Annotated in this window: 40 protein-coding genes (1 of these 40 only partly in view); 13 read left to right on the top strand and 27 right to left on the bottom strand. The window is 67.1% G+C overall.

The window, feature by feature from the left end; genetic code table 11:
- The first annotated feature begins 43 nt into the window (after window positions 1-43).
- The 4 genes from LC039_RS22265 to LC039_RS22250 all read left to right on the top strand — a co-directional run bounded on the left by LC039_RS22265 (window position 44) and on the right by LC039_RS22250 (window position 4541).
- On the top strand, window positions 44-979 hold the full coding sequence (locus LC039_RS22265) for a LysR family transcriptional regulator (RefSeq protein WP_226628364.1): 936 nt from the start codon (window positions 44-46) through the stop codon (window positions 977-979).
- Window positions 980-1103: 124 nt separating this feature from the next.
- Complete coding sequence (gene puuE / locus LC039_RS22260; RefSeq protein ID WP_226628363.1) at window positions 1104-2540, top strand: allantoinase PuuE; 1437 nt, start codon at window positions 1104-1106, stop codon at window positions 2538-2540.
- Window positions 2537-3025, top strand: a complete 489-nt coding sequence (locus LC039_RS22255; RefSeq protein ID WP_092431454.1) for an ureidoglycolate lyase — start codon at window positions 2537-2539, stop codon at window positions 3023-3025. The genes puuE and LC039_RS22255 overlap by 4 nt, the downstream gene beginning before the upstream one ends.
- A 52-nt stretch (window positions 3026-3077) precedes the next feature.
- Window positions 3078-4541, top strand: coding sequence for a uracil-xanthine permease family protein (locus LC039_RS22250; RefSeq protein ID WP_226628362.1), 1464 nt, complete (start codon window positions 3078-3080; stop codon window positions 4539-4541).
- Between the two features lie 398 nt (window positions 4542-4939).
- Here the strand turns inward: LC039_RS22250 and bhcD are convergent, their stop codons facing one another.
- The 4 genes from bhcD to bhcA form a co-directional block, all read right to left on the bottom strand.
- Window positions 4940-5905, bottom strand: coding sequence for an iminosuccinate reductase BhcD (bhcD, locus tag LC039_RS22245; RefSeq protein WP_226628361.1), 966 nt, complete (start codon window positions 5903-5905; stop codon window positions 4940-4942).
- Window positions 5906-6013: 108 nt separating this feature from the next.
- On the bottom strand, window positions 6014-7177 hold the full coding sequence (bhcC, locus tag LC039_RS22240; protein ID WP_226628360.1) for a 3-hydroxy-D-aspartate aldolase BhcC: 1164 nt from the start codon (window positions 7175-7177) through the stop codon (window positions 6014-6016).
- 3 nt (window positions 7178-7180) lie between these two features.
- Window positions 7181-8152: a beta-hydroxyaspartate dehydratase BhcB gene (gene bhcB / locus LC039_RS22235; RefSeq protein WP_226628359.1), complete on the bottom strand. Its 972-nt coding sequence runs from the start codon at window positions 8150-8152 to the stop codon at window positions 7181-7183.
- The gene (gene bhcA, locus LC039_RS22230; RefSeq protein WP_226628357.1) at window positions 8152-9342 is read right to left on the bottom strand and encodes an L-aspartate--glyoxylate aminotransferase BhcA; all 1191 of its coding nucleotides are present in this window, start codon (window positions 9340-9342) and stop codon (window positions 8152-8154) included. Before bhcA ends, bhcB begins: the two co-directional genes overlap by 1 nt.
- A 168-nt stretch (window positions 9343-9510) precedes the next feature.
- Here bhcA and bhcR point away from each other — a divergent pair, with 168 nt between their 5' ends.
- A complete protein-coding gene (gene bhcR, locus LC039_RS22225; RefSeq protein ID WP_226628356.1) occupies window positions 9511-10353 on the top strand; it encodes an HTH-type transcriptional regulator BhcR in 843 nt (280 codons plus the stop codon).
- On the opposite strand, the gene LC039_RS22220 is transcribed toward bhcR, so the two are convergent.
- The 6 genes from LC039_RS22220 to xdhA form a co-directional block, all read right to left on the bottom strand.
- Window positions 10334-11209, bottom strand: a complete 876-nt coding sequence (locus tag LC039_RS22220; RefSeq protein ID WP_226628354.1) for a bifunctional allantoicase/(S)-ureidoglycine aminohydrolase — start codon at window positions 11207-11209, stop codon at window positions 10334-10336. The genes bhcR and LC039_RS22220 overlap by 20 nt on opposite strands.
- A gap of 174 nt (window positions 11210-11383) precedes the next feature.
- On the bottom strand, window positions 11384-12721 hold the full coding sequence (gene guaD / locus LC039_RS22215; RefSeq protein ID WP_226628352.1) for a guanine deaminase: 1338 nt from the start codon (window positions 12719-12721) through the stop codon (window positions 11384-11386).
- A 90-nt stretch (window positions 12722-12811) separates the two neighbouring features.
- Window positions 12812-14395 carry a xanthine/uracil/vitamin C permease gene (locus LC039_RS22210; RefSeq protein ID WP_226628351.1) on the bottom strand — a complete coding sequence of 528 codons (1584 nt, stop codon included), beginning with the start codon at window positions 14393-14395 and terminating at the stop codon, window positions 12812-12814.
- A 67-nt stretch (window positions 14396-14462) separates the two neighbouring features.
- A complete protein-coding gene (xdhC, locus tag LC039_RS22205) occupies window positions 14463-15290 on the bottom strand; it encodes a xanthine dehydrogenase accessory protein XdhC (protein ID WP_226628350.1) in 828 nt (275 codons plus the stop codon).
- Window positions 15287-17611 (bottom strand): xanthine dehydrogenase molybdopterin binding subunit, encoded by a 2325-nt coding sequence (gene xdhB, locus LC039_RS22200; protein ID WP_226628349.1) that lies wholly within the window; start codon window positions 17609-17611, stop codon window positions 15287-15289. The genes xdhC and xdhB overlap by 4 nt, the downstream gene beginning before the upstream one ends.
- Before the next feature lie 12 nt (window positions 17612-17623).
- Entirely contained in the window at window positions 17624-19075 is a 1452-nt protein-coding gene (xdhA, locus tag LC039_RS22195) for a xanthine dehydrogenase small subunit (RefSeq protein ID WP_226628348.1), read from the bottom strand.
- A 172-nt stretch (window positions 19076-19247) separates the two neighbouring features.
- On the opposite strand from xdhA, the gene LC039_RS22190 reads away from it, so the two are divergent.
- The gene (locus tag LC039_RS22190) at window positions 19248-20168 is read left to right on the top strand and encodes a LysR family transcriptional regulator (RefSeq protein WP_226628347.1); all 921 of its coding nucleotides are present in this window, start codon (window positions 19248-19250) and stop codon (window positions 20166-20168) included.
- Between the two features lie 114 nt (window positions 20169-20282).
- On the opposite strand, the gene LC039_RS22185 is transcribed toward LC039_RS22190, so the two are convergent.
- From LC039_RS22185 to LC039_RS22155, 7 genes are all read right to left on the bottom strand, one after another.
- Window positions 20283-21497 (bottom strand): M24 family metallopeptidase, encoded by a 1215-nt coding sequence (locus LC039_RS22185; protein ID WP_226628346.1) that lies wholly within the window; start codon window positions 21495-21497, stop codon window positions 20283-20285.
- Complete coding sequence (locus LC039_RS22180; RefSeq protein ID WP_226628345.1) at window positions 21494-22717, bottom strand: M20 family metallopeptidase; 1224 nt, start codon at window positions 22715-22717, stop codon at window positions 21494-21496. The genes LC039_RS22185 and LC039_RS22180 overlap by 4 nt, the downstream gene beginning before the upstream one ends.
- A complete protein-coding gene (locus LC039_RS22175; RefSeq protein ID WP_226628343.1) occupies window positions 22714-24402 on the bottom strand; it encodes a dipeptide ABC transporter ATP-binding protein in 1689 nt (562 codons plus the stop codon). Before LC039_RS22175 ends, LC039_RS22180 begins: the two co-directional genes overlap by 4 nt.
- Window positions 24402-25220 carry an ABC transporter permease gene (locus LC039_RS22170; RefSeq protein WP_226628341.1) on the bottom strand — a complete coding sequence of 273 codons (819 nt, stop codon included), beginning with the start codon at window positions 25218-25220 and terminating at the stop codon, window positions 24402-24404. Before LC039_RS22170 ends, LC039_RS22175 begins: the two co-directional genes overlap by 1 nt.
- Complete coding sequence (locus tag LC039_RS22165) at window positions 25213-26163, bottom strand: ABC transporter permease (RefSeq protein ID WP_226628339.1); 951 nt, start codon at window positions 26161-26163, stop codon at window positions 25213-25215. The genes LC039_RS22170 and LC039_RS22165 overlap by 8 nt, the downstream gene beginning before the upstream one ends.
- 10 nt (window positions 26164-26173) lie before the next feature.
- Window positions 26174-27715 carry an ABC transporter substrate-binding protein gene (locus LC039_RS22160; RefSeq protein WP_226628338.1) on the bottom strand — a complete coding sequence of 514 codons (1542 nt, stop codon included), beginning with the start codon at window positions 27713-27715 and terminating at the stop codon, window positions 26174-26176.
- A 64-nt stretch (window positions 27716-27779) separates the two neighbouring features.
- Window positions 27780-28958: a M24 family metallopeptidase gene (locus LC039_RS22155; protein ID WP_226628337.1), complete on the bottom strand. Its 1179-nt coding sequence runs from the start codon at window positions 28956-28958 to the stop codon at window positions 27780-27782.
- 179 nt (window positions 28959-29137) lie between these two features.
- On the opposite strand from LC039_RS22155, the gene LC039_RS22150 reads away from it, so the two are divergent.
- From LC039_RS22150 to LC039_RS22135, 4 genes are all read left to right on the top strand, one after another.
- Window positions 29138-29779, top strand: a complete 642-nt coding sequence (locus LC039_RS22150; protein WP_226628336.1) for a GntR family transcriptional regulator — start codon at window positions 29138-29140, stop codon at window positions 29777-29779.
- Entirely contained in the window at window positions 29776-31095 is a 1320-nt protein-coding gene (locus tag LC039_RS22145) for a Zn-dependent hydrolase (RefSeq protein WP_226628335.1), read from the top strand. Before LC039_RS22150 ends, LC039_RS22145 begins: the two co-directional genes overlap by 4 nt.
- Before the next feature lie 133 nt (window positions 31096-31228).
- Window positions 31229-31933: a type 1 glutamine amidotransferase gene (locus LC039_RS22140; RefSeq protein WP_226628334.1), complete on the top strand. Its 705-nt coding sequence runs from the start codon at window positions 31229-31231 to the stop codon at window positions 31931-31933.
- A 3-nt stretch (window positions 31934-31936) separates the two neighbouring features.
- On the top strand, window positions 31937-33073 hold the full coding sequence (locus tag LC039_RS22135; RefSeq protein ID WP_226628333.1) for a M24 family metallopeptidase: 1137 nt from the start codon (window positions 31937-31939) through the stop codon (window positions 33071-33073).
- A gap of 369 nt (window positions 33074-33442) precedes the next feature.
- Here the strand turns inward: LC039_RS22135 and LC039_RS22130 are convergent, their stop codons facing one another.
- Together LC039_RS22130 and LC039_RS22125 are read right to left on the bottom strand one after the other, a co-directional pair.
- Window positions 33443-34450 carry an iron-siderophore ABC transporter substrate-binding protein gene (locus LC039_RS22130; RefSeq protein WP_226628332.1) on the bottom strand — a complete coding sequence of 336 codons (1008 nt, stop codon included), beginning with the start codon at window positions 34448-34450 and terminating at the stop codon, window positions 33443-33445.
- 68 nt (window positions 34451-34518) lie between these two features.
- Window positions 34519-36639, bottom strand: a complete 2121-nt coding sequence (locus LC039_RS22125) for a TonB-dependent siderophore receptor (RefSeq protein ID WP_226628331.1) — start codon at window positions 36637-36639, stop codon at window positions 34519-34521.
- 250 nt (window positions 36640-36889) lie between these two features.
- Here LC039_RS22125 and LC039_RS22120 point away from each other — a divergent pair, with 250 nt between their 5' ends.
- A complete protein-coding gene (locus LC039_RS22120) occupies window positions 36890-37747 on the top strand; it encodes an alpha/beta hydrolase (RefSeq protein WP_226628330.1) in 858 nt (285 codons plus the stop codon).
- A gap of 311 nt (window positions 37748-38058) precedes the next feature.
- On the opposite strand, the gene LC039_RS22115 is transcribed toward LC039_RS22120, so the two are convergent.
- The 6 genes from LC039_RS22115 to LC039_RS22090 are packed head-to-tail and all read right to left on the bottom strand — an operon-like array spanning window position 38059 to window position 43795.
- Complete coding sequence (locus LC039_RS22115) at window positions 38059-38826, bottom strand: SDR family NAD(P)-dependent oxidoreductase (RefSeq protein WP_226628328.1); 768 nt, start codon at window positions 38824-38826, stop codon at window positions 38059-38061.
- A complete protein-coding gene (locus LC039_RS22110; protein ID WP_226628326.1) occupies window positions 38826-39881 on the bottom strand; it encodes a zinc-binding alcohol dehydrogenase family protein in 1056 nt (351 codons plus the stop codon). Before LC039_RS22110 ends, LC039_RS22115 begins: the two co-directional genes overlap by 1 nt.
- Window positions 39878-40984 (bottom strand): mandelate racemase/muconate lactonizing enzyme family protein, encoded by a 1107-nt coding sequence (locus tag LC039_RS22105; protein WP_226628324.1) that lies wholly within the window; start codon window positions 40982-40984, stop codon window positions 39878-39880. The genes LC039_RS22110 and LC039_RS22105 overlap by 4 nt, the downstream gene beginning before the upstream one ends.
- Window positions 40985-40998: 14 nt before the next feature.
- Window positions 40999-42276, bottom strand: coding sequence for a TRAP transporter large permease (locus LC039_RS22100; protein ID WP_226628323.1), 1278 nt, complete (start codon window positions 42274-42276; stop codon window positions 40999-41001).
- 1 nt (window position 42277) lies between these two features.
- On the bottom strand, window positions 42278-42790 hold the full coding sequence (locus LC039_RS22095) for a TRAP transporter small permease (RefSeq protein ID WP_226628322.1): 513 nt from the start codon (window positions 42788-42790) through the stop codon (window positions 42278-42280).
- 57 nt (window positions 42791-42847) lie between these two features.
- The gene (locus tag LC039_RS22090) at window positions 42848-43795 is read right to left on the bottom strand and encodes a sialic acid TRAP transporter substrate-binding protein SiaP (protein WP_226628320.1); all 948 of its coding nucleotides are present in this window, start codon (window positions 43793-43795) and stop codon (window positions 42848-42850) included.
- 189 nt (window positions 43796-43984) lie between these two features.
- Between LC039_RS22090 and LC039_RS22085 the strand changes: the two genes are divergently transcribed.
- Window positions 43985-44965, top strand: coding sequence for a GntR family transcriptional regulator (locus tag LC039_RS22085; protein WP_226628319.1), 981 nt, complete (start codon window positions 43985-43987; stop codon window positions 44963-44965).
- Window positions 44966-45593: 628 nt separating this feature from the next.
- Here the strand turns inward: LC039_RS22085 and LC039_RS22080 are convergent.
- A complete protein-coding gene (locus LC039_RS22080) occupies window positions 45594-46676 on the bottom strand; it encodes a hybrid-cluster NAD(P)-dependent oxidoreductase (RefSeq protein ID WP_226628317.1) in 1083 nt (360 codons plus the stop codon).
- 6 nt (window positions 46677-46682) lie between these two features.
- A complete protein-coding gene (locus tag LC039_RS22075) occupies window positions 46683-47924 on the bottom strand; it encodes an aromatic ring-hydroxylating oxygenase subunit alpha (protein WP_226628316.1) in 1242 nt (413 codons plus the stop codon).
- 156 nt (window positions 47925-48080) lie between these two features.
- Between LC039_RS22075 and LC039_RS22070 the strand changes: the two genes are divergently transcribed.
- Window positions 48081-48889, top strand: the 5' portion of a protein-coding gene (locus tag LC039_RS22070; protein ID WP_226628314.1) for a LysR substrate-binding domain-containing protein. 70 nt of this gene lie beyond the right edge of the window; the window shows 809 of its 879 coding nt (coding positions 1-809); it begins with the start codon at window positions 48081-48083; its stop codon lies off the right edge, out of view.

Raw genomic sequence — 48889 nt, 5'->3', positions numbered from 1 at the left:
CTATCTCCGGGCCAAACCAAGCAGTTTCAAGATTTTCCAAAGAATGTCCTACCTCGACAATATCCGCACCTTCGTCCGTGTCTACGAGTTGGGCAGCATGTCCGCCGCAGGCCGCGATCTGCGCATCTCGCCGGCGGTAACCTCGGCGCGGATCTCGCAGCTCGAGGAGCATCTCAACGTGCGGCTGTTCCAGCGCACCACGCGCAACCTCACCCCGACCGAGCAGGGGCGGGCCTTCTACGGCGGCGCGCGCGAGGTGCTCGAGGTTCTGGAGGCGGCCGAGGCACAGGTGGCACAGCTCACCGACAACCCGAAGGGCTCGCTCTACGTAGCGGCACCTCTCGGCGTCGGAAGGCGGTTGATCGCGCCGCATGTGCCGGGGTTTCTCAAGCAATACCCGGAGGTGCAGATCCGCCTGCGCCTGTCGGACCGCAAGGTGGACCTGACGACCGAGGGGCTGGACCTGGCTTTCTTCCTCGGAACGCCCGAGGACAGCACGCTGCGCCTGCGCAAGATCGCCGACGTGACGCGGGTGCTCTGCGCCTCGCCCGATTACATCGCGCGGCGTGGCAACCCGGTGTCCGGCGAGGCGCTGGTCGCGCATCGCCACGAGTGCCTCAATCTGCGCTTTCCCGGCGCCACCGAGTTCCAGTGGCGGCTGCGCACGCCCGATGGCCCGAAGCGCTTTGCCGTGGCGGGGCGCTACGAATCCGATGACGGCGACGTGCTGACCGACTGGGCGCTGGCGGGGGAGGGGATCGCGCTGAAGCCGGTCTTCGAGGTGGCCGAATACCTGCGCAGCGGCCGGCTGGTGCCGGTGGCCGAGGCCACGCCGCCCGAGCCGATCCAGATGGCCTGCCTCTTCACCCACCGCAGGGGACAGGACCCCAAGACGCGCCTGTTCATGGACTACGTCACCGACCGCGTCGGCGCCGCGATCCGGCAGGCCGAGCAGCGGGCGGCGGAAAGCGGGCGCTAGGGACGTGCCGCGCTCCGCGCAAGCTGGTTGAGGCAGCTTCAAACATAAATTGAAAATCATCCGGCATTATCCGGATTACACGTTGGGGATGACCCGGAGGCAACACCGAAGGAGCCCGTCCCCCATGACGCTGCACAGCCCGATCACCGCCCGCCGCTACCCCCGTGACATGACCGGATACGGCGAGACCCCGCCCGCCGCCAACTGGCCGAACGGCGCGAAGATCGCGGTGCAGATCGTCCTCAACTACGAAGAGGGCGGCGAGAACAACATCCTGCACGGCGATGCCGCCTCCGAAGCCTTTCTGTCGGAAATCGTCGGGGCGGCGCAGTGGCCGGGCCAGCGCCACTGGAACATGGAGTCGATCTACGAATACGGCGCCCGCGCCGGCTTCTGGCGGCTGCACCGGCTGCTGAAGGACATCCCCGTCACGGTCTACGGCGTCGCCACCGCGCTAGCCCGCGCCCCCGAGCAGGTCGCGGCCATGCAACGCGCCGGGTGGGAGATCGCCTCGCACGGGCTGAAGTGGGTCGAGCACAAGGACATGCCCGAGGCAGAGGAGCGTGCGCAGATCCGCGAGGCGATCCGCCTGCACACCCTTGTCACCGGCGCGCCGCCGCGCGGCTGGTACACCGGGCGCTGCTCGATGAACACCGTGCAACTGGCGGCCGAGGAGGGCGATTTCGCCTATATCGCCGAAAGCTACGCCGACGATCTGCCTTATTGGAGCCGGATCGCGGGCAAGGACCAGCTGATCGTGCCCTACACGCTAGACGCCAATGACATGCGCTTCGCTTCGCCGCAGGGATTCAACTCCGGCGACCAGTTCGAGAGCTACCTGCGCGACAGTTTCGACACGCTCTACGAAGAGGGCGTGGCGGGCGCTCCGAAGATGCTGTCGATCGGGCTGCATTGCCGCCTGGTCGGTCGCCCGGGGCGGGTTGCGGCGCTGAAGCGGGTACTGGCGCATATGGCCGCCCACGAGGGGGTCTGGTTCGCCACCCGTGCGCAGATCGCCGATCACTGGGCGGCGGAGCACCCCGCGCCGACAGGTCCGCGCCCGTCCGAGTTGGACCGCGGCAGCTTCATAGAAGCCTTCGGCGGCGTCTTCGAGCACAGCCCGTGGATCGCCGAGGGCGCGCATGCGCTGGAACTGGGCGAAACCCATGACACCGCCCGCGGCGTTCATTCGGCGCTGGCTCGGGTGTTCCGCGCGGCCCCCGATGAAAAGCGACTGTCGGTGCTGACGGCCCACCCAGACCTCGCGGGCAAGCTGGCGCAGGCGAGGCGGCTGACGGCGGAGTCGACCGCCGAGCAGGCGGGCGCGGGGCTGGACGCGCTGACCGACACCGAGCGCGCCGCCTTCACCGAGCTGAACGCGGCCTATACCGAGAAATTCGGCTTCCCCTTCATCATCGCCGTGCGCGACAACGACAAGGCCTCGATCATGGCGGCCTTCCGACGCCGGATCGAGAACGACCGTCCCACCGAGTTTGCCGAGGCCTGCCGTCAGGTCGAACGCATCGCCGAGCTGCGCCTGCTGGACAAGCTGGGCGCATGAGCCGGATCGACGCCGCGCCGCTGACCGCCGGAGCCTTCGCCCCCTATGGCGAGGTGCTGGAGGCCGAAGGCGCGCCCGACCGGATCATCAACCAGGGGCTGTGCGGACGTTTCCACGACCTCGCCACGCTCGACGTTCTCGACGGCCGCGCCGGGATCAGCCTGTTCAAGGCCGAGCCGCGCAGCCTGCCGCTGCGCCTCGAGATGGTCGAGCGACATCCGCAGGGCAGCCAGGCCTTCGTGCCGATGAGCCATGACCCGTTTCTGGTGGTGGTCGCCCCTGACGAAGGTGGCCGCCCCGGCACGCCCCGCGCCTTCCTGACCCGCGCAGGGCAGGGCATCAACTTTCATCGTGGCACGTGGCACGGGGTGCTGACCCCGCTCTACGCGCCCGGGCTCTTTGCCGTGATCGACCGGATCGGCGCGGGGCCCAACCTCGAGGAGCATTGGTTCGAAGAGCCCTACCTCGTTCACGCCACCGCGTGAGGACGCCGGCAGCAAGACCGGCCCTGCGCCTCAACAGGGAGCTGACCCAGACATGACCGACACCCGTATCGGAACGCCCGAGCAATTGCGCGATCCCAATTTCACCCCCGCCCTGCAGACGGCGATCCCGCTCGGCATCCAGCACGTGCTGGCGATGTTCGTCTCGAACGTGACGCCGGCGATCATCGTCGCCGGCGCGGCGGGCTTCGGTTTCGGCTCGAACAGCCCGGATTTCCCGGAGCTGCTCTACCTCATCCAGATGTCGCTGCTGTTCGCCGGCGTCGCGACGCTCCTGCAGACGATAACCGTCGGCCCCGTCGGTGCGGCGCTGCCGATCGTGCAGGGCACCTCCTTTGCCTTCATTCCGATCATGATCCCGCTGGTCGCGGGCAAGGGCGTGGACGGTCTCGCCGCCATGTTCGGCGGCGTCGTGGTGGGCGGCCTCTTCCACGCGCTGCTCGGCACGGTGATCGGGCGCATCCGCTTTGCCCTGCCGCCGTTGGTCACCGGCCTCGTGGTGACGATGATCGGCCTCGCGCTGGTCAAGGTGGGTATCGAATACGCGGCCGGCGGCGTGCCGGCCAAGGCCAGCGGTGCCGAGAGCTACGGCTCCTGGCTGAGCTGGTCGGCGGCGCTGGTGGTGCTGGTGGTGACGCTGGGGCTGAAGTTCTTCGCCCGCGGCATGCTGAGCATCTCGGCGGTGCTGGTCGGCATTCTCGTCGGCTATGCCTACGCGATCTTCGCCGGGCTGCTCTCGGTCGACGCGATCACCGCCTCCTGGCAGAACGCCGCCGCCTTCTCGCTGCCGCAGCCGTTCCGCTACGGGATCGAGTTCTCGGTGGCCTCGATCATCGGCTTCTGCCTGATGGCCTTCGTCTCGGCGGTCGAGACGGTCGGCGACGTTTCGGGCATCACCAAGGGCGGCGCGGGCCGCGAGGCCACCGATCGCGAGATCGCCGGCGCCACCTATGCCGACGGCGTCGGCACGGCCATCGCGGGCCTCTTCGGCGGCTTTCCGAACACCTCGTTCAGCCAGAACGTCGGGCTGATCGCCATGACCGGCGTGATGAGCCGCCACGTGGTGACCATCGGCGCGATCTTCCTGATCGTCTGCGGGCTGGTGCCCAAGGTCGGCGGGGTGATCCGCACCGTGCCGATCGAGGTGCTGGGCGGCGGCGTCATCGTGATGTTCGGCATGGTCGTGGCCTCGGGCGTGTCGATGCTGTCCGACGTGGACTGGACGCGCCGCAACATGGTGATCTTCGCCGTCGCGCTGTCCATCGGCCTGGGGCTGCAGCTCGAGGTGCTGAACGTGGCGCCGGGCGCACCCAATGCGCTGCAGCACCTGCCCGACACGCTGCGCATCCTCGGGGCTTCTGGGATCCTGCCCGCGGCGCTGATCGCTATCGTGCTCAACCTCGTGCTGCCGGAGGAACTGGCCGAGGAATCCACCGAAGAGGTCTCGGGCGGCCTCGCCGGCCATCGCGGAGAGGAGCCGCGCGGCGAGAGGGTCTGACCCGATCAACCCTTGGTGGAAGCTGCGGCGCGTCCCTTCGGGGGCGCGCCGTTTGCTTTGATGGCCTTTTGGATGATTGGTTCTGCACTCCTTGCCGGTGAGCGGCGCGCAACTGGCCCGGAAACAAGGCCGATGGCCGCTGGGTGAGCGGGCGTTCATCGGAGCGCTATCGGTTCGAGCCCTATGGACGACGCCGTCCCGGCGGGCTGGCGCTTTGTCATCCTTGCGTAGGGATTGGGGGTATCCGGACCCGGTTCAGGATGAAGCGATGACCTCATGGCGCGGAGCGCCCTCCCGCGGGCAGGCGCACCCTGCGCGCGTTGCACCTATTGGCTGGTCAAAGAGAAAGGGCGGAGGCTTTTGCCTCCGCCCTTGGCGTCTCCAGAAGAACGCTGGCGTCAGAAATCGACCTCGATTGCGATGCCCTTCTCGACCGCCAGATCGACCACCGCCGCGGCGACCGCGAGATCCTGCAGGCCCACGCCGGTGCCGTCGAAGAGGGTGATCTCTTCCGCCGAAGCGCGCCCCGGATGCGCGCCATTGATCACCGCGCCAAGCTGGGTGATGGCGCTCTCGTCGATCAGCCCCTGCGCCACCGCGTGCTGCGCCTCGCCAATCGAGACCGATTGCGCCACCTCGTCGGTGAACACCGTGGCCTTGGCGAGCAGCGCCGCAGAGACCTCCTGCTTGCCCGTCGTATCGGTGCCCATGCAGGCGATATGGGTGCCGGGCGAGACATGCTCGGGTTTGAGGATCGCTTCGAACGACGAGGTGATCGAGATGATCACGTCGGCCGCGCGCAGGCCCGGCAGATCAACCGCCTCGAAGGGCACGCCCGCCTCGGCGGCCACCTTTTCGAGGTTGGGCAGCATCTCGGGGTGCAGGTTCCAGCCGATGACCTTGTCGAACTCGCGCTGCTCGAGCGCGGCGCGCAACTGGAAGGTGGCCTGGTGGCCCGCGCCGACCATGCCGATCACCCGCGCGTCCTCGCGCGCGAGGTGGCGGATCGAGACCGAGGAGGCGGCGGCGGTGCGCAGCGCGGTCAGCAGGTTGCCGCCAACCATCGCCCTGGCCTTGCCAGTGTCGGGATCGAAGAGGAAGACCGTCGACTGGTGGTTGATGATGCCGCGCTTTTCGAGGTTGTTCGGCCAGTAACCCCCGGCCTTCAGCCCCAGCGTCAGGCCGGCGCGGTCGAAGCCGCCCTTGAAGCCGTAGAGCGCGTCTTCATGGCCGATGGCCTCACGCACCACGGGGAAATTGTAGGCGTCGTCGGCGGCCATGGCGGCAAACACCTTCTCGACCGCGGCAAAGGCGGCCTCGCGGGTCATCAGGTCGGCGATCTCGCGTTCGGGAACGATGAGCATCAGGGCTCTCCTTTCAAAGAAAATACGCCCGCGCGCCGGGACAAGAGAGCGCGCGGGCGAGGCGTGCCCGGACCTCGGTCCGGGCAGGGGCAACGGAAAATGGGGGTTTCAGTACGCCTTGCCGCGCGCGGAGACCGGCCAGAGCGCCTCGACCTTGCCGCCGCGCACGCCGACGTACCAATCGTGGACGTTGGCAGTGGGATCGCAATGGCCCGGCACCAGCTTGAGCTTCTCGCCGACCTTCAGCACGCCGCTTGGGTCGGCGATCACACCGTGCTCGTCCGAGCATTTGACGTATTCCACGTCGGTGCGCCCGTGTATCACCGGCAGGCCGCTGTCGACCGACTGCGCCTTGAGGCCTGCGTCGCAGATCGCCTTGTCGGATTTGGCGTGGCTCATCACCTGCGTGAGAATGAAGAAGGCGTTTTCCCACTCGCCGTTGTCGATGCGGTTGCCGTCCTTGTCGCGGATGCGGCCGTAATCGGCATCCATGAAGGCGTAGGAGCCGCACTGAAGCTCGTTGTAGACGCCCGAGTTGCTCTCGAAATAGTAGCTGCCGGTGCCGCCGCCCGAGACCAGTTCGGGCTTCAGACCCGCCGCCTCCAGCGCCGCCACGGCGTCTTCGACCTGTGCGATGGCGACGGCCAGTTTCTCGCGCCGCGCCTCGTAGCTGTCGAGGTGTTGCATCGCGCCCTGGTAGGCCTGGATGCCGGTGAACTTGAGGCCTTCGGCGGCGGCGATGGCCTGCGCGATCTCCACCACCGCCGCGGCGGTGGTCACGCCGCAGCGGCCGGCGCCGCAGTCGATCTCGACGAAGCATTCGAGCGTGGCGCCGTGGTGCCGCGCCGCCTCCGACAGCTCGGCCACGTTGGCGAGATCGTCGACGCAGACAATGACGCGTGCGCCGAGCTTGGGCAGGCGGGCGAGGCGGTCGATCTTGCGCGGATCGCGCACCTGGTTCGACACCAGCACGTCGGTGATGCCGCCGCGCACGAAGACCTCGGCCTCGGACACCTTCTGGCAACACACGCCGATGGCCCCGCCGAGCCGCATCTGCAGCTTCGCCACGTCCACCGATTTGTGCATCTTGCCGTGCACGCGGTGGCGCATGTTGTGGGCGCGGGCGTAGTCGCCCATCTTGCGGATGTTGCGCTCGAGCGCATCGAGATCGAGCACGAGGCAGGGCGTCTGGATGTCCGACGCGTTCATGCCGGGCAGCGCCGGCACGTCATAGCCCACCTCGAGTTGGTCGAAAGTCACGGGTGCGTTCATGGCTCAGGCTCCTTGCGTCCAGGGCAGGCGGTCGAGATCGACATTGCCGCCGGTGATGATGAGACCGACGCGCTTGCAGGCGAAACGGTCCCGGTTCTTGAGGATGGTGGCAAGCGGCACGGCGCTGCTCGGCTCCATCACGATCTTCATGCGCTTCCAGATCAGCTTCATCGCGTCGATGATTTCGTCTTCAGACGCGGTGAGAATGTCGCTCACATGGTTAGAGACGAAATGCCACGTCAGGTCCTTGAGCGGCACCTTCAGCCCGTCGGCGACGGTCTCGGGCGCGTCATCGGCGATGATGTGCCCGGCCTTGAAGCTGCGGTAGGCGTCGTCGGCCTGCTCTGGCTCGGCGGCGATGACCTTCACCTCGGGGGCCAGCGTGGAAAGCGTCAGGCAGGTTCCCGAGATCATCCCGCCGCCGCCGATCGGGGCGACGACCATGTCCAGACCGTCCGTCTGCTCCATGAACTCGCGCGAACAGGTGCCTTGCCCTGCAATGACGCGAGGGTCGTTGTAGGGGTGGACGAAATCGCCGCCCGTGGCCGCCTGGACCTCGGCAAACACCGCCTCGCGGGACGAGGTGGAGGGCTCGCATTCGGTGATGATGCCGCCGTAGCCGCGCACCGCGTCCTTCTTGGCCTGCGGCGCGGTGCGCGGCATGACCACGTTGCAGGGGATGCCGCGGCGCCCGGCGGCGTAGCTCAGCGACAGCGCATGGTTGCCGGAACTGTGGGTGCAGACGCCCCGCGCCGCCTCGGCATCGGTGAGGCCGAAGACCGCGTTGGAGGCCCCGCGCACCTTGAAGGCCCCGGCCTTCTGGAAGTTTTCGCACTTGAAGAAGAGCTGCGCGCCGGTGAGCTCGTTCAGGAAGGACGAGGTCAGCACCGGGGTGCGATGGATGTGCGGTGCGATGCGGGCGTGGGCCGCCAGCATGTCGTCATAGGTGGGGATGTTCAGCGCGATATCCTTCATCACGCGGCCTCCTTCCGGGTCAGCGCGGGGGTGGCGCGGTAGAAGTCCTGCGCCGCGGCGACGCCCGAGCCGAGCGTGATGTCGAGCCCCAGATCCTTCATGCACATCTCGGCGCAGGCAAGGCCGGAGAGGGTCATGACGTCGGTGAGGCTGCCCAGATGCCCGATGCGGAACACTTTTCCGGCAACCTCGCCGAGCCCGGTGCCGAAGGCGACGCCGTAGGTCTGCGCCGCACGACTGACGATGTCGGTGGCGTTGAACCCTTCCGGCGTGCGGATCGCGCTGACCGTGTCCGAGTAGACCTCGGGCGAGACTGCGCAGAGCTCCAGCCCCCAGGCGCGCACCGCGGCGCGCACCCCCTCGGCAATTCGGTTATGACGGGCGAAGACATTCTCCAGCCCCTCGTCCAGCAGCATCCGGCAGGACTCGTTCAGCCCGTTCAGCAGGCCGACGGCCGGGGTGTAGGGATAGGCGTTGTTGGCATAGCCCTTGGCCATGTCGGTCACGTCGAAGAAGGTGCGCGGCAGTTTCGCGGTTTGCGTCGCCGCCATGGCCTTGTCGCTGAAGCCCACGATGGCGAGACCCGGCGGCAGCATGAAACCCTTCTGCGAGCCGGTGACGGCGCAGTCGACGCCCCAGTCGTCGAACCGGAAGTCCATCGAGGCGATCGAGCTGACGCCGTCGACGAACAGCAGCGCCGGGTGGCCCGCCTCATCGAGCGCGCGGCGCACCGCGGCGATGTCCGAGCGCACGCCTGTGGCGGTCTCGTTGTGGGTGGCGAGCACCGCCTTGATCCGATGGGACTTGTCCGCGGCGAGGATCTCGGCGTAGCGCTGCGCGGGCAGGCCCTCTCCCCAGGGGGTCTCGACGATCTCGACGGTCAGCCCGTGGCGCTGGCACATGTCGATCCAGCGGTGGCTGAACATGCCGTTGCGCGCCGCCAGCACGGTGTCGCCGGGCGAGAGCGTGTTGCTCAGCGCCGTCTCCCAGCCGCCGGTGCCGGTCGCGGGAAAGATGAAGACCTCGGCGCTGGCGCTCTGCAGCACGCGGCGCACGCCCTCGCGCGCCGGGTGCAGGATCTGCCCGAACAGCGGCGAGCGATGGTCGATCGTCGGCATGTCGCAGGCCTTGCGCAGGCTCTCGGGGATATTGGTCGGGCCCGGGATGAAAACGGGGTTCTGAAAGCTCATGGCCACCTCCTCTGGTCGCTGAGAGGCACCGTAGCCGGGGTTCCCGGTACAGGAAATTTTTTTGAAATCGTTTTTCAAAAATGAGAAGTTTTGGAAAATCACGCGTTGTCAAATGCTTGATTTTTTCATATCGTGAATTTCGCTTTCAAGTTGAACGAAAGAGATTTGATGGATTCTCCGAAAGATGCCGAAACCAGCCCGCGCCGCGCCCGTGGCAGGCCGCGCGGCTGGGAGGACAACAGCGCGCAGAACACCATCAAGTCGCTCGACCGAGCGATGGAGGTGCTCGATTACCTGAGCACCCATTCCGGGCTGACGCTCTCGGAACTGGCGGGCGATCTGAAGCAGTCCCCGGCGACGGTCTACCGCATCCTCGTCACCCTCGAAGGGCGGCGGCTGGTCGAGTTCGACCCCGCCGAGCAGCTCTGGCACGTCGGTCCGCAATCCTTTGTCATCGGCGCGCGCTTCCTGCGCCGCACCAGCCTCGTCGAGCGGGCGCGGCCGATCCTGCGCGGGCTGATGGAAGAGACCGGAGAGACCGCGAACCTCGGCATCGTGCGCGAGGCCTCGGTGCTGTTCGTCAGCCAGGTCGAGACGCATGAGAGCATCCGCGCCTTCTTCCCGCCGGGCACGCTGTCGCCGCTGCATGCCTCGGGCATCGGCAAGGCGCTGCTGGCCGAGATGGCCGGAGAGCGGCTGGAGAAACTGCTGGTGCGGAAGATGGAGCGGTTCACCGAACACACTCTGGCCGAGCCCGGGGCGCTGCGCGCCGACCTCGCGGCGATCCGGGCGCGGGGCTATTCCATCGACGCGGAGGAGAAGAACCTCGGGATGCGTTGCATCGCGGCCGCGGTCTTCGATACCTCGGGCGAGGCGGTGGCGGGGATCTCCGTGTCCGGCCCGACGATCCGCATGCGCGAGGACACGACAGACGAGACGGGCCGCGCGGTCATGCGCGCGGCCCGGGAGCTTTCGGCGGCGATCGGCGGGATCAGACGGCCGGAGCGCTGACCTTTTTCGGCGCGCCCATGGGCTGCGCCGCGCCGGAGGGGCGCAGCGCCATGTGCCGGTTCACGTCCTTGTAGAGCAGGTAGCGGAAGCGGCCCGGACCGCCCGCGTAGCAGGCCTGCGGGCAGAAGGCGCGCAGCCACATGTAATCGCCCGCTTCGACCTCGACCCAATCCTGGTTGAGCCGGTAGACCGCCTTGCCCTCGAGCACGTAAAGCCCGTGTTCCATCACGTGGGTTTCGGCAAAGGGGATCACAGCGCCGGGCTCGAAGGTGACGACGGTGACATGCATGTCGTGGCGCAGGTCGCTCGGGTCGACAAAGCGGGTGGTGGCCCATTTGCCATCGGTGCCGGGCATCGGGGTGGGGGCGATGTCCTGCTCGTTGGCGATGATCACCTCGGGGTGGGGCAGGCCGGGCACCGCCTCGTAGGCCTTGCGGATCCAGTGGAAGCGCAGGGTCTCGGCGCCCTTGTTGCGCAGGGTCCAGAGCGTGGCGGGCGGCAGGAAGGCGTAGCCGCCCTCGCGCAGCACATGGCTCTCGCCCTCGACGGTGAGCGTGGCCTCGCCCTCGACGACGAAGAGCACGCCCTCGGCGCCCGCGTCGGTTTCGGGGTGGTCCGAGCCGCCGCCGGGCTGCACTTCCATGATGTACTGCGAGAAGGTCTCGGCAAAGCCGCTGAGCGGCCGCGACAGCACCCAGAGGCGGGTGTCCTCCCAGAACGGCAGGAAGCTGGTGACGATGTCGCGCATCGTGCCCTTGGGGATCACCGCATAGGCATCGGTGAACACAGCGCGGTCGGTCAGCAGCTGGCTCTGGGGCGGGTGGCCGCCGGTGGGGGCGTAGTAGTTGGTGGTCATTCGTGGCTCCGGTCGGAGGGGTCTTTGCATCTACTATGGGTGGCGGCCGCGCCGGGGGCGACAGGGCGGGAGGCTAAAACACTTTCTTGAATTCCAAGATAATCTTTGCCGTCCTTTCGGTTTGACTGGAAAGATTGCTCTCGTTGCCCTGACCTGCGGGACAGCTTAGCCGCCTCAGGCCGGCTGCAACTCCGGCACCTGTGCGGCGTGTCTGCCCTGCTTCTGCGGTACGCCCGCCACATAGGTCTCGGCCACGGCGCGATCGTCGCCCAGCATCTGCAGCACGAAGAGCTCCTCGCTCAGCGTCCCGGCCCGCTGCATGCGCAGCGCCATGGGCTCGGTGGCCGAGGAGTCGACCACCACGATGTCCGCCTCGGTGCCCGGCTCCAGCGTGCCGATCTTGTCCTCCAGCCCCAGCGCCACGGCGTTGCCGCGGGTGATCCAGTGGAAGGCGCGCAGCGGGTGCAGCTTCTGGCCCTGCAATTGCAGCACCTTGTAGGCCTCGTTCAGCGTCTGCAGCATCGAGTAGCTGGTGCCCGCGCCGACGTCCGTCGCGATGGCATTCGTGATCCCGCGCCCGCGCAGGCCGGCATCGTCGAAAAGCCCGCTGCCGAGGAAGAGGTTCGAGGTCGGGCAGAACACCGGCTTGGCACCGGTCTCCGCCAGAAGGTCGATCTCGCGCGGCTTGAGATGGATGGAATGGCCCAGCAGCGCCCCGGGGCCGAGCAGGCCGTAGCGCTCGTAGACACCGAGGTAGTCGGGCGCCTCGGGGTAGAGGCTCAGCGTATAGGCGATCTCGTCGCGGTTCTCGGACAGGTGGGTCTGCACGTAGCACTCGGGGTGCTCGGCGGCGAGCGCGCCGGCCATCTCCATCTGCTCGGGGCTCGAAGTGATGGCGAAGCGCGGGGTGATGGCGTAGCTGGCGCGGCCCTTGCCGTGCCAGCGGGCGATCAGCCGCTTGGTCGCGTCATAGCCCGATTGCGGCGTGTCGCGCAGCGCCACGGGGGCGTTGCGGTCCATCATCACCTTGCCGGTGATCATCCGCATGTCGCGACGCGCGGCTGCAGTGAAGAACGCCTCAGCCGAAGCTTCGTGGACCGAGGCGTAGGCGACCGCGGTTGTGGTGCCATGCGCGCAAAGCTGGCCCATGAACCAGTCGGCCATGGCGTCTGCGTGCGCGGGGTCGGCGAAACGGGTCTCTTCGGGGAAGGTGTAGCTGTTCAGCCAGTCGAGCAGTTGCGCCCCCCAGGAGGCAATGACCTGCACCTGCGGGAAATGGATGTGGGTGTCGATGAACCCCGGCATCAGCAGGTGCGGGCGGTGGTCCACCACCGGCACGCTCGGCGCCTGTCGCGAGAGTTGCGCGAAGCTGCCGGTGCCGCGAATGATCCCGCCCGCGATCAGGATCGCCCCATCCTCGATGTAGCGATAGGCGGCTTGGTCCTCGGGGCCCTGCGGTTCGGCGGTGAAACTGAGGATGCGTCCGCGCAGGAGCACTTGGTCGGTCTTCATGGGGGCACCTTTCGGGGAGTTGTCGGGGAAGAAAGGGGCGCGGGCCGGGATGCGGCCCGCGCCGGTGGGGTGAGGATGCCTCTGCCCGGATCACTCCGCGGGCGCGGCAGGCGGCTCCTCGACCACCACGGTCTCGTTTTGCGTCGCGCCCTCGCGGTGGAAGAGCGGGTAGATGTAGAGGAAGGCGGCGGCGATCAGGTATCCGGCCGACACCGGGCCAAGCGCGGGCCAGTGCAGGCTGGCGCCGTGGATGATCCCCACCAGCGACATCAGCGCGGCGGCCAGCGCGAAGCCTCCGGCGTTGCGGAACCTTCCGTCGATCACGCTGGCGACGATGGCGCCCCAGATCAGGCCGGTCAGGATCGCCCCCTGGCTCAGCGACTGGTGGCCGGCGAAATGCGCGCCCTGCTGCAGCAGCGCCGCGGTCAGCGCCTCGTCGCCAAGCCGCTGCAGGCCCTCGGCGCCGGTTGCCTGCAGCGCGCCCATCAGCGCCCCCCATTTGATCATCAGGAAGGAGGACACATGCGGCATCATGGCGATCGTCACGGCGGCCATATGCGCAGGCTTCACGCAGTGGGCGGTGTTGGTGATCAGGCTCAGCGCCACGAAGACCAGCACCGGCGCGGCGGCAGCCTCGGGGATCAGGTTGTTGAGAAAGGCCAGCAAGCCGAGGAAGGCGGCCAGCGGGATCACCACGGCAATGCCGATGATGTAGCCCGCATGCGCGCCCATGCGCTTGTAGGCCGGGTGGCCGATGTAGGCGGTGGTGGGGAAGGGCGAGCCGAAGACCGCGCCGATCATCGTGCCGAGCCCGTCGGTGATCTGGCACACGCCGACCGGGTAGTGATCCCCGGCGCTTTCGGCGCTCTCGACGTTGTTCATCGTCTCGATGAAATTGTAGATCTGTACCGGCACCAGTACGAGGAACAGTTCGGGGTTGGCAAAGAGGTGCCGGATGCCCGCAATCAGGTCGCCGACGTAGGGCAGCGGCGGATAGAAGCCGGTGCCCTCGAGGCTGATCCGCGCTTCGCCGATGCTGAAGGCGACGGCGGTGCCGACGAACAGCGCCAGCAGGCCCGCGGGGATGTTGAACGGCAGGCGGAAGCGTCCGACGAGCCCCCAGAGGATGATGATCATCGAGGCGAAGCCGACGTAGGGCTGCTCGAAGACGGTGGCCAGCGGCACGGTGCCGATGAACACCAGCGCGATGCCGCAGAGCGTGCCAAGCATCCCGGCGCGCGGGGTGACCCGCTTCAGCCACGGCCCGACGATGGCGCCGAGCGCGGCGACGATGCCGCCCATGAAGCCCGCGCCGATGCCGACCTGCCAGGCCAGAATGGGATCGTTCGTGGCCCAGTAGATCGGGCCGATGACGCCGAAGAGATAGACGAACATCACCGGCGTCGAGATGCCGTAGGGCAGGGCGGTGACATCGCGCCCGTGCCGCGCGGCGGCGCGTTTGGCCAGCACGACATAGGCCGCGACACCCGACAGGATCGCCACCGCCGCGCCGGGCAGGATACGGCCATAGACGATCTCGGCAGGCATGCCGAAGACGAACTGGCAGACGCCCGCCAGCACCATCAGGTTGATCAGGTTATCAGTGAACAGCGCCCAGAAAGCACTGAAATCGCTGCGTGAGAACAGCCTGTAGTCGTAACTCCCTTCCCGCATGTGGGATCTCCTCGGGTTGCTTGCGATGGTCCCGCGGCGCCCGCTCCTCTTCGGGCGGTCGCGGGGGTTACTCGGCGGCGAAGGCCATGGGCTGCGCCGCGCCGTGCTGGCTGGTGAGGGCGGTGAGTACCTCGGCCACCACGAAGGCGGCGATCACCTCGGGGCGTTTGTCGCGGCTGCCCTGCGCGCCGATCGGGCAGGTGAGCGCGTGGGTCTCCAGCCCGTCGCACTCGTCCCGCGCGAAGCGACGGAACTTCTCGCGCTTGGTGGCCGAGCCGATCAGCCCGACGTAGCGCGCGTCGTCGCGCTGCAGCGCCGCCGAGGCGCAGAGAAAGTCGAGCGCGTGGTCATGGGTCAGCACGATGAAGGCGCTGCCCGGCGGGGCCATGGCGATCTCGATCTCGGGCAGGGGGGTGAGACGGGTTTCCACCCGCGCGGCGCTTAGCGCCAGCTCCTCGGCGCGGCTGTCGATCAGAACGCAGCGCACCGGTAGGAGCTGCAGCAGATCCGCCAGCGCTCGGCCCACGTGGCCCGCACCATGGACCTGCACCATCGGCAGAGCGGCGGCCTCCTCTGCCGCCCGTGCCCGCGCCGCGTGCCGGTCGGTTGCGCTCATGCGGCTCAGCGTGACCTCGACCCGCCCGCCGCAGCATTGCCCGATCTCGGGGCCGAGCGGCACGTCCAGCGTCTGCGCCAGGTCACCCCGCGCCAGCAGCGCCCGCGCGGCGGCGATGGCCCGGTGTTCGAGCTGGCCGCCGCCGATGGTGCCATGGCGGGAGGTCTCGCTGACATACATCTCGCATCCTGCCTCGCGCGGCGAGGAGCCGCGCACCCGTGCCAGCCGGACCCGTGCGACCGGCCCTGGCGCGCTCAGGAAGGCGTCGAGAGAGGTCATGACCGCCCCGCCAGCCGCTCGACCGCCATCAGCACGCGCTCCGGCGTCGCGGGGGCGTCGAGGCGCGGGCATTCGCGGTAGTCGGCGACGCTGGCGACCGCCATCGACAGCGCCTCAAAGACCGAGATGCCCAGCATGAAGGGCGGCTCGCCCACGGCCTTGCTGCGCTTGATTGTGCGCTCGCGGTTCTGCGACCATTCGGCGAGGTTCACGTTGAACACGCGCGGCCGGTCCGAGGCGAGCGGGATCTTGTAGGTCGAGGGCGCATGGGTGCGCAGCGCGCCCTTGTCGTCCCACCACAGCTCTTCGGTGGTCAGCCAGCCCATGCCCTGAACAAAGGCCCCTTCGACCTGCCCGCGGTCGAGCACCGGGTTCAGCGAGCGTCCGACGTCGTGCAGAATATCGGTGCGCTCGACGCGGTACTCGCCGGTCAGCGTGTCGATGGTGACCTCCGAGCAGGACGCGCCATAGGCGAAGTAGTAGAAGGGCCGCCCCTTGCCCGCCGCGCGATCCCAATGGATGTCGGGCGTCTTGTAGAACCCTGCCGCCGAAAGATGCACGCGCGCCATGTAGGCGGCCTTGATCACCTGCTCCCACGGCAGCAGTTGCGCGCCCACCTGCAGATGGCCCGGCACAAAGCGCAGCTCTTCGGGGCGCACGCCCCAATGTCCGGCGGCAAAGTCGACCAGCCGTGCCTTGATCTGATCGGCGGCATCCAGCGCCGCCATGCCGTTGAGATCCGAGCCCGACGAAGCGGCGGTGGCGGAGGTGTTCGGCACCTTCTCGGTGGTGGTGCGGGTGATCTTGATGCGCTCGAAGTCCACCTGGAAGGCGTCGGCCACCACCTGCGCCACTTTGGTGTTGAGCCCCTGGCCCATCTCGGTGCCGCCGTGGTTGAGGTGCACCGAGCCGTCCGAGTAGACGTGGATCAGCGCGCCTGCCTGGTTGTAGTGGGTCGCGGTGAACGAGATGCCGAACTTCACCGGGGTCAGCGCGATCCCCTTGCGCAGCACGCCGCCCTGCGCGTTGAACGCGAGGATGTCCCGGCGGCGCTGCTGGTAGGCGCAGCTCTCCTCCAGCTCCGAGACGACGCGACCGATGATGTTGTCGGTGACCTCCTGGTGGTAGGGGGTCAGGTTCCGGCCGTCGTGCGCATCGCCATAGAAGTTGGCCTTGCGCACCTCCAGCGGGTCCTTGCCGAGCGCATAGGCGATCTCTTCGATCATCCGCTCGGCGGCGACCACGCCCTGCGGCCCGCCGAAGCCGCGGAAGGCGGTGTTCGAGACGGTGTTGGTCTTCATCGGGCGGCTTTGCAGCCGGACGTGCGGGTAGAAATAGGCGTTGTCGGCGTGGAACAGCGCGCGGTCGGTGACCGGGCCCGACAGATCCGAGGACCAGCCGCAGCGCGCGGCAAAATTGCCGTCCACCGCGCGGATGCGGCCCGCGCCGTCGAATGCCACGTCATAGTCGATTACGAAGTCGTGGCGCTTGCCGGTGGCGGTCATGTCCTGATCGCGGTCGGGGCGGATCTTCACCGGGTGGTTCAGCCGCTTGGCGGCCATGGCCGCGACCACCGCAAAGAGGTTCATCTGGCTTTCCTTGCCGCCAAAGCCCCCGCCCATGCGCCGCACGTTGACCACCACGGCATTGCTCGGCACGCCCAAGACATGCGCCACCATGTGCTGCGCCTCGCTCGGGTGCTGGGTCGAGCAATGCACGATCACGTCGTCATCCTCGCCGGGCAGGGCAAAGGCGATCTGCCCCTCGAGGTACATGTGGTCCTGCCCGCCCACTGAGAGCCGCCCCTGCAGCCGGTGCGGGGCGGTGCGCATCGCGGCCTCCACCTCGCCCCGCTCTAGCTTCAGCGGGTCGGTGATATGCGGATAGCCTGCCGCCTGCGCCGCGATCGGGTCCAGCGCATGGGGCAGCACCTCGGCCTCGACCTTGGCAAGCGCGGCGGCCCGGCGGGCGGCGTCGCGGGTCTCGGCGATCACCGCAAAGAGCGGCTGGCCGTGAAACTCGATCTTCTCGGTTGGGAAGACCGGCTCATCGCCGCGCCCGGTGGGGCTGATGTCATTGTGCCCGGGAATGTCGGCGGCGGTGAGCACGTCGACCACGCCGGGGGCGGCGCGCACGTCGGAAAGGTCGAGCCCCTTCAGTGTGGCATGGGCCACCGAAGAGACCCCGAGATAGGCGTGCAGCGTCCCGATGGGTTCGGCGATGTCGTCGGTGTATTCGGCAAGGCCGCGCACGTGCTTGATCGCGCTGTCGTGCTGGCGATCCTCGTGAACCGCGCCGCGGATGTTGGGCTGGTGTTTCATGTCTCTCCTCCCTCAGGCGCTCAGGCGGACGGGCTGGCCATCCTGTTCGAGAAAGAACCGCCGCAACAGGTTCTGCGCGACGCGCATCCGGTAGTCGGCGCTGGCCCGCCAGTCGCTGAGCGGGGCGAAATCCTCGGCCATGGCGCGGGCGGCGGCGGCAAAGCTGGCCTCGCTCCAGGGCTGGCCCAGCAGCGCGGCCTCGGCCTTGGCGGCGCGCTTCGGCGTGGCCGCCATGCCGCCAAGCGCGATGCGGGTATCGCGGATCACTCCGCCTTCGACGGTGACGCTGATCCCGGCGGCGACCGCCGAGATGTCCTCGTCGCGGCGCTTGGAGATCTTGTAGGCGGCGCAGCGGGTTGCCGCCGGGGGCAGGGGGATGCGGATGCTCTCGACGAATTCGCCGGGGCTGCGGTCCTGCTTGCCGTAATCGATGAAGAACGCCTCCAGCGGCAGGCTCCGGCGGGCGGCACCGTGGCGCACGGTCACCTCGGCACCGAGCGCGATCAGCACCGGGGGCGTGTCGCCGATGGGCGAGCCATTGGCGATATTGCCGCCGATCGTGCCCATATTGCGCACCTGCCAGCCGGCGATGCGGTCCCAGTACTCGGCGAGATGCGGCAGATGCGCGGCGATCAGCGGCTGCAGTTCGGAATAGCTGACACCGGCGCCGAGGGTGATCGCACCGTCGCCGACCTCGACCGCCTTCAACTCGGGCAGATGCGCGATGAAGATCGCGGGCGAGATCGGGCGCAGGAACTTGGTCACCCAAAGGCCCACATCGGTGGAGCCCGCGATCACCGTCGCCTGCGGATGCGCGGCATAGGCCTCGGCGAAATCGTCCAGATCGGCGGGCAGAATGGCGCGGTTGTCCTCGGGGCCCGTCTCGACCCGGCGCCCGTCCGTCAGTGCCTCGAGCTGCGCCGTCACCCGGGCCCGCTCCTGCACCAGGTGGTCCGCCTCGGGCGTACCGTGGGCGCTCACCGCAACGGCGGTGCGGATGATCGGCGCGTAGCCGGTGCAGCGGCAGAGGTTGCCCTGCAGCGCGGTCTCGACCTGCGTCTCGGTCGGCTGCGGGGTCTGCATCCAGAGCGCGTAGAGCGACATGACGATGCCGGGCGTGCAGAACCCGCATTGCGCGCCGTGATGCTCGACCATCGCCCGCTGCACCGGGTGCAGCGCGCCATCCGGGCCCGAAAGATGCTCGATCGTCACCACGTGGCAGCCATCGAGCGAGGCGGTGAAGCGAATGCAGGCGTTGACCGCCTCGTAGCGCAAGTCGCCCTCGTGCAGGCGGCCGACGAGCACGGTGCAGGCGCCGCAGTCGCCCTCGGCGCAGCCTTCCTTGGTGCCGGTGAGCCGGCGATCGAGCCGCAGGAAGTCGAGCAGGGTCTGGGTGGCCGGGACCTCGGGCAGGCTCACCGCCCGTCCGTTGAGCAGAAAACGGATCTCGCTCCGGTGCGTCATGCATCCCTCCGTGGCTGAGCATGTGTCTGGGTCTTCGGAGCGGACGCTAGCGGAAGGCACTCTCAATGAATACGCGTGGTTTCGCCAAGGACTTTATACGGAACGTTGATAATAATCTGTCGCGGGCCGTAGTATGCCGGGGCGGGACGATCAGCGGCCGAGGAGCGGAGCGATGCAATACATTGAAAGCCTGCGGGTCTTCGTCCGGGTGGTCGAGCTTGGCAGCATCACCTCGGGCGGGCGCGACCTGCGCCTGACGCCGGCGGTGGCGAGCAAGCGGATCAAGGAGCTGGAAGGGCGCCTCGGTGTGCGCCTGTTCAACCGCACCACCCGCTCGATCACCCCGACCGAGGTCGGGCGGGTGTTCTACGAGCAGGCGCGGACGGTGTTGGCCTCGGTGGACGAGGCCGAGGCGGTGGTGGCGAACTTCTCGGAGACGCCGCGCGGCGCACTGCGGGTGACGGCGCCGCTCGGGATCGGGCGGCGGATCATCGCGCCGCTGGTGCCCGCCTTCACCGAAAGATACCCGGAGGTGCAGGTGCAGATGCGCCTGTCGGACCGGCTGGTCGACATGATGGGTGAGCGGCTCGACGTGGCCTTCTTTCTCGGCGTGCCGAAGGATTCCAACTTCAAGCTACGGCACATTTACGATTGCCCGCGCGTGCTTTGCGCCGCACCTGCCTACCTCGAGACTCGCGGGATGCCGGCAACGCCCGAGGAACTGCTCGGCGGGCGGCACAACTGCCTGCTGCTGCGCTATCCCCGCTCGCCCGAGTATTTCTGGCAACTCCAGACCGCCACCGGCCTGCGGCGGCTGGAGGTGGAAGGCCCCTTCGACGCCGACGACGGCGACGTGTTGACCCGTTGGGCGCTGGATGGTCAGGGCATCGTCAACCGACCTCGGCTCGAGGTCGCGCAGCACCTGCGCAGCGGCGCGTTGATCGAGGTTCTGCCGGACACGCCGCCGCTACCCTCGACCCTGGGCTGCCTGTTCCCGCACCGGAAGCTGCAGGACCCGAAGATCAGGCTTTTCGTCGACCACATGGCGGACGCGGTGAAGACGGTGATAGCGGGCATGGAGGCCGCGCAATGACAGCCCGATGGGTCCGCCGGGCGGCACACGGTCAACGGGCGGGACAAGGGCGCCCAGCCCCGGACGCGTCGCCCGAGGCGCGGCGCGTCACTCTGTCCGCTCCGACCCTGGGGGTCAGCCGGCCTGCCAGAGCTGCAGCGGCAGCGTGCTGAAGGTCTCCACACCGTGACCGTCCTCACCGATCGCAAAGGTCTGGCCGACGCCGGCGACGAGGCCGGTTTCGGTGTCGGGGATCATGATGTGCACGAAGAACACCATGCCCGGCGCCAGCACCAGCGGGTTGCCGCTGTAGATCATCGGCGGCACGTCCATCCACGTCGGTTTGAACGTGCAGCCAAGCGCGTAGCCGCAGGCGGCGTAGCGCGCCTTCTGGAAACCCGCGCCGTCGAGAACGCTTCGGTGGATGTCATCCAGGGTGCCCAGCCGTTCGCCCGGCACGGCCGCCTCCTTGATGCGCTCGAGCGCCTCGATTGCGACGCCCATCTGGCTGACCTGCCGGGGGTCGGTACGGCCGACCGAGACCGTGTGCTCGATCACCACGTGGTAGCGGCAGGCGGAGCCGGCGAGTTCGATCAGGACCTGGTCGTCCTGCTCGATGCTGCGCGGGCCGCCGATGCCTCGGCCGAACAGGGCGCGCGGGCCGACGTTCACCAGCGGACCGCCCGAGGGCATGTCGGCCCCGGCGCCCAGCATCGCGGTGACCGCCGCCCCCGAAAGCGCGGTATCGAAGGCGCCGGGACGCGCCGCCTCGATCGCCGCGAGGGTGGCGGCATCGGCCAGACGGCCCGCGGCGCGGGTGTAGTCGAGCTCCATGGGAGATTTCACCAGCCGCTGACCACGCACGATGTCCGAGGCATCCTCCAGCGCGCAGACCCCCTCCAGCGCGGCATCCACCGAGCGACCGTTGGCGGCGGTCAGCCCGTAGGTCGCATATTCCACGCCGACCTTTCCGCCCCGAAGGCCCATCTCCTCGAGCAGCGTGCGCAGATCCTGCGCCGGATCCGCGCCCTCGGCGTTGAGCCAGATGCGCACGTCGTCATAGAGCGAGTTCACCTCGGCCTGGCGCTTGTCCGGGGTCCGGGTGAGCAGGGTCAGGAGGCCCTCCGACGCGGTGACGATGCCGACCTGGAAGAACACGTAGCCGGCGGTGTCGAAACCGGTGAGATAGAAGTGGCTCTCCTGGGCGAAGACCAGCAGCGCGTCGAGACCGCGCTCGGCCAGCAGCGCGCGGGTGCGTGCGAGACGGGCGCGGTATTCGCTTTCCGGAAAACGGAGATTGACGGCGCCATTGGCGCTGTGCCCGGTGAATTCGGTCGCGAGGTCGGTCATGTGATGTCGCATATATCGCAGATGGTCATGAGGTAGATGCGGATGCAGTCAAGGTAGTCCTCGATCTCCACCCGCTCGTCGGGCATGGTGTTGAACTTGCCGCCGGGCCCGCAGACCACGCCCTCCATGCCGCCGTGCGCATAGAGATGGCCCGCGTCGGTTCCGAAAAAGCCCGTCGGGGTGATCGGACCGGTGGGCTGGGCCGTGCCGCGCACGCTTTCGTAGGCCGCGTTGAGCGCCGTGACGATGCGGCTGTCGGGCGCGACCTCGAAGGCGGGCATGATCGGGCGGCCTTCGGAAGCCTCGGTGCGGACCGTGGCCTTGAGCCCGGGGCGGCGTGCCACGAGACGGTCCAGCACCGCGCGGATGTCGGCCAGCGCAGTCTCTTCCGTCTGGCCCGGACCGTAGCGGCCCGAGCCTTTCAGCCGCACGAAATCGGCCACCTGCGGCGGGCGCCACTCATGCAGATCGCGACCGAGCGCGCCGTGCATCACCCCCACGTGCACGCGGTTGATGGCGCGGTGCGCCTCGCTCGGGGCGTCCGAGAAGGTCAGCGCGGTCAACTCGGGAACGAGCTCGCAGGCGGCGAGGATCGCGTCCACCGCCTCTTCGCGCTTCGACAGGTGCCGGGTGATGCCCTCGAGTTCCACCACGAAGGTGAAGGCACAGGCATGCATCGTGACCGCCTGCAGGTCCGAGGGTTCGGAGTTGATGAAGTAATCGGCGCGCAGCCCGGCATTGACCGCCGCCAGCGTGCCGACGCCGCCCTGCAATTCGCCGATCACGAAGGTCAGGATGACATCGCCCTTCAGCCGCACGCCATTGCGGATCAGCGTCTCGACGGCGCAGAGGTAGGCGGCGTCGCCGGCCTTCATGTTCGACACGCCGATGCCGTAGATGAAGGACTCGTCGATCTTGCCTTCCCAGGGATCGACGGTCCAGCCCTCGGTGGCCGGGTTGGTGTCGAGGTGGCCGTTGAACAGCAGGCTCTTCCCGCCGCCGGTGCCGCGCCAGATGCCGATGGCGTTCACCCGGTCGCCCTCGACCGGCATCAGGTAGGCCTCGTCGAGGCCGATCTCCTGCATGATCTCGACCATGCGCGCGGCCAGCACCCGTTCGCCCGGGGTCTCGGAATAGCTCTTGTGCTGCACCATCTCGGCCAGCCGGGACAGGCAGGCGGAGGTGTCGATGTTCTCCGCCAGGGTCTTGGGGTCGGTCATGTGCGGGGCTCCATGTGCAGGCCCGGTGTCTCGGGCCGGTGCGGGACGGGGACCGCATCGAGCAGGGCACGGGTGTAGGGGTGGCGGTCGGGGGACTCGGCATCCGCGACGTCGAAGGCATCCACCAGCGCGCCGCGCTGGAACACCACGATGCGATGCGCGAGCTGGCGGATCAGGTTGAGATCATGGGTGATGAAGATGCAGGCCGCGCCGGAGCGCCGCTGCAGATCGATCAGCAGCCGTGCGACCGCGGCCTGGACCGACACGTCGAGAGCCGCGGTGATCTCGTCGCAGATCACCAGGCGCGGTTCGGCGGCAAAGGCGCGGGCGATGGCCACGCGCTGCTTTTCACCGCCGGAGAGCTGGTGCGGGTAGCGGGTCGCGTAGTCGGCCGGCAGCAGCACCATTTCGAGCAGCTCGCGGACCCGTGCAGCGATTTCGCCGCGGGGCGCGAGGTTGTAGAGCTTCAGCGGGCGCGAGAGGATGCCGCCGATGGTCTCGCGCGGGTTCAGGCTCGAATCCGGGTGCTGGAAGATGATCTGCACGTCCCGCCGGTAGGGCCGGTCGAACGCCTCGCGCGCGGCGAAGCTGCGGCCGTCGAAACGGATTTCCCCCTCGAAGGGGTTCAGCCCGGTCGCCGCCTTGGCGATCGTCGATTTGCCCGATCCGCTCTCGCCGACGATGCCCACCAGCTCGCCCGGGCGCACGTCGAGGCTGATGCCCCGCGCGCCCCAATGCGGCGCCGCCGTCTTGTCGAGCAGCCGTGTCAGCCAGCCGGGGGCATTGTACTGCACGCCGACGTCGCGCGCCTCGAAGAGCGGTGCCGGATCCTGCGGCGCGGGCAGGGCGAGCCGGTCTTCGGGCCGCGGCAGCGCCGCGAGCAGCTTTTGCGTATAGGGGTGCGCGGGGGCCGCGAAGACATCTTCCAGCACGCCGCTTTCGACGATCTTGCCCTTGTGGATCACCGAGACCGTCTTGGCGATCCGCGCAACCAGACCGAGGTCATGCGTGATGTAGAGGGCGGCCACCCCGGTTTCCTCGCGCAGTTGCACGAAGAGGTCGAGGATCTGGTTGGCGGTGAGGATATCGAGCGCGGTGGTCGGCTCGTCGAAGATGATGAGCTCGGGGTTGCAGGCGAAGGCCGTGGCGATGACCACGCGCTGCTTCTCGCCGCCCGAGGCCTCGTGCGGGTAGCGCTGCATCATCTCGGCGGGCTTGGCGATGCCGGTGCGGGCCAGCGCCGCCTCGCTCTCGCGCAGCGCCTCGTCGTGGCTCATGCCGCGGTGCCGGATGAGGACCTCGGCGAGCTGCTCGCCGAGCCGCATCGCGGGGTTGAGCGACGACGACGGGTCCTGGAAGACCATGGCGATGCGCCGCCCGCGCAGGGCTTCCAGCTCGGACCGGCCTTTGCCGATCATGTCTTCGCCCGACAGCAGGATGGCGCCGCCGGTGTCGCGGGCGTTCTCGGCCATGTAGCGGGTGATCGCCCAGGCGAGCGTCGATTTGCCCGAGCCGCTTTCCCCGACCAGCGCGTGCGTCTCGCCGCGCCAGATCATCAGCGAGACATCGTCGAGCGCGGTGGTGGTGCCGGTCTCGGTGTCGTAGGCCATGGAGTAGTTGCGGACGTCGAGCACCGGGGGCTCGATCACCGGCGTCGGGCCATCGGTACGGATGCGGGAGCTCATCAGTGGCCTCGTTTCGGGTCAAAGGCGTCGCGCAGGGCGTCGCCGAACAGGTTGAACCCCAGCGCGGTCACGGCGATGGCCAGGCCGGGAACGGCGACGCACCAAGGATTGCGGAACATGAACTGCCGGGCTTCGGCGACCATCAGGCCCCACTCGGTCGAGGGCGGCTGTGCGCCCAGCCCGAGAAAGCCCAGCGTCGCGCCGATCATGATCGCGAAGCTGACGCGGATGGTCGCCTCGACGATGATCGGCCCCAGCGCGTTGGGCAGGACCTCGCGCCCGACGATCCAGGCGCCGCTCTCGCCGCGGGCCTGCGCCGCCAGAACGTATTCGCGGGTCCGCACGGACAGCACGGCGCTGCGCGAAATGCGCGCCATGCCGGGGGTGAAGGTGACCGCGACGGCCAGCATGGCCTGGGTTGTGCCGCCACCGAGGAAGGTGACGATCAGCAGCGTGAACAGCAGTTCGGGCATGGCCAGCATGCCGTCGAGCACCCGCATGATGACACTGTCGGTGCGGCCGCCGGCGACCCCGGCGATCACGCCGATGACCGAGCCGACGCCGACGCCGAGCACCGTAGCACCCAGCCCGAAGGCGACTGTGGCGGGCGCGCCGCTCAGCAGCCGGGACAGCAGGTCGCGACCATATTGATCGGTGCCGAGCCAATGCGCGAGGCTGGGGCCCTCGAGCCGGGCGCGGGCGTCGAAGGCCTGCGGGTCGTAGGGGGTGATCCACGGGCCGAAGATCGTCACGAAGAGCACCAGCGCAAGCAGCAGTGTGCCGATGAGCCCGGTTGGGGATTTCAGGATTTTACGCATAGCGCACCCGCGGATCGAGCTTGGCGATGACGATGTCGGCCAGCAGGTTGGAAAGGGCATAGACCACCGCGAGCAGCAGGGTGACCGCCTGGATCACCGGCAGATCGCGGTTCTGCAAGGCGTAGATCAGCAGCCGGCCGAGGCCGGGCCAGGCGAAGATCTCCTCGACCACGATGATGCCGCCCAGCAGGTAGCCGATGTCGAGCGAGATCACCGCCACGGCCGGGGCCAGCGAGTTGGGCAGGGCGTGGCGGCGGATCACCCGGCCCTCGGGAACGCCCTTGAGACGGGCGGCGCGGACGTAGTCGGAGGCCAGGACCTCCGACAGCTCCGAGCGCACCTGGCGCGAGATATGCGCCATCAGGATCAGCCCCAGCGTCACCGCCGGAAGGATCGCGTGCTCGACGAAGCCGCCGAAGTCCTCCACCGGCGAGACGAAGCCGCCGGCCGGCAGAAGCTGGCGCACCGGGTCGGCAAAGAACACCAGCAGCAGGGTCGCCGTGACGAATTCCGGCAACGCCGTGCCGACGTAGGAGATCAGGCCGATGCCGAGATCCCAGGCGGTGCCGCGGCGCAGGGCCGCGAGCGTTCCGAGCGGGATCGCGATCAGCGTGACGCCCACGAGGGCGATCAGCGCAAGCGACATGGAATTCCAGAAAGCCTCGCCCACGACCTGCGCAACGGGAAGCTGCAACCGGAGCGACGTGCCGAAATCGCCATGCAAGACCCCGCTGACCCAATGCAGGTACTGGACGGGAAGCGGTCGATCGAGCCCGAGTTGGCGCTCGAGCGCCGCGAGGTTCTCGGCAGAGGCATTCTCTCCGAGGATCATCAGCGCAGCGTTGCCGGGCAGGATCGTGGTGATGGCGAAGACGGCGATGCTGACGATGCACAGCACCACCAGCACCGCGCCGAGGCGGCGTAGGAAGTAGGCGAGACTCACTGGGCTTTCCTCAGGCCTTGTCCATCCAGACGTCTTCGATGAAGTAGAAGCGCGAGATGGGGGCCACGTGCCACTCTTCCGTCGTGCCGCGCGAGGCGGTCAGCACATCCTCGAAGAACGGCACGATATAGGGCTTTTCTTCCAGTTCGAGCGCCTGCGCCTTGGCGTAGATCTCGGCCCGAAGCTCGGGATCGACGGTGGAGCGACCCTCCGCGATCAGGGCGTCGAACTCGGCGTTCTTCCACTCGGTGTCCTGGTAGGAGGCCTCCGAGGTCAGCAGCAGGTTGTAGGTCGCGTCGATGGTCGGCTGCATGCCCCAGTAGCCGACGTAGAAGTCGCCCTTCATCCATTCTTCGGCGAGGTAGGTGTCGTGCGGCATGGTCTTGATCTCGAGATCGAACCCTGCGGCGGCGGCGGTCTGCTTCAGCGCGATCGCGGTCTGCGCACGGATCGCCGGGCGGTCAGAGGCCACGAGCGTGGCCTTCAGGCCGTCGGGGTAGCCGGCCTCGGCCAGCAGGGCGCGGGCGCCTTCGGGGTCATAGGCGATCTCGGGCTTGTCGGTGGCGTATTCCAGCTCGGGCGCGACGATCGAGTCGTAGGCCGGCCGGCCCAGCCCCTCGAGGATGATGTCGACCAGAAGCTGCCGATCCACCGCCATGCCGAGCGCCTTGCGCACGCGCACGTCGTTCCACGGCTCCTGGTCCTGGCGCATGACGACGCAGACATAGCGGCCCGAACCGACCTGCTGCGCCTCGATGCCGGCGCTTTCCGCAATGCGCGCGAAATCGGCCTGCTGCACGGTCAGCATCACGTCGGTCTCGCCCGAGAGGAAGTTGGCGGTCTCGGCGGCGAGGTCGGGGAACAGCATCATCTCGACGGCATCGAGATAGGGCTGGTCCGGCTTGTAGTAGGCGTCGTTCTTCACCAGACGCACCATGCGCGCGGTGTCATAGGTCTCGAGCTTGAACGGGCCGGTGCCGTTGGCCGTGGTGTCGAGCTTCGACAGGTCGCCTTCGAGCGCGGCGCGCGACAGGATCCGCGCGTTCGCATGCGCGGTGGAGTAGGGCAGGTCGGCAAAGGGCGCCGACAGGACGAACTTGACGGTGAGATCGTCCACCGCCTCGACGCTCTCCACCATGGTCAGGACGGAGCGCGCGGCGGAGGGGATGTCGGGGTTGAGGATCGCCTCGTAGGTTGCCACGACGTCGTCGGCGGTGAACGGCGTGCCGTCATGGAAGGTCACGCCCTCGCGCAGGACGAAGGTGAACTCGGTCGCATCGTCATTGGCGCTCCACTCGGTGGCAAGATCGGCATGCGGTTGGTTGTCGAGACCCATGCGCGTCAGGCCGGAGTAGAGCATGTCGATGCAGGGGTACTCGGCCGGGCCGGAGAGGCTGAGCACGTTGAGCGTCGCGATGCGGGTCGAGTGGCTGATCTTCAGCGTGCCGCCGGCTTTCGGCGCAGTCCCCTGCGCGAAGGTTGCGCCGGGCATGGCGCTGGCTGCGGCAAGGCTCATCAGCACGTGACGGCGCGAGAGAGTGAAGTGGCTCATGAAAGTCTCCATGTTGGGGATGCCCTTTGGGGCGCTCTTCTTGGTCTTGGAACGTTGAGGGTGGTCAGGTGACCACGGTGAGCTCGTCCGGAAGGCCGGTCAGCACTTCCGGCGCGGAGTCGGTGACGAGCAGCGTGTGACCCACGCCCATGGCGAGGCCGCTGTCGCCGTCGCCGTTCATGACGTGGTAGAACAAGGTCATGCCCGGCTCGCAGACGGTGGCCGCGCCGGCATAGATCATCGGCGGCACGTCCATCGAGGTCGGCGCATAGGAGATGCCGACCGAATAGCCGGTCGCGCCGTAGCGTGCCCGGCCGTAGCCGGCCTGATCCAGCCCGTCCGCATAGGCATCGAAAATCTCGCCGAGGGTGGTGCCGGGCCGGGCGAGATCGGTCATCTTCGCCAGCACCTCGCGGCCCACGTCATACATGCGCCGCTGCTGGTCGGGCACCTTGCCGAAGAGGATCGTCCATTCGGTCTTCACGTTGTAGTGGCGGTAGGCGACCGGGTATTCCACGAGGATCTGATCCTGTGTGCCCAGCCGGCGCGGGGTGCTGACACCGCGGCCGAAAACCGCGCGCTCGCCCGAATTGAAGAGCGGCGCATTGGGAGGCATGTCGGCGCCGTCGCCGAGGATCGACGCCAGGTAGGCCGCCTTGAGATCGCTGTCGAGAAGCCCCGGACGGGCCTTGTCGATGACCGCGTCGAGGGCGCGGTCGCAGATCCGCCCGGCTTCGCGCATGAGGTCGATCTCTGCCGGGCTCTTGATCACGCGCAGACGGCGGATCAGCTGGTCGTCATCCTCGAGCCGGCACCAGTCGCCGAAGGTCTGCTGGCACCGCCAGAGGTTCCAGCCGGTCAGGCCGTGGGTGTTCAGCTCGACCAGCACGCGCCCGCCGCCCAGTCCGAGCTCTGTGAGAATGCCCTTCAGGTCGGCCGCCGGGTTGGCGTCATCGGCGTCCCACCAGATCCGGATGTCCTCCATCGTCGAGGTCATCTGTGCCTGCAGCAGGTCGGGCTTCCGCGTCAGCAGCACGATCGGGCGCGCGTCGGCCGTCACCACCGCGCATTGGAAGAACACGAAACCGCCGGAATCATAGCCGGTGAGCCAGAACAGGCTCTCCTGGCTGAACACCAGCATGGCGTCCGCGCCGCGTGCTTGCAGCGTTGCCCGCAGCCGCGCCTGGCGCGCAAGCAGGTCTTCCTTCGGGAAGGGCAGCATGGATTGGGACGTGATTGGCACCGGGGCTCCTTGCGGCATGCGGCCGTCGAGTCGAGGGGTCTTTGCAAGCACGTTAGAGTTCGGTATACCGGGCGTCAACCGAGGGAATATTTTTTGCATATGATCGGTTCTCAACTTGCCTCTGAGAGGGCAAACCGTGAAAATATCAGCAAAGCGCGCATAGCCGGAGATCGCCCCCAATGCTGAATTCGCCAGAAAAGAGACTCGCCCTGCAGGCCTACGAGCGGATCCTCGAGCTGATCCAGGGGGCAGAGCTGAAACCCGGTGAATTGATCAACGAACGGCGGATGGCCGAGACCCTCAGCATGTCACGCACCCCGGTGCGCGACGCGCTGCTCATCCTGGAAGGCGAGGGGCTTCTGATCCGCCAGGGCCGCGTCTTGCAGGTCAAACAGCTGCGTCTCGAGGATTTCATGGACGCGCTGCAGGTCCGTCTTCTGCTGGAACCGGCGGTCGCGCGACTGGCGGCGGGACGCGTGTCACAGGACGACATCGCGGCGATCCGTGCTCAGCTCGAAGACCTGCTCGCCTCGAACGCCGCCGATCGCGCGAAGGTGCGTGACGTCGATGAGCTGCTGCACGGCAAGATATCCGATGCCGCTGACAATCCGCAGCTCAGCCAGATCATCCTGACGCTGCGCCGCCAGACCCAGATGTTCGACCTGCGCTCGATTCCGGAACGCCTGGAAGACACGTGCAACGAGCATATCGCCATCCTCGACGCAGTGGCGTCTGGAGACGGCGAGGCCGCCGCCGCGGCCATGACCGCACACCTCGACGGTGTGCGGGACAGCATCATAAAGAGATTGACCAGAACATGATTCACGCCTCCGAGCCGACCGCCCTGACGCGACCCGGGGCCATTGTCCCCGACATCTCGCTTGCAAGCCGCCTCTTTGACGAGCTGCGTCGGCGCACCGGAGGGCCCGGGGGCATTACCCGCACCTCCTACGGACTCGGAGAGCAGATTGCGCATGACATGGTGCGCCGCGAGGCATTGCGGCTTGGCATGCGGGCCGAAACCGACGCGGCCTGCAACCTCTACCTGACGCTGGAAGGCGAGACCGGCGGGCCGGCGATCATGATCGGCTCGCATCTCGATTCCGTGCCGTCCGGCGGCAACTTCGACGGCGCCGCCGGGGTTCTGGCCGGGCTCGCCGTCGCGGCCGGCTTCGTCGCCGCGGGCCGTCGGCCCCCGGTCGACTTGACCGTCATGGCGGTGCGCGCCGAAGAAAGCACATGGTTCGGGGCCTCCTACATCGGCAGTCGCGCCGCATTCGGGACGCTGACCTCTGACGAGCTCGATGGTGTGTTGCGGGCCGGCGACCGGATCTCGCTGGGTGCGGCAATCGATGCGGCCGGAGGCGACACCGCCCGGATCCGCACCGGTCAGCCATATCTCGACCCCGCACGGATCGGCCTGTTTCTGGAGCCGCATATCGAACAGGGCCCGGTGCTTGTGGCCGAAGGCCTGCCGATCGGCCTCGTGACCGGCATCCGCGGCAGCTTCCGTCACCGTCACGCGGCCTGCCATGGCACCTACGCGCATTCGGGCGCCACACCGAAGTCGGTGAGGCAGGACGCGGTCCTGGCGACAAGCCGCTTGGTCGTCGAAATGGATGCGGCCTGGCAGGCGCTTCAGGACGCGGGCCGCGATCTCGCCGTGACCTTCGGGCAAAGCGCCACGGTGCCCGGCGAGGCGGCCTTCTCCAAGGTCGCCGGCCGCACCGACTTCGCGCTCGACGTGCGCAGCGAAGACTCTGAAACGCTGGACGTGATGCGCGCCGAACTGCGGCGCATCGCCGGGCGGATCGAGCAGCAGGAGGGGGTGCGCTTCGAGTTCGGGCCGGAAACCGGCAGCACGCCGGCGAAGATGAACCCTGCGGTGATCGCGGAGATGGCCGTGCTGACAGAACGTCTGGACGTGCCCGCGCGCGCCATATCCTGCGGCGCCGGCCATGACGCGGCGGTCTTTGCCAGGCAGGGTGTGCCGACCGCCATGGTCTTCATCCGCAACCGCAATGGCTCGCACAATCCCGACGAAGCCATGGAGATCGCGGATTTCGCCAAGGCCGCCGAGGTGATCGCGGCGCTCTGCGAAACCTGGGGCAGCGCCGACACCGCCGCAGCCGCGTGACCGGCACCGGCGCAGTGCATCGGGGACGGCCGGCACCGCCGCCACCCCGGTCGCCGCGCGCGCGTCACATCCGGCGACAAAGGGAATGCCGCGGGCATTCCGAGACTTCGACCTACTCTGAAAAGGAACGCAAATGGCCAAGAAACGCCTGCTCTACCTGGGCAACGGACGCAGCCTGCAATCGGTGGCGAAACTCGACGAACGCTTCGAAAGCTGGGGGCTCTCGGTGGACAGCTACTGGGCCTACAACGGCGAGTTCCCGGCATCGCTCGAGGGCTATGACGGCATCTTCCTCTCGGGCAGCCCGCATGGCGCCTACGAGGACATCGACTGGATCAATCGCGAACACGAGCTGATCCGCGATGCCGCCGAACGGCGCATCCCGCAGCTGGGCATTTGCTTCGGCAGCCAGGTTCTCGCCTCGGCGCTCTGCGGTCGCGACCAGGTGTTCCGCCGAGACTTCTGCGAGGTGGGCTACAAGGACCTCGCGGTGAGCGCGGCGGCCAAGGACGATCCGCTGGCGGCAGACTGGCACGAGACCGTGAATATGTTCGTCTGGCACAATGACGAGGTCCGTCACGACCACGAGGACATGGTCATTCTTGCCAGCTCCGATCTCTGCCCGAACCAGGTCTGGCGGCATCGCACCGCCCCCGCCTGGGGCATTCAGGGCCACCCCGAGGTCACCCGCGCACAGGCGCCCGAGTGGTTCGAGGGCAACCGCGCGCGGATGGTCAAGGATGGCGGCGACGTCGATGATTTCATCGCCTCGGCGCATGAGGCCTCGGAGGCAAAGACGATGATCACCCGCTTTGTCGAACTGGTCGGAAGGGGCTGAGACATGGTCGAGACGAAGTACTGGTTCGAGCCGGCGGAATACCATGCCCGGCTGGCGCGTGTGCAGACCGAACTGAAGGCGAAGGGGCTGGATGCGCTGCTGGCGTTCCTGCCCGAAACCGTGACCTGGCTGACCGGCTATTTCACCCGCGCCTACGGCACCTTCCAGTTTGCCATCATCCCCGCCGAAGGGTCGCCGACGCTCTTTGCTCGCGATGTCGAGGAATACTATCTCGACAGCACCTGCGTGTTTCCTGACCGGGTGCTCTGGACCGACAGCGACGATCGCACGGCGGTCGCGGTGAAGGCGATCCGCGACCGCCTCGGCGCTTCCGCGAAGATCGGGGTCGAGATGGATGCCTGGGTGCTCAATGCCGCCCGCTGGGAGGCGATCCGTACCGCCATCCCGGGCGCCGCGTTCGTCGACCAGTCCGCGCTGGTGCCGAAGATGAAGCTGATCAAGTCCGAGGCCGAGATCGCCTACCAGCGCCGCGCGGCACATGCCGCCGAGGCCGGGATGCAGGCCGGCATCGATGCTGTCGGTGTCGGCGTGAGCGAACGCGAGATGGCGGCTGCCATCTGCGCGGCGATGATCCGCGAAGGCTCGGACCTGCCGGGGCCCGGCGTGCTGTCTTCGGGTGAGCGCGCCTATCACCTGCACGGCGGCTACTCCGACCGGATCCTGCAGCGCGGCGATATCGTCCAGCTCGAGGTGACGCCAAACAACCATCACTATCACGCAAGGTTCATGCGCCCCATCCGCGTGGCCGAGGCCAGCGATGCCGATCACCGGCTCGCCGAGCAGCTGGTGGCGATCCAGGACGCGGCCCTGGCCGCCGTCGCGCCGGGCGTCGCCGCGACGGTGCCCGACGCGATCTATCGCGATGGTGTGCTCTCGGCAGGGCTGCGCGACACTTATACCAACAAGACCTTCTATTCGGTCGGCCTGCTGCTGCAGCCGAACGGCGGCGAGCCGCTCGAGGCGCACCCCGGCGCCGACTGGAGCTTTGCCGAGGGCATGGTGTTCCACAGCTACGTGCTGGCGAAGGGCTTCGGGATGTCCGAAACCATCGTGGTCCGTGCGGACGGCGCGGAGCGACTGACGACGTTCCCGCGCAAACTCTTTGTCTCCGCAGGCTGACAAGCATCGCGCACAGATGGCAGGAGGCGCCCGCATCTCGGGGGCGCTTCGGGCCTCAAGCTGCTGCTGAGCGCCCCGCGTGGAGCCTGTCGGTCCCGGCCGTTTCTGTATTTCCACGGTCGATGGCGGAACCTATGTGTCTGCCTACCCTCGCTCGAAATTCTTGATGATCCCGCTTGGCAGATTTCGATTGGAGACGTCGGAAAACTGTCCGGTGTCGGGCGTCAGTTCTTGCGGAGTCTGCGTTAGTTCCGGAGCGGCCCAGTGCTGGTCTACCTCAACCTCTGGCCGGGCATGCGGTTGGGAAAGGCCGAAACTCGGAATCCTAATCCTTCCGCAAACAATGCTGTGCGGGCCCCTGGCGTAAGCCTATTGATACAGCCCGGCCGCCACCGCGGTCGGTACGACGGTCTCGGGATCGCCGTCCAACGCAGCGGCGATCTCGGGCTCGAGACGGTCGAGGGCGAAGGGCATCGACAGGACGCTGCCGAAGGACAGCGCCCCGGCGAGGAGCTCGTTGCAGAACACCTCGCGCCCCTCGGAATAGGCCCGGAGGGTCCGCCGCATGGCCAGTCCGGCGATGTCCGCGGCACGTTCCTCGGAGGAAATCCACACAAGCAGGTCCGCGTCGATCGGTGACAGGTCTTCGGGTGAGAGCGAGGTGTAGAAGCCATCGATCAGCTGCATCTCGGTCAACCGCTCCGGCGACCGGAAGCCCAGTTCTGCGAGAAACCTTGCGCGGGTGTCGCCTCCCATGAAGGCCCCGGTTTGACCGCCGTCGTGCCATGCGCAGACTGCGCTGCGACCCAGCCAGTCGGGATGGGCCTCGCGGAAGGCGGTGAACCGGCTTCGGAGCTCGGCGATCAGCCGTTCCGCCTTGTCCTCCGTGCCGGTGGCACGGGCGATCCGGCGCAGCTCCACATCCCAGGGGCTGCCGTAGGTGGAATGGGCCGGGTCCTGCATGAGAACCGGCGCGATCTGCGACAGCAGCGCGTATTCGTCCCCGGAGATGCCCGACCCGCTGGCGACGATCAGATCCGGCATGAGGCTGGCGACCGTCTCGATCGAGACCTCGCCGGTCATCATCGTTGGCTGCGCCGTGCCCAACAGGTCCTGCGCCCAGGGCCAGACGCCGTAGGGGTAATCGCCATACCAGTAGCGGATGCCGACAGGGACGACGCCGAGCGCAAGCAGCGCGTCCTGGGTGTTGTAGCCGAGGGAGACCACGCGTTTTGCCGGGCCGGGCAGCACGGTCTCGCCATAGGAATTCTCGAAGCGCAGCTCGGAGCCTGCGGCAGCAAGCGAGGGGGTGGCGATCAGGCAGGTGCTCGCGGACAGAAAGCGGCGTCGGGACAGGACAGCGCGGGAGCTGGTCATGGGGACTCCTATCGAACCTAGGGTGTGCGCCGGGCCGCCCAATGTTCAGGGCGGCCCGGCGCCATCGCTCACCAGCTGTATTTCAGCGTCGCGGTCACCGTGCGGCCGTCGCCGTAATAGTCGGTGCCGTAGTAGGTGGTCGTCACGTAGTCCTCGTCGAAGAGGTTGCTGACGTTGAGGTTGAGGTCCAGATCCTCGGTCAGCGCGTAGCCGACAGAGGCATCGATGAGGGTGTAGGCGTCGTTCTCGACGGTGTTGGCATCGTCGCCCCAGGTGCTGCCGACGTAGCGGACGCCGGCCCCGAGATCGATGTCGCCGCGCGCGCCGGCGCCCGCAATGGTGTAATCCGCCCAGATCGAGGCGAGATGCTTGGGCGTGCGGGCAGGGCGGTTGCCCTCGTTGCCGACAATCCCGTCCTCGCGGATCTCGGCATCCCAGTAGGAATAGGAGGCGAGCAGCCCGAAGCGTTCGGTGACGTCCAGCTTGGCCTCAAGCTCGAGACCGCGCACGCCGATCTCGCCGATCTGCCGGTACTCGGTCGGGCTCACGGCGGTCGACACGTTGGTCTGGGTCAGGTCGAAGAGCGCAGCGGTGAAGAGCGCGTTGGTGCCCTCGGGTCGGTACTTCACCCCAACCTCGTATTGGGTGCCCTCGGTCGGCTCGCTGCCGAGGCCCCAGATATCCTGCGAGAAGCTCTCGGAGTAGTTGCCGTAGACCGCCAGCTCGGGCGTGACCTTGTAGGTCAGGCCGAAGCGGCCCGAGACGTGCTCGTAGCTTTCCTCGGTGGTGGTGCCGGCGAGGTGGTCCTCGACGTCGAAGTCGATCCAGTCCTTGCGCAGGCCGGCGGTGGCGATCCATTGGCCCCAGGTCAGCTCTTCCTGCAGGTAGAGCGCCTTGTTGGTCTGCTCGGGCGTCCAGTCGTAATAGGGGGTGAGCGATATGGTGCAGGCGCTGTCGCAATAGTCTGGATCGTTCACATCGATGCCGTCGACGGTGCCGTAGAAATCGTCCTCGTCGACGGTGATGTGGCTGTACTCGACGCCGAGCAGCGTCCGGCTCTGCGCGCCGCCCAGCAGGGTCTCGTACTGGAGCGAGGTGTCCATCGCGAATTGCTCGCTGTCGCTGTAGACGGCGAAGGCCGATCGCGCGGCGTCGGGATCGGTGGGGCTGGCGCCGTAGACCTGTTCGTAGTCGAGATCGAAGAGGCTGTAGCGCGCGTTGGACCGCAGGCTGAGACCGCCGCCGAAGTCATGGCTGAACTGCAGCGCCACGCTGCGCTCGACCGAGTTCATCTCGTTGAACTCCGGCTCGCCGAGGAAGGTGTCGCGGTCGATGCCGTAGCCCGAGGGGATGCCGTTGCCCGGGACGCCGTCGCGCTTGTTGTACTCGGCCAGGAAGGTGAGCGTGGTGGCCTCTGTCGGGCGCCAGGTCAGCCCGCCTTGCAGGTAGGTGCGGTCGTCGTTGGACTCGTCGTAGGAGTATTCGCTGTCCTGCCATTTCCCGGTCAGCCGGTAGGATAGGGTGCTGTCCTCGGTGAGCCGGTCGCCAAAGTCGAAACCAAGCTCCGCATGATCCGCGCCGAGGGTGCTGTAGACCTCGCCAAAGCGGTAGCTCTTGGGGGTCTTGGAGACGGCGTTGACGAGCCCTCCAGGCGCGCTGAGCCCGAAGAGCGAGGAATTGGCGCCCTTGAGCACCTCGACCCGCTCCATCCCATAAGGCTCGCGCCGCGCATAGGTCCAGCCGGCGCCACGCTGGGGCAACCCGTCACGGTAGAGCAGGCCGAGCGCCGTCAGGTCGAAACCGCGGATACGGAAGCCGTCGTAGCGGTCGTCCCCGCCCCACTCGTTCACCGACACGCCGGCGGTATAACCGATCACCTGCTCGAGGTTCTGCGCGCCGCGCTTGGCGATCTCGGCCGAGGTGACCACCGAGACCGAGGCCGGCGTGTCGAGAATGTCGGTGGTCGTCTTGGTGCTTGCCGTGGTCTGCTGCGCAACCGTGGTCGTCGCGTCATCATCGGCCACCCCGAGCTGGATCGGGCGCAGCTCGAAGGGGGTGTCGCTGTCCTGCGCGACGGCGGCCATCGGAACCATCAACGCGGTGCTGGCCAGCAAGAGCAGCCGGGCAGTCTTGCGAGGCAAAGCGCGGAGCGCGGCTGCGCGGGTATGGTCGGGGAGGGAGGGGGTCATCCAGCGGTACCTGTAGGTCTTGAGTGTACGGTCGGGCTGGCTGAGGAACGGTCTCCGGCAAGTTCTTGCGCAGGAAGGGCCTTGGCGTGGCAATTTCTTAGTATATTACTCAGTTAAATGTCGGAGAGGAAGGGTTTTCCGGCAGAAACCGAAGGGAATTTGCCCCTATGCCCCTAAAACGCAATCAACGCTGCTTGTGCGATAGTCGCCGCGGGCATGACACCGGTGGCGCATCACGATGAGCCGTGCAATGATCGTCGAAGGACCGGCCCTGATCGGTGGCGCCCGCTGGTACGATCTGCAGGACAGCGAGACCGGGGCCGTACGCAGGGTCTTCCTGTGGATCCCTCCCGGCGAGGCTCCGGACGAGGGCTGGCCCGCGCTCACGATGACCGATGGCAACGCCGTCATCGCGACGGCAGTTGATGCGATGCGCGCACAATCGGCCTATCCGTCGGGAACGAACCTCGGGCCGGGAGTTCTCATCGCGGTTGGCTATCCGACCGACGCGGCCTTCGATCCGCTCCGGCGTAGCTGGGATCTCGGTACCCCGCCGGGCGCGAGCTATCCGCCCTTCTGGCCGGGCACGCCCGAGGTCAGAACCGGCGGCGGCGCGGAAATGGCGCGCTTTCTTCTCAAGGACCTGCGCGACTTCCTCGCCACGAAGGTGACCCTCGATCCGGAACGCCACGGCCTGTTCGGACACTCCTTTGGCGGGCTCTTCGCGCTTTGGCTGATGTTCACGCGGCCAGACGCCTTCAGTCACTGGATCGCGGCGAGCCCTTCGATCACCTGGGAAGACAGCTTCCTGCTCCGCCATCTGGAGACCTTTGCGCCCGCCGGACGACGGCTCAGTGTCCACCTCTCGGCAGGCGAATGGGAGGGGTCACGGCTCGCTCCCTTCCAGATCCGCGCCGAAGACGCCGAGAAGCGCCGCGAGAGATTGCTCCGGCAACGAACCCTCGATGCGGCCAGAGACATGCGCGAGGCGCTCGCAGGGTTTCCCGAGATCACCGCGCACTTTGAAGAATACGCAGACGAAACCCACATGTCCGTGCTCCCGGTCGCGGTGAACCGCGCCCTTCATGCAGTCTTCGCGCTGCGCTGACGCCGGACACATTGCATCTACGGGATGGTTGCACCACCGCCTTACCAGTATCCTGCTCTTTGCGCTCATTCTCGCGGTGATGCCCGGTCTGTACGACATCTTCATCAACTGATCCGACACGAAACCCATCGAAGGCGAAATCGAAGGAGTGGACCACGAATGGTGCGGAGGGCTGTGTCTATTACGAAATCGTTGGCCACGCCCGGCCCGCCCAGCTGCCGGGCCGGGCGGGATCGAGCGTGCTTCGCTGCGACTGAAGAGAATTTCTTGGCGCACGGGAGCGGCGCCAAGATCCTCGCCGGACCCGCCCGTTAGAAGCCCGACTGCGCGCCGCCGTCGACCGCAAGCACTTGGCCGGTGACGTATTTCGCGGCCTGGGAGAGCAAGAAGGTCATGGCCATGCCGATGTCCTCAGGCTCGCCGAAGCGATTCATCGGGATCCGTCCCATGATCTTTGCCAGACGTTCGGGATCGGTGGCCGTGTTCTTGCGCACCATGTCGGTGCCGATCCAGCCCGGCGCCACGCCATTGACCCGCACGCCTTCTGGTGCAAGTTCGGTCGCCATCGCACGCACCATGCCGAGCAGCGCGGTCTTGGCAGCGGAATAGCCGATCACATGCGGGATGCCGAGGTAGGAGGCCATCGAGGCGGTGAAGAGGATCGAGCCCTTGCCCGAGGCTGCGATCTGCGGCAGGAACGCCCGGCTCAGGGCGAAGGCTCCTGCCACATGCGTTTCCATCACCGAGGAAAAATCCGCGTCGCTCATCTCGGCGATTGGCTTCTTGACGGTGTTGCCGGCGTTGTTGATCAGCGCGCTCACCGGGCCGAAGTCTGCCTCGACCCGCATCGCAAGCGCCTCGGCCTCGCCAAGCCGGGTGACGTCATGCACCACCGTCCCGACATCGCCCCCCAGTGCGGCCCGTGCCGCGGCAAGTTTCTCGGCCCGGGTGCCCGAAAGGATGACCTCGGCCCCGGTGGCAATGAGGCAGCGCGCCACCCCCATCCCGATGCCCCCGCTGCCGCCGGTGAGCAGAACGCGGTGTCCCTCGAGGGAGTAGGCGGAGAGATCGAGCGGCATCAGGCGGTCTCCGTTGCGGCTGTGTCCATTTCGACAACGATTTTTGTGACCGCGCCTGGATCTGCGGCCCAGGCCAGCATCGCCACGGTCGCCTGTGCGATCCCCGGCATGCTGCTGACGATGAGATCGCCGATGCCGGGCCGGGCGCGCAGGAAATCGACGACGCGCCGGAAATCGTCGCGGGTCGCGCCGCGCGAGCCGAAGATCTCGATCTCCTTCATCGGGAACAGCCGGGTCTCATAGGAGACCTCGGTCTTCGTGTAGCCAACATAGACCACGCGCCCGCAGGAGGAGACCGCATCGACCGCCTGGCGAAAGGTGGCGGCCGCGCCTGCGGCCTCGATGATCACCGTCGGCCCATCGCCACCAGTCAGCTCGGCGAGGCGCTGGACGGTGTCTTCAGCGGCGCCGTTGACCGTCTCGGCCGCGCCGAGGCGGCGGGCGAGGTCGAGCTTGGCATCGGCCACATCCACGGCGATCACCCGTGCGCCGCGCGCCACTGCGCCCAGGAGCACGCCGAGGCCGATCATCCCGACTCCGAGCACCGCGACCGTGTCATCGGCATCGAGGCCGGAACGTTCGACCGCGTGAAAACCCACCGCGATTGGCTCGATAAGCGCCAGATCGCGCTGCGCGAAGCCGTCGACGGGGATCACATGGGCGGCCGGCACGCAGGCGTAGGAGGCCATCGCGCCCTCTCGCTGCACGCCCATCGTCTGGTTGTTGCGGCAGGCGTTGGGCCGGCCCTTGCGGCAGGCGATACAGGTGCCGCAATTGAAGTAGGGGAGCACGGTGCAGGGTTGGCCGGGGCTCAGTCCCTCGACCCCCTCACCCAGCGCATCCACTAGTGCGGCGATCTCGTGGCCTGGCACCCGGGGGAAGCTGACCATAGGGTTGCGGCCCTGGAAGCTGCTGAGGTCCGAGCCGCAGTAACCCACGTGGGTGAGCGCCAGCCGGACCTCGCCGGCGGCGGGCGCGGGCTTGGGGCGCTCGACCAGAGAGATCGAGGCGGGCGCGTCGATCTGCACGACCTTCATCATCCCGGCGCCGCTCATGCCACACCGAAACGTTCGAAGGCGTCCGCGCGCAGCGTGGTGCCGGCGCCCGGCTCGCGCGGGACGTCGTACCAGCCGTCGGTGACGCTGACCGGCTCGGTGAAGCACTCGCGCAGCCAGGGGATGTACTCGAGCATATCGCTCGACGGGTGACCGATGGCGGTGTGGATGTGCATCTGGCCCATGTCGCCGACATGGCTGACCACCGGCAAGCCGCGTGCCATGGCCATGTCAGCCACCTGGATCCACGGCGTGACGCCGCCGAGCCGCGCCACGTCGGGCTGCGCGTAATGCAGCGCCCCGGCGTCGAAGAAGGTCTGGAAATTATGCGCGAGGTAAAGCTGCTCGCCGAGCGCGATCGGGGTCTGGATGGTCTCGGCCAGCCGCTTGTGGCTGATGACGTCGTCGTACCAGAGCGGCTCTTCGAACCACATGACGTCGCAGTCGGCGAGGTGCCGTCCGAAGCGGATGGCGGTAGGAAGGTCCATGCGGCCGTTGGCGTCGACCGCCAGCGTGACCTTGTTGCCGATCGCCTTGCGCACCGCCTCGAGCCGCTCGATGTCGGTGGCGAGATTGGGCGAGCCGACCTTGATCTTCACGCCGAGATAACCCTCTTCCTCGACCAGCCGCTTGCAGTCCGAGACCAGCGTCTCGAGAGGCCAGTTCAGCCAGCCGCCGTCGGTGTTGTAGGCGAGGATCGGGCGCTCAGTGCCGCCCATGCTCTGCCACAGCGTCTGCTCCGCGGCCTTGGCCTTGATGTCCCAGAGCGCCACGTCGATCGCGCCGATGGCGAGATGCGAAATGCCGCCGCGCCCGACCCATTGCACCGGCGGAAAACGTTCCATCTCGCGGTAGAGGGCGGTGGTCTCCAGCGGATCGCGACCGACGATCCAGTCGAAGCACGTCTCGATGCACTGGGTGATCAGACGGTCCGAGGGCAGGTGGGCATGGGTGCCGGTGTAGCCATAGCCGGTGATCCCCGCGTCGGTTTCGATGATGACCCCCGGGGCGCCCCAGTGGGTGAGCGTGTGTGTGCTGTCCGCGACGCCGTTGCGGGTCACGGGCACGTGCAGGATGAAGGTCTTGAGAGACGTGATTTTCATAGGTCTTTCCACGTTCAGGGGTTCAGCAGGTCGGGCAGCCAGAGGCTGAGCTGCGGGAAATAGGCGAGCAGGAACAGCACGATCACCAGCGGTACGAGGAAGGGCAGCGTGGCGCGCATGCATTGCTCGAAGGGCACCTGCGACACGCGGCTCAGCACGAAGAGTACCATGCCTACGGGCGGCGTCAGCAGGCCCAGCATCAGGTTGAGCACGACGATGATGCCAAGATGCACCGGGTCGATGCCCACCGTCTGCGCCACCGGCAGCAAGACCGGCACCAGGATGGTGATCGCGGCGATGGTCTCCATGAAGCAGCCGACCACCAGCACCAGCAGCATGATCAGCAGTAGCACCAGCTCGCGGTTCTGTGTCAGAGCGAGCACCGCACCGGCGACAGCCTGTGCCGACTGGTTGGCGGTGAGGATCCAGGCGAAGATCGCCGCGCCGGCCACGATCATCATGATCGAGGCGGTGGTCTCGAGGCTGTCCATGGTGATGCGGATCAGCGCCTTCGGGGTCAGCGTGCGGTAGACCAGAAGTCCGAGCACCAGCGCGTAGGCCACCGCCGCCACCGCCGCTTCGGTCGGGGTGAACACCCCGGTGCCGATGCCGCCGATGATGATCGCGGGCGTGCAGAGCGGCAGGAAGGCGCGGCGGAAGGTGTGCCAGACATAGCGCGGATCGAAGGCGCGGTCGCGCGGGTAGTGGCGCCGGTGCGAGTACCAGGCGACCATGAGCACCAGCGAGAGCGCCATCAGCAGCCCCGGCACGATCCCTGCGAGGAAAAGATCGCCAATCGAGACCGAGGCGGTGACCCCGTAGAGCACCAGCGGCAGCGAGGGCGGGATGATCGGCCCGATGGTCGAGGAGGCGGCGGTGATGCCGACGGCGAAATCGGTCTCGTAGCCGGCGTCGCGCATGGCCTTGATCTCGATGTTGCCGAGCCCCCCGGCGTCGGCGACGGCGGCGCCGGACATCCCAGAGAAGATCACGCTGGCGCCGACGTTGACGTGACCGAGCCCGCCCGGGGCCCAGCCGGCGACGGCGCGGGCAAAGTCGAAAATGCGCGAGGTGATGCCGCCCGAGTTCATCAGGTTGCCGGCCATGATGAAGAAGGGCACCGCGAGCAGCGAAAAGCTGTTCACCCCGTTGATCATGTAGTTGAGCGCGGTGATCGACGGCAGCCCCTCGAGCAGAATGTAAAGCAGCGAGGAGGCGCCGAGCGCGATCGAGATCGGCGCACCTATGGCAATCAGCAGGGCCAGCGCGGCGAACATCAGAGTCAGGGCCATGTCAGCGCGCTCCCCGGTTGCGCAGGATCTGCCAGGCCACCAGCACCGCGGCCAGGCCGAGTGCGGCGGTGACGATCCAGTAGAAGACGCCGCGCGACAGATCGAGGCTGATCAGCCGCTGTCGGCTCATCCGCTCGGCCAGCGCGATGCCGGTCCAGCCGAGCCCGCAGAAGAACACCAGGCTGACAAGGTCACCGATCAGGCGCAGGACGCGGGCGGTCTTCTCGGAGACCCGATCGAGCACGATCTCGAGGTGGATGTGGCTACGCTTGCGCAGGCAGATCAGCGAGCCGGTGAAGGTCAGCACGATCAGCAGGTAGCGGGCGATCTCCTCGGTCCAGCCGATCGACGAGTTGAGCACGTAGCGCGAGAAGAACTGCAGGAAGACCACGGCCATCAGCGCCCAGAAGACGGCGAAAACCGGGTAGTCCCACCAGCGGACGTCGGAGACATCCTCCATCCCGGCGTCCACCTCTCGCACGATGGTCTCGTCGAGCGCGTCAGGTTCGGGCACGGCGTGGGGGTCGCGAGCCTGATGGCTCGCGTGAGTTTGATGCTGGATCATGGCGGTTCAGCGCCCGATGGCCTGAAGCGCGGTGAAGGTCGCCTCGTCCCAGGGCACGTTGTCGTAATCCGTCAGGTAGGGGGTCACCGCGTCGATGAACGGCTGGCGGTCGACTTCGTGGACCGAGACGCCCTCGTCATCGAAGAAGGAAATCAGGTTGGCCTCATTGGCGCGGGTCTCTTCGGTCGCCCAGTCCGCGGCCTCCTGCAGCGCGGTGAAGATCGCGTCGTGGTCCTCTTCCGAGAGCTTCTCGGCAGTGTAGCCCGACATCAGCGTCACCAGCGTCGCGGTGATGTGGCCGGTCAGGCTGATGTCGCTCTGGACCTCGTAGAACTGCGAGGACTGGATTGTCGGCAGCGGGTTCTCCTGTGCGTCGACCGCACCCTGCTGCAGCCCGAGGTAGACTTCGGAGAAGGCCATCGGCGTCGGGTTGGCTCCGGTCGCCTCGGGGAACATCAGGTAGGCCGGGGCATTGGCGACGCGGATCTTCAGCCCTTCCATGTCGGAAGGCTTTAGGATCGGCTTGTTCGCCGTGACGTGGCGCTGGCCGTAGTAGGTGCTGGTGACGAACGCGTTGCCGGTCACCTCGGTGTAGGATTCCATCAGCCCCTTCAGAAGATCGCTCTGCCAGAAACCTTCCCAGTGAGCGAAGTCGCGGTAGACGTAGGGGTAGTCCGAGATGGCGATCTCGGGAACCGACTGCGCCATGAAGGCAACGCCGGTGTAGATGAGATCGATCGAGCCGAGAGACAGCGCGTCGTTCAGCGCCTCCTCGTTGCCCAGTGCCGAGGCCGGGAATATGGCCAGCGCGTAACGTCCCTCGGTGGATTCTTCGATCGCGTCCGAGGCCCGCTCCAGGGCCTGATCGAACAGGCTGCCATCGGGATAGACATGGGCGAATTTCAATTCGGTATCGGCCGCGAGTGCCGGACCGGCAAGAGCGGTGGAGGCCATCAAGGCGATGGCGGTAGCTGTCAATCTCTGTCGGGTCACTGTGTTTTCCTCCCTGGCAAAATGAGTGCCTCTGCAAGAGTCGTAGCAACTAATGTATAATGTCGGCAAGATACAAATATGCGGAGACGCATTGCAAAAACCCAGCGAACAGCATTCAATTGAAACTGACGGGAAAGGGCGACTAATCGTATGAAACCAGAGCCGAAACGCCTGCAGGACGTGGTCTACGCTGTGCTGGTCGACAATCTTGCGAGTGGCAAGCTGCGCTCGGGCATGCGTCTGCGAGAGTCCGAATTGGCGCGTCAGTTCACGCTCAGCCGGGTGCCGATTCGCGCTGCGCTGAAGCGGCTCGAGAGCGAGGGCCTGCTGGAGTTCAACGGCCGTCGCGGTTACCGCGTGCTTGGTGAGGGCACGGAGGCGTGCGACGAGGACGCCCCGGTTCTCGCCATTCCGACCATCGCGCGAGACGGGATTGAATCGCGCAACTGGCGGCAACGGCTCTTCGAGGAGGCGCAGACGGCGATCGCCTCGGCCATGGTGTTCGGAAGCTTCGGCGTCAACGAAAAGGCGATGGCCGAGCATTATGGCGTCAGCCGCAGCGTCGCGCATGAGATCATTACGCGGATGGAGCGCGTCGGGCTGGTGCGGCAGCAGGCCAACGGGCGCTGGCAGGTCGGCCCGATGACCGAGCAGGACGTGCAGGACCACTACACCATGCGCCGGCTGCTCGAGCCGGTGGCTCTGGTCGAGGCGGTTGACCTTCTGCCGCAAGGGACGGTGGCGCACCAGATCGCCGAGCTGCGGCGTATGCGCGGGGCGGTGTCGGAGGTCGGCGTTCCCGAGCTGTTGCTGATCGAGCAATGGCTGCATCGCGATATCGTGCTGTCCTGCCGGAACCGGATACTTACGGATTCCATCGAGCGCAGCCAGCTGCCCCTTATCTCGACGCATATCTCCTTCACCGCGACCCGTTCCGAAGCGTCGGTGTACAGTACGATTGACCAGCACCTCCTTGTGCTCGAGGCGCTGCAGGGCGGTTTCGCGCACGAGGCGGCCGCGGCGCTTGAGCGGCACCTCGAGCAGGCCTGCGACGTTGCGGTCGGACGCGTCAAAAATCTGACGCCCGAAGACCTGCCGGTTGGATTGCCCTTTCTGACGGAGCTGGACTAGGCCACGCTTGCACGCCGGTGAGCCCGCGCGGCTCCAAGAACGCTCCTATGTATCCGGGGGCATCAACTCAGAGCATCGCCGGGTCTTATCGAGCTGTCGTCCGGTACCCGAAGATGCCGCGCTTGGAGTGGCATAACGTCGACAGAGCACGACGAAAATGTACCAACATATTTTGACCTTGTCCGAGCGGTCCTGTTCCAAAGCCCGCGAATTAGGTTGCACTGTCGGGACTGCCTCCAGACCTTTTGCGCGGACGACTATCGCGGCTCGACTGGCGAACGAAGCGCTCTCAGCTCTCAAGCAAGTTTCTTGGCCACTCTTGCGACGCCGATGCTTGCCTTGGCTGGCGGGGCATTGTTCGGCGCCGCCTATGTGATGCTGACCTGCGTGTATCTGGTATGGGGCGTGCGACTGCTGCCTCACCGGCCTGCGATCGGGTTGATGGTCGGCTGTCTGACCATCGCCGTGGGGCAGACGGCAGGCGCGTCGGCCTATTGCTGGGCTGGGCGGGAAATTCCAGCTTCCGGCGGTCCAGCGTCGGGTAGCACATCATAAAGGTGCAGACTCTTGTTATGAACGAGGGAACAGCAGGAGGCAGGTCGGACGCAAGCCGGATCCCCCATCTGGGCTAGAGTTCGAGCTCAACCTTGCCACGCGGGTTCGAGCAGCAGGCGAGGAAATACCCCTCTTCGATTTCGTCCTCGGTGATGCCACCGTTGTGGACCATATATACTTCGCCCGAAATCTTCTTGGTCTTGCAGGTGCCGCAGACGCCAAAGGTGCAGCCGGTCGGGATCGCGATCCCGGCCTGTCGGGCCACGGCCAGGACCGTTTCCGTTTCGGCACAGGATTGCTTCAGGCCGGAGCGGCTGAAGGTGACCTCTGCCATGATGTCCTCGTCGGGCAGATCGTCGTCGGGCACCGGAGCCTCGACGTGCTGCGTCCCCGGAATGGCGGGGGCGTGGAAGCTCTCCTGATGGTAGTGATCCATGTCGAAGCCGAGGCCGGCGAGAGCCTCGCGCACTGATTGCATGAAAGACTCCGGGCCGCAGCAGAAGACTTCGCGCTCAAGGTAGTCGGGTGCCATCAGGCCAAGCATGAGCTGGTTGAGGCGCCCCTGGTACCCGGTCCAGGGCTGGTAGCGGTCCGGCGCGCTCACCACCCATTTCAGGTCAAGGCCGGCGATCCGCGTCGCCATATGCTCCAGACGGCGCTTGAAAATGATGTCCGAGGGCCGCCGCGCGCAGTTCACGAAGACGATGTCGCAATGGCTGCCGAGGTCGTAGAGCTCGGTCGTCATCGACATCATCGGGGTGATGCCCGTCCCGGCCGAAATGAAGAGGTACTTTTTCGCTGTGTGGTTGGCCGCGGTGAAATGGCCGGAGGGGCCATTTGCCTTGACCTTCATTCCGGGCCGAAGCGTGTCGATGATCCATCGCACACCGATGGACTCCGGCTGCGCCTTGATGGTTACCGTGAGCGACTTCGGACGCGACGGCGAGGAAGAGATCGTGAACGTCCGGTAGAGCGGGCCGCCGGGCACCGGCAGCGCCAGCGTGAGGAACTGGCCGGCGTCGAACTCGAATGGCCGACCGGAGGGGGCCTGGAAGCAGACAGTGACGACGTTCTCCGCTTCGGGCAGGACCGATACGCACTCGAGCGGTTCGTCGTCGGTCCAAGGGCCAAGGGGGGCAGGGCTTGCGTTCACCATATCACGTCACTCCGCGGCCTGGGCGATGGGGGCATTATAGGCACTGCGCATCCGGTCAAGATACCAGCTGACGAACTGAAGAACGCCGTCTTCATGCGTGGGCGAGTACGGACCGGGCTCGTAGGCCGGCGAGTTGATGCCTTGCTGGTTGTCCTCGACGACGCGGCGGTCCTCGTCATTTGTGTGCTCCCAGACCCGGGTCAGGTTCTCGAGGTCATAGTCCACGCCCTCGATCGCGTCCTTGTGGACGAGCCAGGTGGTCTGAACCTCGGTCTCCTGTGGGCCGATGGGGGTTACGCGGAAGGTGATGGAGTGGTCGGTCAGGAAGTGGTTCCAGGTGGTCGGATAGTGGAACAGAAGCAGGGCCCCGGCATCGAGCACGGGCACGTGGCCGAGGCGTTTCTGCACCGCGATCTTGCCGTTCACCGTGTAGCTCTGCGCCCCGTCGAGCAGCGGCATGCGAGCCACGCGGTACTGGCCATCGCCGCCGACCCTGAAGCGGGACGGGGCGCCGGCGGCCTCGAGCCGGTTGAAGTGAGTCTCGACCTTCTCGGGGAAGGTGCCGTCGGGGCTGACGCCGGTGATCGAGGGATCCTCGGGGTAGGTCAGGCACAGGTCGGGGTGGTTGCCCGCGCAGTGGTAGCACTCGCGGTTGTTTTCCCAGACCAGCTTCCAGTTGCCCTTCTCGACGATCGTCGACTGGTGCGCGACCTTGGCATTGGAAAGATCGTGCACGCCCAGGTAGGGACGCACGGTTTCGGCGAAGGCATCAAAATCCGGGGCCTCGTCGGCAAGGCAGATATAGACCAGCCCCGAAAGCTCGCGGCAGTGCACCGGCTTCAGCCCGTGTTGCGAGGCGTCGAAATCGGCGGCCATGTCGCGGGCCCAGATCAGCCGGCCGTCGAGGTCGTAGGTCCATTGGTGATAGGGGCAGGTCAGCTTGGCGACATTGCCCTTGCTGGCGGAGCAGAGGATCGACCCACGATGGCGGCAGGAGTTGTGGAAGGCGCGGATCTCGCCCTTGCCGTCGCGCAGCACGATCACGTCATAGGCGCCGATCTTCATCCGCTGGTAGCTGCCGGACTTGCCGAGCAAGCAGGCCGGAAAGGCATAGAGCCAGTCGCGGTAGAAGATCGCCTGCAGGTCCGCCTCGAAGACCTCGGGGGCGCCGTAGAACGGCTGCCGGAGACCATGTCCGGGCCGGTGCTGGTGGAGCAGTTCGGAAAGCGGGGCGGTCTGGCTGGCCATCTTGAATCTCCTGCCGGGGGAGTGAGTTTCGCGCCACAAAGCCACCGTACCGCCAGCCTGGCAATTGGCAAAAAATTCATCTGAGATTAGCCTTAGTAAACTCATTGCCGCCATGATCCAACTGCGACTCATGCCAGACAAAAGCGACCTGACGATATGCGAAAGCCCTATGATCTACCGTCTTTAGGCGACCTGGCTTGTTTTGAATCGGCCGCCCGTCATCTGAGCTTCAAGCAGGCTTCTGCCGAGATAAACGTTACCCCTGCTGCGGTCAGTCACCGGATCAAGGCGCTTGAGCACGATCTGGGCCAGCCCCTGTTCACGCGCCAGTACCGGGGGGTGGAACTGACAGAGGCGGGGGCACTGCTGTTCGTGTCGCTGCAGCGGGGCTTCGAGGGGATCTCCGACAGCGTCGCGCGCATCCGCAACCGCCGGGATCGCACCGCGGTCTCGATCGCGGCGACCACCGCGATGAGTGGCCTTTGGCTGACGCCGCGGCTGGCGGCCTTCTGGAAGGCGCACCCGGGCGTCGCGATCTCGCAGGTCATCGAGGACAGCGGCCGGGTGACCGGCGTGGACCTCAGCATCCACTACGGCGATCCCGACCGGGAGGACGACGAGACCCGGCTGCTGTTTCGCGACCGGATCCTCGCCCTCGGAAGCATGCAGTTCGCAGAGGCCCATAGGATCGCGCAGGTCGCGGATCTGTCCGAGATGCCGTTGATCCGCATTCACTCGGGCGCGAACGAATGGACCGGCTGGCACGAATGGTTCGCCTCGCTCGGCCGGCCGGCGCCAACGGGCCCGGAGTTTGCGCTCAACAACTACCTGATCGGCCTGAAGGCGGCCGAAGATGGCATCGGCGCGGTGCTGGGGTGGGAAGGCTTGCTGCACGGATATCTCGAAAGCCATCGCCTCGTGCAGCTGGTGCCCGAGGCGATGGAGTCGCCCTATCCCTTCTATTT

This window comes from Alloyangia pacifica (assembly GCF_020524285.1).
Lineage (GTDB): Bacteria > Pseudomonadota > Alphaproteobacteria > Rhodobacterales > Rhodobacteraceae > Salipiger > Salipiger pacificus_B.
This window is presented reverse-complemented; position numbering and strand designations above follow the sequence as displayed.

What these genes read in the sequence shown, in the direction of transcription:
- LC039_RS22150 (WP_226628336.1), top strand. Translation starts at nt 29,138, where the DNA reads ATGCTGAATTCGCCAGAAAAGAGACTCGCCCTGCAGGCCTACGAGCGG.
- LC039_RS22250 (WP_226628362.1), top strand. Translation starts at nt 3,078, where the DNA reads ATGACCGACACCCGTATCGGAACGCCCGAGCAATTGCGCGATCCCAAT.
- LC039_RS22180 (WP_226628345.1), bottom strand. Translation starts at nt 22,717, where the DNA reads ATGACCGACCCCAAGACCCTGGCGGAGAACATCGACACCTCCGCCTGC.
- LC039_RS22210 (WP_226628351.1), bottom strand. Translation starts at nt 14,395, where the DNA reads ATGCGGGAAGGGAGTTACGACTACAGGCTGTTCTCACGCAGCGATTTC.
- LC039_RS22220 (WP_226628354.1), bottom strand. Translation starts at nt 11,209, where the DNA reads ATGACCACCAACTACTACGCCCCCACCGGCGGCCACCCGCCCCAGAGC.
- LC039_RS22080 (WP_226628317.1), bottom strand. Translation starts at nt 46,676, where the DNA reads ATGGTGAACGCAAGCCCTGCCCCCCTTGGCCCTTGGACCGACGACGAA.
- LC039_RS22175 (WP_226628343.1), bottom strand. Translation starts at nt 24,402, where the DNA reads ATGAGCTCCCGCATCCGTACCGATGGCCCGACGCCGGTGATCGAGCCC.
- LC039_RS22135 (WP_226628333.1), top strand. Translation starts at nt 31,937, where the DNA reads ATGGTCGAGACGAAGTACTGGTTCGAGCCGGCGGAATACCATGCCCGG.
- LC039_RS22190 (WP_226628347.1), top strand. Translation starts at nt 19,248, where the DNA reads ATGCAATACATTGAAAGCCTGCGGGTCTTCGTCCGGGTGGTCGAGCTT.
- LC039_RS22160 (WP_226628338.1), bottom strand. Translation starts at nt 27,715, where the DNA reads ATGAGCCACTTCACTCTCTCGCGCCGTCACGTGCTGATGAGCCTTGCC.
- LC039_RS22105 (WP_226628324.1), bottom strand. Translation starts at nt 40,984, where the DNA reads ATGAAAATCACGTCTCTCAAGACCTTCATCCTGCACGTGCCCGTGACC.
- bhcB (WP_226628359.1), bottom strand. Translation starts at nt 8,152, where the DNA reads ATGAAGGATATCGCGCTGAACATCCCCACCTATGACGACATGCTGGCG.
- xdhB (WP_226628349.1), bottom strand. Translation starts at nt 17,611, where the DNA reads ATGAAACACCAGCCCAACATCCGCGGCGCGGTTCACGAGGATCGCCAG.
- bhcA (WP_226628357.1), bottom strand. Translation starts at nt 9,342, where the DNA reads ATGAGCTTTCAGAACCCCGTTTTCATCCCGGGCCCGACCAATATCCCC.
- LC039_RS22145 (WP_226628335.1), top strand. Translation starts at nt 29,776, where the DNA reads ATGATTCACGCCTCCGAGCCGACCGCCCTGACGCGACCCGGGGCCATT.
- LC039_RS22265 (WP_226628364.1), top strand. Translation starts at nt 44, where the DNA reads ATGTCCTACCTCGACAATATCCGCACCTTCGTCCGTGTCTACGAGTTG.
- bhcD (WP_226628361.1), bottom strand. Translation starts at nt 5,905, where the DNA reads ATGCTCATCGTTCCCGAACGCGAGATCGCCGACCTGATGACCCGCGAG.
- LC039_RS22100 (WP_226628323.1), bottom strand. Translation starts at nt 42,276, where the DNA reads ATGGCCCTGACTCTGATGTTCGCCGCGCTGGCCCTGCTGATTGCCATA.
- LC039_RS22140 (WP_226628334.1), top strand. Translation starts at nt 31,229, where the DNA reads ATGGCCAAGAAACGCCTGCTCTACCTGGGCAACGGACGCAGCCTGCAA.
- LC039_RS22075 (WP_226628316.1), bottom strand. Translation starts at nt 47,924, where the DNA reads ATGGCCAGCCAGACCGCCCCGCTTTCCGAACTGCTCCACCAGCACCGG.
- LC039_RS22255 (WP_092431454.1), top strand. Translation starts at nt 2,537, where the DNA reads ATGAGCCGGATCGACGCCGCGCCGCTGACCGCCGGAGCCTTCGCCCCC.
- LC039_RS22185 (WP_226628346.1), bottom strand. Translation starts at nt 21,497, where the DNA reads ATGACCGACCTCGCGACCGAATTCACCGGGCACAGCGCCAATGGCGCC.
- puuE (WP_226628363.1), top strand. Translation starts at nt 1,104, where the DNA reads ATGACGCTGCACAGCCCGATCACCGCCCGCCGCTACCCCCGTGACATG.
- LC039_RS22090 (WP_226628320.1), bottom strand. Translation starts at nt 43,795, where the DNA reads ATGGCCTCCACCGCTCTTGCCGGTCCGGCACTCGCGGCCGATACCGAA.
- LC039_RS22120 (WP_226628330.1), top strand. Translation starts at nt 36,890, where the DNA reads ATGATCGTCGAAGGACCGGCCCTGATCGGTGGCGCCCGCTGGTACGAT.
- LC039_RS22170 (WP_226628341.1), bottom strand. Translation starts at nt 25,220, where the DNA reads ATGCGTAAAATCCTGAAATCCCCAACCGGGCTCATCGGCACACTGCTG.
- bhcC (WP_226628360.1), bottom strand. Translation starts at nt 7,177, where the DNA reads ATGAACGCACCCGTGACTTTCGACCAACTCGAGGTGGGCTATGACGTG.
- LC039_RS22110 (WP_226628326.1), bottom strand. Translation starts at nt 39,881, where the DNA reads ATGAGCGGCGCCGGGATGATGAAGGTCGTGCAGATCGACGCGCCCGCC.
- bhcR (WP_226628356.1), top strand. Translation starts at nt 9,511, where the DNA reads ATGGATTCTCCGAAAGATGCCGAAACCAGCCCGCGCCGCGCCCGTGGC.
- LC039_RS22130 (WP_226628332.1), bottom strand. Translation starts at nt 34,450, where the DNA reads ATGACCAGCTCCCGCGCTGTCCTGTCCCGACGCCGCTTTCTGTCCGCG.
- xdhA (WP_226628348.1), bottom strand. Translation starts at nt 19,075, where the DNA reads ATGACGCACCGGAGCGAGATCCGTTTTCTGCTCAACGGACGGGCGGTG.
- LC039_RS22125 (WP_226628331.1), bottom strand. Translation starts at nt 36,639, where the DNA reads ATGACCCCCTCCCTCCCCGACCATACCCGCGCAGCCGCGCTCCGCGCT.
- xdhC (WP_226628350.1), bottom strand. Translation starts at nt 15,290, where the DNA reads ATGACCTCTCTCGACGCCTTCCTGAGCGCGCCAGGGCCGGTCGCACGG.
- guaD (WP_226628352.1), bottom strand. Translation starts at nt 12,721, where the DNA reads ATGAAGACCGACCAAGTGCTCCTGCGCGGACGCATCCTCAGTTTCACC.
- LC039_RS22115 (WP_226628328.1), bottom strand. Translation starts at nt 38,826, where the DNA reads ATGCCGCTCGATCTCTCCGCCTACTCCCTCGAGGGACACCGCGTTCTG.
- LC039_RS22085 (WP_226628319.1), top strand. Translation starts at nt 43,985, where the DNA reads ATGAAACCAGAGCCGAAACGCCTGCAGGACGTGGTCTACGCTGTGCTG.